General features: G+C 59.5%; 45 protein-coding genes and 4 pseudogenes (1 of these 49 running past the window's edge). 3 read left to right on the forward strand and 46 right to left on the reverse strand.

Features of this window, described 5'->3' with window-relative positions:
- On the forward strand, positions 1–211 hold a 211-nt coding region (locus KDX37_RS02140; RefSeq protein WP_177034531.1), incomplete at its 5' end, for an integrase core domain-containing protein.
- A gap of 35 nt (positions 212–246) precedes the next feature.
- Here the strand turns inward: KDX37_RS02140 and KDX37_RS02145 are convergent.
- The 18 genes and pseudogenes from KDX37_RS02145 to KDX37_RS02235 all read right to left on the reverse strand — a co-directional run.
- Positions 247–1,647, reverse strand: a pseudogene (locus KDX37_RS02145) (TIGR03752 family integrating conjugative element protein); the annotation flags it as partial.
- Positions 1,637–2,449: a TIGR03749 family integrating conjugative element protein gene (locus tag KDX37_RS02150; RefSeq protein WP_231651020.1), complete on the reverse strand. Its 813-nt coding sequence runs from the start codon at positions 2,447–2,449 to the stop codon at positions 1,637–1,639. The gene KDX37_RS02150 and the pseudogene KDX37_RS02145, both read right to left, overlap by 11 nt.
- On the reverse strand, positions 2,446–3,087 hold the full coding sequence (locus tag KDX37_RS02155; RefSeq protein ID WP_231651021.1) for a PFL_4703 family integrating conjugative element protein: 642 nt from the start codon (positions 3,085–3,087) through the stop codon (positions 2,446–2,448). Before KDX37_RS02155 ends, KDX37_RS02150 begins: the two co-directional genes overlap by 4 nt.
- Positions 3,084–3,497: a TIGR03750 family conjugal transfer protein gene (locus KDX37_RS02160; protein WP_231651023.1), complete on the reverse strand. Its 414-nt coding sequence runs from the start codon at positions 3,495–3,497 to the stop codon at positions 3,084–3,086. The genes KDX37_RS02155 and KDX37_RS02160 overlap by 4 nt, the downstream gene beginning before the upstream one ends.
- Positions 3,498–3,504: 7 nt before the next feature.
- The gene (locus KDX37_RS02165; RefSeq protein WP_058426013.1) at positions 3,505–3,876 is read right to left on the reverse strand and encodes a TIGR03745 family integrating conjugative element membrane protein; all 372 of its coding nucleotides are present in this window, start codon (positions 3,874–3,876) and stop codon (positions 3,505–3,507) included.
- A gap of 17 nt (positions 3,877–3,893) precedes the next feature.
- The gene (locus tag KDX37_RS02170; RefSeq protein ID WP_231651024.1) at positions 3,894–4,133 is read right to left on the reverse strand and encodes a TIGR03758 family integrating conjugative element protein; all 240 of its coding nucleotides are present in this window, start codon (positions 4,131–4,133) and stop codon (positions 3,894–3,896) included.
- A complete protein-coding gene (locus KDX37_RS02175; RefSeq protein WP_231651025.1) occupies positions 4,130–4,465 on the reverse strand; it encodes an integrative conjugative element protein, RAQPRD family in 336 nt (111 codons plus the stop codon). The genes KDX37_RS02170 and KDX37_RS02175 overlap by 4 nt, the downstream gene beginning before the upstream one ends.
- 355 nt (positions 4,466–4,820) lie before the next feature.
- Complete coding sequence (locus KDX37_RS02180) at positions 4,821–6,206, reverse strand: isochorismate synthase (RefSeq protein WP_231651026.1); 1,386 nt, start codon at positions 6,204–6,206, stop codon at positions 4,821–4,823.
- Positions 6,203–6,523 (reverse strand): isochorismate lyase, encoded by a 321-nt coding sequence (locus tag KDX37_RS02185; RefSeq protein ID WP_231651027.1) that lies wholly within the window; start codon positions 6,521–6,523, stop codon positions 6,203–6,205. The genes KDX37_RS02180 and KDX37_RS02185 overlap by 4 nt, the downstream gene beginning before the upstream one ends.
- 15 nt (positions 6,524–6,538) lie before the next feature.
- Positions 6,539–8,107, reverse strand: coding sequence for a yersiniabactin biosynthesis salycil-AMP ligase YbtE (gene ybtE, locus KDX37_RS02190; protein ID WP_231651028.1), 1,569 nt, complete (start codon positions 8,105–8,107; stop codon positions 6,539–6,541).
- Positions 8,108–8,119: 12 nt separating this feature from the next.
- A complete protein-coding gene (locus KDX37_RS02195) occupies positions 8,120–8,890 on the reverse strand; it encodes a thioesterase II family protein (RefSeq protein ID WP_406641238.1) in 771 nt (256 codons plus the stop codon).
- A gap of 10 nt (positions 8,891–8,900) precedes the next feature.
- Positions 8,901–9,983: a Gfo/Idh/MocA family oxidoreductase gene (locus KDX37_RS02200; RefSeq protein WP_231651030.1), complete on the reverse strand. Its 1,083-nt coding sequence runs from the start codon at positions 9,981–9,983 to the stop codon at positions 8,901–8,903.
- Positions 9,980–19,504: pseudogene (locus KDX37_RS02205) on the reverse strand (SDR family oxidoreductase). Before KDX37_RS02205 ends, KDX37_RS02200 begins: the two are co-directional and overlap by 4 nt.
- Complete coding sequence (locus KDX37_RS02215) at positions 19,491–20,717, reverse strand: MFS transporter (protein ID WP_231651034.1); 1,227 nt, start codon at positions 20,715–20,717, stop codon at positions 19,491–19,493. Before KDX37_RS02215 ends, KDX37_RS02205 begins: the two are co-directional and overlap by 14 nt.
- Positions 20,714–26,878, reverse strand: coding sequence for a non-ribosomal peptide synthetase (locus KDX37_RS02220; protein WP_231651035.1), 6,165 nt, complete (start codon positions 26,876–26,878; stop codon positions 20,714–20,716). Before KDX37_RS02220 ends, KDX37_RS02215 begins: the two co-directional genes overlap by 4 nt.
- A gap of 60 nt (positions 26,879–26,938) precedes the next feature.
- A complete protein-coding gene (locus KDX37_RS02225) occupies positions 26,939–28,684 on the reverse strand; it encodes an ABC transporter ATP-binding protein (protein WP_231651036.1) in 1,746 nt (581 codons plus the stop codon).
- Complete coding sequence (locus tag KDX37_RS02230; RefSeq protein WP_231651037.1) at positions 28,681–30,462, reverse strand: ABC transporter ATP-binding protein; 1,782 nt, start codon at positions 30,460–30,462, stop codon at positions 28,681–28,683. Before KDX37_RS02230 ends, KDX37_RS02225 begins: the two co-directional genes overlap by 4 nt.
- Before the next feature lie 157 nt (positions 30,463–30,619).
- Entirely contained in the window at positions 30,620–32,623 is a 2,004-nt protein-coding gene (locus KDX37_RS02235; protein WP_231651038.1) for a TonB-dependent receptor, read from the reverse strand.
- Between the two features lie 146 nt (positions 32,624–32,769).
- On the opposite strand from KDX37_RS02235, the gene KDX37_RS02240 reads away from it, so the two are divergent.
- Complete coding sequence (locus KDX37_RS02240; protein ID WP_231651039.1) at positions 32,770–33,708, forward strand: helix-turn-helix transcriptional regulator; 939 nt, start codon at positions 32,770–32,772, stop codon at positions 33,706–33,708.
- A 255-nt stretch (positions 33,709–33,963) separates the two neighbouring features.
- Here KDX37_RS02240 and KDX37_RS02245 read toward each other — a convergent pair whose 3' ends face one another.
- The 12 genes and pseudogenes from KDX37_RS02245 to KDX37_RS02300 form a co-directional block, all read right to left on the reverse strand.
- The gene (locus KDX37_RS02245) at positions 33,964–34,695 is read right to left on the reverse strand and encodes a TIGR03747 family integrating conjugative element membrane protein (protein ID WP_231651040.1); all 732 of its coding nucleotides are present in this window, start codon (positions 34,693–34,695) and stop codon (positions 33,964–33,966) included.
- 78 nt (positions 34,696–34,773) lie between these two features.
- Positions 34,774–36,879 (reverse strand): type IV conjugative transfer system coupling protein TraD, encoded by a 2,106-nt coding sequence (gene traD / locus KDX37_RS02250; RefSeq protein ID WP_231651041.1) that lies wholly within the window; start codon positions 36,877–36,879, stop codon positions 34,774–34,776.
- A 9-nt stretch (positions 36,880–36,888) separates the two neighbouring features.
- Positions 36,889–37,404, reverse strand: a complete 516-nt coding sequence (locus KDX37_RS02255) for an integrating conjugative element protein (RefSeq protein WP_231651043.1) — start codon at positions 37,402–37,404, stop codon at positions 36,889–36,891.
- Complete coding sequence (locus KDX37_RS02260; protein ID WP_231651045.1) at positions 37,401–37,949, reverse strand: lysozyme family protein; 549 nt, start codon at positions 37,947–37,949, stop codon at positions 37,401–37,403. Before KDX37_RS02260 ends, KDX37_RS02255 begins: the two co-directional genes overlap by 4 nt.
- A complete protein-coding gene (locus tag KDX37_RS02265) occupies positions 37,931–38,650 on the reverse strand; it encodes a TIGR03759 family integrating conjugative element protein (RefSeq protein ID WP_231651048.1) in 720 nt (239 codons plus the stop codon). Before KDX37_RS02265 ends, KDX37_RS02260 begins: the two co-directional genes overlap by 19 nt.
- A 9-nt stretch (positions 38,651–38,659) precedes the next feature.
- Positions 38,660–39,331 (reverse strand): chemotaxis protein, encoded by a 672-nt coding sequence (locus tag KDX37_RS02270; protein WP_231651051.1) that lies wholly within the window; start codon positions 39,329–39,331, stop codon positions 38,660–38,662.
- Positions 39,328–39,870, reverse strand: a complete 543-nt coding sequence (gene pilL2 / locus KDX37_RS02275; protein ID WP_231651054.1) for a PFGI-1 class ICE element type IV pilus protein PilL2 — start codon at positions 39,868–39,870, stop codon at positions 39,328–39,330. Before pilL2 ends, KDX37_RS02270 begins: the two co-directional genes overlap by 4 nt.
- 105 nt (positions 39,871–39,975) lie before the next feature.
- Positions 39,976–40,669: pseudogene (locus KDX37_RS02280) on the reverse strand (DUF5983 family protein).
- A 52-nt stretch (positions 40,670–40,721) separates the two neighbouring features.
- Positions 40,722–41,216 (reverse strand): RadC family protein, encoded by a 495-nt coding sequence (radC, locus tag KDX37_RS02285; protein WP_231651314.1) that lies wholly within the window; start codon positions 41,214–41,216, stop codon positions 40,722–40,724.
- 101 nt (positions 41,217–41,317) lie between these two features.
- Entirely contained in the window at positions 41,318–41,575 is a 258-nt protein-coding gene (locus KDX37_RS02290) for a hypothetical protein (RefSeq protein ID WP_231651055.1), read from the reverse strand.
- A gap of 71 nt (positions 41,576–41,646) precedes the next feature.
- Positions 41,647–42,228 (reverse strand): STY4534 family ICE replication protein, encoded by a 582-nt coding sequence (locus KDX37_RS02295; RefSeq protein WP_231651056.1) that lies wholly within the window; start codon positions 42,226–42,228, stop codon positions 41,647–41,649.
- 909 nt (positions 42,229–43,137) lie between these two features.
- A complete protein-coding gene (locus KDX37_RS02300; RefSeq protein WP_231651057.1) occupies positions 43,138–43,479 on the reverse strand; it encodes a helix-turn-helix domain-containing protein in 342 nt (113 codons plus the stop codon).
- A gap of 208 nt (positions 43,480–43,687) precedes the next feature.
- Here KDX37_RS02300 and KDX37_RS02305 point away from each other — a divergent pair, with 208 nt between their 5' ends.
- Positions 43,688–43,945 (forward strand): hypothetical protein, encoded by a 258-nt coding sequence (locus KDX37_RS02305; RefSeq protein WP_093122749.1) that lies wholly within the window; start codon positions 43,688–43,690, stop codon positions 43,943–43,945.
- Between the two features lie 41 nt (positions 43,946–43,986).
- Here the strand turns inward: KDX37_RS02305 and KDX37_RS02310 are convergent, their stop codons facing one another.
- From KDX37_RS02310 to KDX37_RS29650, 16 genes and pseudogenes are all read right to left on the reverse strand, one after another.
- Positions 43,987–45,954, reverse strand: a complete 1,968-nt coding sequence (locus tag KDX37_RS02310; protein WP_231651059.1) for a DNA topoisomerase III — start codon at positions 45,952–45,954, stop codon at positions 43,987–43,989.
- 228 nt (positions 45,955–46,182) lie between these two features.
- Complete coding sequence (locus KDX37_RS02315) at positions 46,183–46,638, reverse strand: single-stranded DNA-binding protein (RefSeq protein ID WP_231651060.1); 456 nt, start codon at positions 46,636–46,638, stop codon at positions 46,183–46,185.
- Positions 46,635–47,153 carry a DUF3158 family protein gene (locus tag KDX37_RS02320; protein ID WP_231651061.1) on the reverse strand — a complete coding sequence of 173 codons (519 nt, stop codon included), beginning with the start codon at positions 47,151–47,153 and terminating at the stop codon, positions 46,635–46,637. Before KDX37_RS02320 ends, KDX37_RS02315 begins: the two co-directional genes overlap by 4 nt.
- Positions 47,150–47,905, reverse strand: coding sequence for a PFL_4669 family integrating conjugative element protein (locus KDX37_RS02325; RefSeq protein WP_231651062.1), 756 nt, complete (start codon positions 47,903–47,905; stop codon positions 47,150–47,152). Before KDX37_RS02325 ends, KDX37_RS02320 begins: the two co-directional genes overlap by 4 nt.
- A 221-nt stretch (positions 47,906–48,126) precedes the next feature.
- Positions 48,127–49,314 (reverse strand): STY4528 family pathogenicity island replication protein, encoded by a 1,188-nt coding sequence (locus tag KDX37_RS02330; protein ID WP_231651063.1) that lies wholly within the window; start codon positions 49,312–49,314, stop codon positions 48,127–48,129.
- Positions 49,311–49,859 carry a DUF2857 domain-containing protein gene (locus KDX37_RS02335; protein WP_231651064.1) on the reverse strand — a complete coding sequence of 183 codons (549 nt, stop codon included), beginning with the start codon at positions 49,857–49,859 and terminating at the stop codon, positions 49,311–49,313. The genes KDX37_RS02330 and KDX37_RS02335 overlap by 4 nt, the downstream gene beginning before the upstream one ends.
- Positions 49,856–51,445, reverse strand: a complete 1,590-nt coding sequence (locus tag KDX37_RS02340) for a ParB family protein (RefSeq protein WP_231651065.1) — start codon at positions 51,443–51,445, stop codon at positions 49,856–49,858. Before KDX37_RS02340 ends, KDX37_RS02335 begins: the two co-directional genes overlap by 4 nt.
- 14 nt (positions 51,446–51,459) lie before the next feature.
- Positions 51,460–51,669 carry a hypothetical protein gene (locus KDX37_RS29510; protein ID WP_124362213.1) on the reverse strand — a complete coding sequence of 70 codons (210 nt, stop codon included), beginning with the start codon at positions 51,667–51,669 and terminating at the stop codon, positions 51,460–51,462.
- Positions 51,670–51,751: 82 nt separating this feature from the next.
- Positions 51,752–52,597 (reverse strand): ParA family protein, encoded by an 846-nt coding sequence (locus tag KDX37_RS02345; protein ID WP_231651066.1) that lies wholly within the window; start codon positions 52,595–52,597, stop codon positions 51,752–51,754.
- Between the two features lie 5 nt (positions 52,598–52,602).
- Positions 52,603–52,827, reverse strand: a complete 225-nt coding sequence (locus tag KDX37_RS02350) for an AlpA family transcriptional regulator (protein WP_231651067.1) — start codon at positions 52,825–52,827, stop codon at positions 52,603–52,605.
- A 115-nt stretch (positions 52,828–52,942) separates the two neighbouring features.
- Positions 52,943–53,692: a hypothetical protein gene (locus KDX37_RS02355; RefSeq protein WP_231651068.1), complete on the reverse strand. Its 750-nt coding sequence runs from the start codon at positions 53,690–53,692 to the stop codon at positions 52,943–52,945.
- A gap of 180 nt (positions 53,693–53,872) precedes the next feature.
- Positions 53,873–54,709 (reverse strand): SDR family NAD(P)-dependent oxidoreductase, encoded by an 837-nt coding sequence (locus KDX37_RS02360; RefSeq protein WP_231651070.1) that lies wholly within the window; start codon positions 54,707–54,709, stop codon positions 53,873–53,875.
- Complete coding sequence (locus tag KDX37_RS29385) at positions 54,594–55,154, reverse strand: alpha/beta hydrolase (RefSeq protein WP_264759109.1); 561 nt, start codon at positions 55,152–55,154, stop codon at positions 54,594–54,596. The genes KDX37_RS02360 and KDX37_RS29385 overlap by 116 nt, the downstream gene beginning before the upstream one ends.
- A 23-nt stretch (positions 55,155–55,177) precedes the next feature.
- The gene (locus KDX37_RS29515) at positions 55,178–55,762 is read right to left on the reverse strand and encodes an alpha/beta hydrolase (protein WP_319941637.1); all 585 of its coding nucleotides are present in this window, start codon (positions 55,760–55,762) and stop codon (positions 55,178–55,180) included.
- A 282-nt stretch (positions 55,763–56,044) separates the two neighbouring features.
- Entirely contained in the window at positions 56,045–57,151 is a 1,107-nt protein-coding gene (locus KDX37_RS02370) for a flavin-containing monooxygenase (RefSeq protein WP_319941638.1), read from the reverse strand.
- Positions 57,138–57,671: pseudogene (locus KDX37_RS29650) on the reverse strand (GMC family oxidoreductase); its annotated part runs 1,279 nt beyond the window's last position; the annotation flags it as partial. The pseudogene KDX37_RS29650 and the gene KDX37_RS02370, both read right to left, overlap by 14 nt.

A 57,671-nucleotide genomic window follows, 5' to 3' on the forward strand; every position in this document is an offset into this window, starting at 1 on the left:
AGTACGCAGCCCGCAAAGCAACGGCATGGCAGAGAGCTTTGTGAAGACGATCAAGCGAGATTACGTGGCGCACATGCCCAAGCCGGATCGAGAAACAGCATTGCGCAATCTGACGATTGCCTTCGAGCATTACAACGAGCAGCATCCGCACAGCGCTTTGAAATACCGGTCGCCAAGAGAATTTAGGCGCTTGGCAGCAGCATCAATTTAACGGGGAGTTGGTGTCCGGTTTTGTAGGGGCAAGTCCACGTACACGGCAGCAAAGGCTTCGCCATACAGTTTGTTGACCCACTCTCGAATGTCGCTGGCCCCACCACTGAGAATTGAGGTCAGTGCGCTATTACCACTGTTGTTAGTGACCCCGAAGGCACTGCCGCCCGAACTGATGACGCTGCTGTTGTTCTGTTCATTCCCGAGCAGGGCGGCGACGCCAGCACCGGCGGCAGTGATCAGAGTCTGACTGCCCAAGTACTGCTGAGCATTCGAGCGACGCTCGCCGGCAATGCAAGGAATGCCATACGGATCGGAGAGGTAACCGAGTCCACCGCGGATCTTGTCGGTGTTTGAGCTCTGGGTGGTGGAGGCATTGCGGCTGGAGACCGTCTTTGGCTGAGGCACCGTGCGGATGGTGCCATCCGTAAACACAAAGGTGATCGACTCGACCTGTCCGCGTACGCAAGACAAGGTCCAGTCACCGGAGGCTGTGCCGCTCATCACGGCCCCTGCGACGTCCGGCAGGTAGATGCCGTTGGCCGTTAGGTTCTCGGGGCCGACCAGCACCTTGAAGGGATAGGGATCATTCACGGTGCCGTCCACAGGGACTCGGCCGATCAGCGCGGTCATGGCGACCGAGCCCATCAATGTCGCATTTTCGGGAATGGTGTAGACAGGCTTCGCACCTTCGGTACGATCACCGGATCGCGTCAGGTCACGCTCACCCTTGGTGACCTCGCGTAACTGCTTTTGGCTGCGGTCGATGGCATTGTCCTTCAAACCCTCTAGTGAGTTGAAGGCAGTAGGCAGACTTTGGGCAGATTCGGTTTTGGTTTTGCTCTGTGCGTCGGTGGGCAGAGCATCCGAGGGCTCAATCCACTGCAGTGCATCATTGGCAGAGTGCTGCCCTTCGAACTGAGCGCTGTCGTCCGGCTCAAGCCCCAGTCCGATCGGCATATCCTTGCCTTTGCCGGTCAGCCCCGACAACTGTTCCTGCAATTGCGTCAGCAGGCCGCGAGCCTGACGACTGTCTTGTTCTGCTTTTAGTCGGGCCTCGTTGGCTTGTCGACGGCCTTCGTCGACCTGCTGGGTCACGCTGCCAAGCGCCGTCTGAATACGCGAATCAACACTGTTTTCCCGCTCACGTAGACGGCTGTTTTCCGTCTGCAGCGAATCGTTGTGCTTCTTCAAACCTAGCATGTCGCTGCGCATGGCCTTCACTTGGCCTACCAAGGTGGCGACAGTGTCGCGTGGGGTATCACCCGCAATGCCGAGCGACTTGGCTTGCTCGGCAGATAATTGAATATCGCCCTGATCAACTGGGTGCTCTGGAGAAGGCGTGCTGCCTCCCGCGACCCAGCTTTTCATGATGATCAGTACCACGGCCAGCAGCGCAGCCGGTACCAGCCATTTGAGCAAGGCGTTAGCCTTCATCGTCAGCACCTCGCGCAACGGGCGGAAGCATCACGGCGTGTTCGAGGCCGGCACCGCGAGTGATGAGGTAGGCAATCGTGGTGTCTTCCGCACTGCCGACCGGCCCGAGGAAAGCATGCTGGAAGGTCGCGGCGAACAGCTTTGCCTGAAGCTGACGCGGATCTAGTTGCACCATCGCCGTACCTCGATTGCGCAACTTCACGGCCGTCGCCCAATAGTCACCGAGCCGCCAGGCGGCGATGGGTGTGCTGGACACGTTTTCAGTCGGCAGTAGGGTTGGAAGTTCGGTATGCAGCTTGAGCGGAGTGCGGCGTACACCGGGCAGAGACTCCACAGTGCGCAGCGGCGCGTACAGGCACTGTGCGGCGTAGCGCGTCAAAGCGACCGGGATCGGTGTACGTTCTGGAACCGGGACGGTGTTGGGTTCAGCCTCGGTAGTTTGCACCTGAGCATTCTTAAGAATACGCACAGGCTCCAGCGGTTGATCACCGGGAGTGGCCGCGATATCCAGAAGGATGATCTCGCCCGTCGTGACTGATTGCAGTTGCAGTCGGGTCGGGGCAATGGCTTCCGACGCGCGCAGGTACAGTGTGCCTCCGGTGGATTGCACGCGCAGCTTGCCCGTCAGGGTTGAGGGGACGCCAACTCGCACATCCTCATCGACAAAGACCACCCGCTCCTGATTGATCACCAGTGGGACCGCGAGGGGGAGGCGTTCCCAATGCATCAGCTCGACGGCCTGCGCTGCAGCTCCCCATAGCATCAGTGCGACGGGGAGTCCCAGGTTCGACATCCGCTTCATGGCTCACCTCCAGGCAGGGAGATTTTTTGCGGCGTGCCTTGATAACAATCCAGTGCCAGCCCCCACTTGTTGCGTTCGGGATCCTGGTCGAAACGCACTACGCGTAATGGATAACGCACCACCACCCGTTTCACCGGTTCGGCGGCGTAATATTCATCGGCATTGAGGTCGAGTTTGACCAACCAGCTGTCGCGATCGAGTTGCTTCACCCTGAGTTCCGGATCTTCGCTATAGCCTCGGCCCAGAATTTCGTAGACGCCACGCACCCGCTGGCGCAGTTCACCAGCGGCCTTGCGGTACTCGTAGTCGCCGTCGAGGAAGGCCTTGCAGGCGGGTGTCAGGTAGGACTGCAAGCCATAGATGGCGCGGCGATAATCCTGCTCGCCATCCGAGGGCCAGCGGTTGAGTTGACCAAAGATGTAGAGGGCAAAGGCATACACATTCTCTGAGGGAATATCCCACCACTTACGAGTACTGCCTGAGCGCAGATCCGGTGGCACATGTACGGTCAGATCGGTCGGTGCCGAGCGCCAGCCGTACCAGAGCCCGGCACAGACTAGAGCAAGGATAATTACCGCCAGACGCAGGCTGAATATATGGGCCTGTTGGGCATCGACCTTGTTCCGAAATCGACTCATGGTTGCCACCGGGACAGGGCAGGGCGTAGTCGACGCGAACGGCGAACCGCCCAGGCGCCGGAGTGCAGGATCAAACTTCCGCGCCCCAGGCGCCAGCGGCTGGCGAGTATCCATTCGAGCTTGCGGTACAACCACGTCTCGGGACGAGCCCGTTTGGCCCGACGTAGTAGCGTGCCCCCGACCAATAACACCACTGTAATGCCTGCGATCATGCTGGTCGGCGCCACGGCAATCGAGGCGGTGACGATCGCCAGAGGAATGCCCAGAAGCAGGCCAATGACGGCGCCGGCGCCGAGGGCTACCCACATCTCATCATTGGTTAAACCGCGCAATACGGCAGGATCACGATTGAGTCGCTCTGGCAGAAAGACCAAAGTGCCGTCGGCAAGACGTTCGATAGCGTCGTTCATACCAACCTCACAGAATCGCGGCAGCCTTGGTGAGGAACCAGATGATGATCACCACCAACAGGGCGCCGATACCCACTACCGCGCCGAGGTCTTTCCAGGTCTTGCGCTGGTTTTGGACGTCGGCAAATACGGTCAGGGAATGCCAAGCCACGCCGAGAAACGCGAGCAGGGCAATCAGTAGGCCGAGCAGAATGCCGCCGTCGTAGGCGTAGTTTTTGATCGTCTCGATCAATCCGGAACCTTCACCACGTGAAGGAGCTTCCATGGTCGGTAGCTCGGCAAAAGCTAGGCCTGGACCAAGCACAAGCAGCAGACCGATCAAGCGTTGGCTTGCGCGATCACGCAGGTTGTTTTTAAGGGGGACAAGGCACTTGAGCATAATGGCGATCTCCGGTGTTAGGACAGGGTGAAGAACATCAAAATCAGCAAGGTGAGCAGTGCACGCGCGGCGCTGCCGCCCAAGGCACCAAAGCGCACGCTTCCTGTCGCCCAGCCCCGGTAAGCCGCCCACATCACCCAGGCACACCACAGCAAAGCCAGGACGAGAACCAAGGACAGCCACAGTGTCGAGCTGCCCTGTGCCGAGAAGCCGGAAGCGTTTTGAAAGGCGGCGGTCTGGGCGTCAGTCATGCTCATGGCGAAGGCTCCGCATGCGGAGTGTCGAGGCGGTAATTGCCCACCAGTTCAGCGGGATCACGGGGTTGGGCGCGGGAGGGGGACAAATAGCCCTGTACACCTTGACGAATGCGCTGGATGTCATGAATTAGACGGGGATAGTCGAAGCGATAGCGTTCGTTTGGTTCAGAGGTCCTGGCTACCTTAGCCCGGGCTGCAAGGCGCTCGATAGTGTCGAGCTGCTGCTGAACTAGGCTGAGCTGTTCGTGCTCATGAGCTGATGCGGCATAGCAGCTGCCGTGAAAGATAGCCAGTGAAAGGAGTAAAAAACAGTGAACGGCAGTAGTCGACATAATGTTGCCCCATATTTAGATGGGGCCAGAGTAAAGTTGAAGTTCGGATTATTAAGTACTAAATGCGAGAAGGGGTGTATCGCTTTTATGGGGCATATCGATAGAGGCCCTGCAGGAATTTGGAGTGCTCGAAGAGCGTTCCTTCGGGCTCGGCCTTAGATTTGCACGCAGTATTATCGTAAATACGCCCCAGTTCTGCTCCTGTCACAGGTGATTCGCTTATCATCTATAACCGGCCGTTGAAAATATACTTCAGCTCTTCGGCATAACTGAGGTGTCAACATCCCTGCTGCTGGAGTACAAAATGTGGTCTTTCAGGACGGTGATTTTTGAGCCCCCCAACAACCACCTTTGGTCATTCCCTGGTTGCTTCGTTCTGCAAAGCCTCGCGCATAGTTTGCATCTTCAGATCGCTTTCCCGATATTCGCTTTCCGGCTCTGACTCGCTGACCAGCCCGCACCCTGCGAACAGTGTGGCTCTGCTGTTTGTCAGCAGTGCCGAGCGCAGGGCGACGGCAAATTCACCGTTGCCCTGATCGTCCAGCCAGCCAACCGGAGCGGCATACCAGCCCCTGTCCAGTTGCTCGTGGGTGCGTATGTAATCGAGTGCCGCAGCACGAGGCAGACCGCCAACCGCCGGCGTCGGATGCAGACTGTGCACTACGCTGAGCAGGCTTGCTCCAGGGGCAAGGGTGCCATGAATCGGAGTCAGCAAATGCTGGATGCGCGGCAGCTTGAGCAGCAGGGGCTTGGCCGGGATTTGCAGAACCATGCAATACCGGTCTAGGGATTCCCTGATGCTGGCGACCACCATCGCATGCTCGCTGTTGTCTTTTTGGCTGCTAAGCAGTTGCTTGCCTAGACGTGCATCGTCAACGCTACTTTTTCCGCGCGGTGCGGTGCCTGCCAGGGCCATGGTCTGTAAACGATTACCTTGCACGGTCAGCAGGCATTCGGGCGAAGCGCCGACGAAGCAACTGCGGCCACGAGCGAATGCGAACAGGTACGCACCGGGCTGCTTGCGATTCAGGTGTTGTATCACTGCCTGCAGGGGCTTCGAAGCAGGCACATTCTGCGATCGGGCCAACACCACTTTTTCCAGACCTCCGCGTTTGATTCGGGTTACTGCATGCGCCACATCTTGTTTCCAGAGATGTGCCATGGAAAGGCGCACAAACTGATCGTTTTCCGTAGGTGCATTGGGTAGAGGGCGGGCGAGGATGGCCCCCCATTCGCTTGCAAGCATCTCGGCCAGTTTTTTGCACTGGCTGCGCTGCTCGACCAGTACATTGACTATCAACAGCGTCTGGCCTTCGCGTCCGTGGAGTTCGAAGCGCGGCAGGGTCAGGGCTGCATCGGGAAAGTCGCACCACAACCTTGATCGGGGTTGCTCACGATCAAAGGCGAAGCCGCCTAACAGTGTCGGACGATGTTCGCCGTGAATTACGGCAGTCGCCGTCATGTTCTGCCAGCGGTCTTCAAGCATCCGCCAGCTGTCCGCAGGCTCAGCGTTGAATTCATGGGCCAGGCCGAAGCCGATACGGTATTGCCCTTTTGCCTGAACATGCCACAGACAAGCGGGTTGAACCTGCTCTCGATTGGCCGAGAATAACGTGTGCGGCTCGACCTCCGGTGAGGGGGTGGAGAACGAAGCCAGTATCTGTGGCTGGCATGCGCTGACCCGAGCCTGAGCGTTTTGCAGGCATTCTGTCAGGTCGCTGAACGATGGCAGTCGGCTCATGACTCATTCTCCGGGTGCAGCGCTCGCCAATGCGTGATTTGCTGGTTGATGAACCAGTGGATCAAGTCTTTGAAGAAGTCCTCCGTTTCATCGACCGGCAAGCCCGCATCGCCAGCCCATTGACGCCGCTCTTCGAGCATTGCGCGTACCCGCTCGGGTGCCGGAATGGCTTGCTGGCTGGCCTTGAAGCGGGTAGCCGCCTTTACATAGGTCAGGCGCCGGGCAAGGACTTGCACAATCTGCCGGTCGAGCTCATCAATGCCCTGGCGTATGTCGCCGAGGTTTTCGCACTCAGGTGCAGACTTCACAACACTCATGGGTTACTCCCGGGTTCACTGGGCCAGAACGGCCAGTTGGCGTTTGTCGATCTTGCCCACGGCGGTCAGCGGCCATGCCGCAAGCCACTCGAACTGATCGGGCAGCTTGTCTTCCCCCAACCCCTGCAGGCGCAGCTGGTCGCGAATGTAGTGGGCGGCACCTGCCGGCTGGTTGCCGAGAATGAACGCGCAGATGCGCTCGCCCAACAGCGGGTCCGGTACGGCCACTACCACGGCAGAGTCAATGTCGGGCAAAGCAGTGAGATGATTTTCGATGTGTGCCGCGGAGATCTTTTCACCGCTGCGCTGGATCTGTTCCTTGATGCGTCCTTCGACGATCAGGTTGCCTTCCGGCGTCCAGCGCGCAAGGTCACCGCTGCGGTAATAGCCGTCGTGGGTGAAACTGCGCGCGTTGTGCTCTGCCGCCTGGTAATAGCCGGTAATGGTGTAGGGGCCGCGGGTCAGCAGCTCACCGGTCTGGCCGGAGGCAACCTCGTTCATGTCGGTGTCGACCAGACGAACCTCGTCGAACGGCGACAGTGGCCGTCCTTGCGTGTTGAGCACGATCTCCAGCGGGTCGTCCGGACGGGTGTAGCACAGCAGGCCCTCGGCCATGCCGAATACCTGCTGCACGCGGCAATCCAGCGCTTCGAGCACGTGTGTGGCGAGCGCCGGGTCCAGTCGCGAGCCACCGACCTGCAGCAGCTTCAGGCTGGACAGGTCACTGTCTTCCCAGTCGCGCCCCTGAGCCCAGAGTTGCGCCAGTGGCGGAACCAGCGCCACATGGGTGACGCCTTCACGTTCAATCAACGGCATGGCCGCATCACAACTGGCGCTGTCGCCCAGCACCACGGTCGCACCTGCGGCCAGGCTGCCGAGCAGGCCGGGGCAGGCGAGGGTGAAATTGTGTGCGGCAGGCAATACCGCCAGGTAGACGCTGTCGTTGTCCAGTTCGCAGAGTCTGGCTGAATGGGAAAAATTGTAGGTGTAGTCGGCATGGCTGCGCGGTATCAGTTTCGGGGTGCCGGTGGTGCCCCCTGAAAGCAGCAGCAAGGCCATACCGCGCGGGTCTGCCAGCGGGTCGGCCGGGCAGGGGCCGTCCAGCGCCGACAGCGCTTTGAAAGGCCCTGGCTCGCCGTCGACGATGACATGCGTCAGTGACGGCTGGTGCTCGATAATCCTGGCGGCCATGTCGCGGAAATCGAAGTCCCGAAGACGCTCAGGGATCAGGTAGGCTACCGGTTCGGCCAGCCGGCAAAGTGCTGCAATGTCTTCTGCACGCTGGGTAGGCATGGCCAGCACCGGCACCGCGCCGATGCGCATCACGGCAAACAATGCGCAGACAAAACCGACGCCGTTCGGCAGTTGCAGCATGACCCGGTCGCCGGCCGTGATGCCCAGCTGCGCAAGGCCCCCCGCCAGGCGATCAACCCGCAGGTCCAGTTGCGTGTAACTCATGCGTACTGTGCCGCAGACCAGCGCGGTATGTGCGCCGTGCTGGCTCGCCCATCGGCGCAGGCGTTGAGGCAGGGTCTGGTCGGCGAAGGGCTGTAGCGGGTCGTGAAAGGTATGTTCGGTATGCATGGTCGTTTCCCGTTACGGATGGAAAGGGCTGATGCTCTGTTCGATAAAGTTCAGGACCTGTGCAGCGAAGGCTCTGGGGCGTTGCGTCAGATAGAAGTGGTCACCGGCCATGACCTGCTGCCGACAGTCGCCGCACAGCCATTGCCGCCAGGCGCTGACTTCCTCCTGATCGGCTTCGGGGTCGTGGCTGCCGTGCAGCAACAGGGTTGGCATCCGCAAGCGCTGCCTATTCGCGTGCAGCGGGCGGTGATAGCTTTCTGTGGCTTGAAAATCGGCACGCAGCAAAGGCATGAACAACGCCAGCAGGTCCGGATTTGCCAGCAACGCGTCGCTGACACCGCCGATGGCAACCAGTTGTTCGATAAAGCGTTGATCGTCCAGATGGCTGAGCAGTCGTCTGCCCGTCAGGTGCGGTGCATGGCAGGCTGACAACACCAGACCTGCGGGTGGCGTGCCTGCCTGTTCCAGCACCAGGCAGGTCTCGAAGGCAACCTGCGCCCCCATGCTGTGACCGGCCAGTATCAGAGTGCGGCGCTGTGTGGCCGGCATTGCCTGAATGTCTGCGGCAAGGCTTTCGGCAAGCGGCTGGACATGACGCAGGCAGGGCTCGTGCATGCGCTGGTCGCGTCCCGGATAGATCGCCAGCGTCAGGTCCAGGCCCAGTTCGTCGAGCCCTCGCCAGTTGTGAAATGCACCGCCGCTGGCCCCGGCAAACGGGCACAGCAGCACATGGTTCTGGCACTGATCGGCGTGCAGAAAGGGTCGCAGCATATTCATACCCATGTCCATGCGCTCAAACCTCCGCCCGCAGGTGCCCGGCATCGATGACAGGCGGCGCACTTGCGATGCGTTGCTCGGCAGGGCCGGCGCAACGCAGTATTTCTTGCCAGAGTCTGGCCACCGCCAACTGGTAATCAGCCTGCAGACCGTCGGCACGGGGCTGGCCTTGCAGAACTGCCAGCAGTTGTTGCAGCAGCCAGCCGACACCGGCAGGCCCTTCTATTTCATGCGCGCTGCGCCAGTGACTGGCTGCCGGGTGCAACGGCATGGCGGTTGCTTGCTGCAAATAGTCGGCGTTGCTGGTGTACAGGGTATGACGATCATCGTCATGGGCCTCGGCGTGCAATGCGGGTGTCCAGTTCACCGGCCCGTAGCTGGCGTCCAGCGAAAGGTAGCCACTGGGCCAGGCCAGACTCAACTGATGCATGACCAGGCTGTGCAGGTCCGGATCGTCGACCGCCATCCAGCTTTGCAGGCGCAGCAGCACGCGGCTGTCCGGCAGGTTCAGCGACAGGGTATGAAAGTCATCGTCGCAGTCGAGCAGGCTGACGCTGACCTGTCCGGCCAGATCACAGCCCAGCGCCTGAAACAGCAGGTCGAGGCCCGAGTAGAGCAACTGCCGACTGGTGTTCAGCTGTGCCAGACTGGGCGTACGGCCGCCGAGCAGTCGCGAGATGCGCTGCGCGGTGCCTGTCCAGCAGCGACCTGCCTCGGTATGCGGGTAGAAGCTGTTGACGATGTACTGGCGGCCCATCTGTGTGGCCAGTCGCTGATGCCGGACCATTTCGTCCGGGTGCACGGGGTGCTCCTGAATGACATGCAAGCCTCGCCGCAGCAGGCGTTCGGTCAGTTGCCCACCGGCTCCGCCGACTACGGTCGAGCGCACCACCACACAGGCGATGTCCAGATCGTCCGGCAGTTGCTCGACGTCGGTGTACAGCGCTACGCCAAACGCGTTGGCCAGCGCTCTGGCGCGCGGGCTGCCGTTGGCCAGCAGCCCTGCCAGCTGCAAACCGGGCTGTTCGAGCAGAAAACTGTTGACGTACAGCTCCCCGAACTTGGCCCCGACAACAAGAACCTTCAGTGGCATGTTCATGGACGACTCTCCTTGTGGGTAGCGGCCAGCCAGGCGCTGATCGACGCTGCAGTACGCCGTGCCTGATCGGTGTCGAGCAACAGTTGCCAGTGATCGCAGGGCATCGATTCGCGCTGCGCCACAGCGGCCCATTCGTGCCAGTCCCGCTCGGCGGGCAGCCAATGCTGCGGACGCCGCTCGGCGCTCAGCCACAAGCAGGGCAGGTCCAGCTGTCGTGGTTGCGAATGTTGCGCCAGCAGCTTCATCAGGTGCTCGATGCGTTGCAGCCACTGTTCGGCCTGTTGCGGGGGCTGAGGGTTTTTCAGCACACCTGCCTGCGTGGCGTTGTCCATGAACAGGTTCAATTGCTCGGCAGCTGGCAATTGTTCCAGGTCGTCAGGCAGTGCGATGCTTTTCGCGCCCTCGGCCATCAGGCGCAACAGGCCTGGGCGATCATCGAACCGGAAGTCCTGGCGGCAGACCGGGTCGAGGAGAATCAGCCGGACCTGTTCGCCCTGACGCATCAGCAGCCGCGCCGTTTCTTCGGCTACAAAGGTGCCGTAGGACCAGCCCAGCAGCACATAGGGCCCACTGCGCTGCTGCCGACGAATAGCCCGCAGATACCCGTCGGCCAGCGCTTTCAGCGAATCAACGTCCGGCGCATTCGCCGCCTGCAGCCCGAACACCTGCATGTCCAGCGCCTTTGCCAGCGGCAGATAGGCGCTAACCTCGCCATCCGAGGCATGGAACACGAACAGCGACAGCTGATTGCGACCTCTGGCCAGCGCCAGCGGGTTGTCATCGGTCTGTGCGCTGTGCTCAGGCAAGGTGGCGCAGAAATCACTCAGCCGTGGGTTATCGAACAGGTTGCGCAGGCTGCTGCCTGAATGCCCCATACGGTTCAGCCGGGCGATCATGCGCGTGGCGATCAGGCTGTCGCCGCCGCTGAGGAAAAAGTCGCTGTCGGCGTCGATGCCTTGCCCGAGCAGTTCCTGCCAGAGTTGCGCGACGGCGCTCAGTAATGCCGGATCAACTTCCTGACGCGGCCTGGTTTGCTTGGCCTGTTGCGGGTTTTGTCGGGCTGCAGGCGCTGTACACAGTTGTTCCACCTGATGCAGTGCCAGAGGCCATTGCGCCGGGTGTGGCTGCAGTTGCTCAGCCACCGCCGCAAGGTCCAGATGGCTGATGCCTTCGGCACGCGCAAGCATGAAGTGCTGACGCATACTGTCGTCGGCCTGTTGCGGCCAGTTCATCACCCAACTGAAGCCCGATGCCTGTACGGCGGTGCGCCAGCGCGGCAGATCGCGCATCGCCTTGTCGTCTTCGCTGCGCTCATCTTCAAAGTTGCTCAGCCCTTCGATAAAGCCGATGCTCGCCAGTTGCAGCGCGCTATCGCGTTCGGTGGCCTCCAGCAACAATAGATGCCCGCCACTGCGCAACAGACGGTGCAGACGCTTCAGTGAGCGGGTGACATGCGCGGCGTCGTGCATCACGTTGACCGCCACAATCAGGTCGTAGCCTTGCGCCGGGTGCTGGCTGAAATCCACCGGTTGGTTGACGTCGAGAATCGAGCTGGTCAGTTGCGGCCAGGCCGCGAAGTTGTCCCGAGCCTGAGTGAGGAACAGGCTGGACACATCTGTGAAACGGTACTCGCTCAGGTGGCCTTCGAGCATCGGCAGTAGATGCCGGGTTGTCGCACCGGTGCCTGCACCGACTTCCAGCACTCGCAGGTCGCGACGCGTGCCTGCCAGGGCTTTGGCAGTCTGTGCCAGTGCACTGTTCAGGCAGTGCAGCACCGGATTATTGCTGTAAAGGGCCTGCACGACGGCATCGCTGTTACCGAACAGCAGGCTCAGCGGCGAACAATCGCCACGCAACAGTTGCGCATGCTGCTCGATACAGGCATTCAGGTAGGTGCCGAGCGTCTGGCTCCACGCCGCAGCAGGGAGCGTTTCGCCGTGGATGTGCACTGCTTGAGCTGGCAGTGCCTGAAAGTGCTGACCGTTCTGTTGCAGGTAGCCTTGCTGGCAAAGCATCGCCAGCCACTGGCGCAGCAGGCCGGCAAATTGCGGCAGCGCTCCCAGTCGTGTCATCACCTGCGCCAGGTTATGACGCTGTCCGGCTTCGCAGAACAATCCGTGCGTTTGCAGGGTGCTCAGAATGCCTTCGCGAGCACGGCGTTCCAGCGCCTTCCAGGTCAGGTCGACTTCCTCGCGTTGCGCGTCGCTCAGTTGCGGCAACTCGCTCAGGGGCAGCGGCAGAACCGCGCAGAGGCTGTCATTGACGGCACCCGGCGGCTTGCCGACCAGTTCGCCAACCAGGCCTCTGGCGTCGCGATCGATCCTGAGGCGTGCGGTCTGCACGCCCGGTGCACGACGCAATTGCGCTTCGATCAGTTGCGGGTCGAAACGCTCGCCGTCCAGGTTCACCGACCAGTCGTGGCGTGGCAACTCGGGCAGGCGGTCGAAGCCTTGCGGTTGCTCGGCCAGGGTCTGTAACAGCACGCAATAGGTCTGGAACAGGCTGTCGATCAGACCGTCGGCGAGCACCTCTTCCATGCAATACCAACTGAATACCAGCTCACCGTCGATTTCCATCACCTGATGGTCCAGCCAGACATGCGGGGTCTGAGTGAAGACATGCACCGGGTCGCCGAGGGTCGAGGTCATGGCCTGATCAATGGCTTTGCCGTCCAGCGACATGCCGAGCATGCTGGTGAAAACTACCGGCATGGCCGGTTGACGCGTCTGCCCCTGACGGCGGCCGAGTTCGCGCATCAATTCCACGCCGTTCACAGCAGTGTGTGCCAGGCGCTGCCAGAGTCGTGCCTGCGTGTTTGTCATGACCTGGCCCGGACTTTCACCGCGCCCCAGCTGGAAGTCGATCAACAGCACTGACGTGAAGTCGCCGATCAGTTGCTGAACCTGCGGGTGCAGCGGCCGACGGTTGAAGTAGGTCAGGTTCAGGGTGAATTCCGGGGTACGGCTGACGCTTTCCAGGGTCTGCGCGAACAACGCCAGCAACGCAGCAGAAGGCGTTACGCCCAAGCGCTGACAATGGGCCTTGAAGTGCTTCCATTGGCTCGCGTCGAGGTTGCCCTGAACGGTCCGAAAACGTGGCTGGCCCTTGGGCAGGCTGTCCGCCACCGGCAACTGCGGCGCGCCAGGCAACTGTTCCAGCGTGTCCTGCCAGTAGCGCCAGGACTGTCGCCATTGCAGGCTGTCGCGCTGCGCAAGGTCAGCCATCACGTAGTCGCGGAAGGTCAGCTCCAGCGGCTTGAGTGCCTGACCTGCGTAGGCGGTGGCCAGATCGTCCATCATCACCTTGAAGCTCTGCACGTCGAACAGCAGCAGGTCGAGGTTCATGTGCAGGCGGCAATGCCCGGCGTCGAGTTCACTGACGGTGACTTCAAACAGCGGCCAACGATCGCTGGGCAGCACGCGATAGGACATGTCTTCACGGATGCCCAGCAGGCGTTGTTGCTGTTGTTCCCTGGGCAACTCGCGCAGGTCGTTACGGGGCAGGCGATACCAGGGCGTGTCTTGCAGAATGCGTTGACGGCCGTCACTGTCGATGACCATACGCAGCATGTCATGGCGGGCGATCAGTGCGTTCCAGGCGTGCTCGAAACGGGTCAGGTCAAAATCGGCGTAGGCTTTGTCCCATTCAAACAGCACATGGCAGGCCACGCCGCCGTAATCGATCAGGTCAGTGCGGCCCAACCAGTAGGCGTGCTGGATCGGCGTCAGCGGGAATGGCTCGAAGCGGTTATCGGGCTGCGGCACGATCAGGGTGTCGCTGCCGGCGACCGGCGTTTTCACCGCGCTGGACAGCAATAATGCGCTGAGGCCGCGAATGCTCAGGTCGCGATAAGCCTGTTCGGCATCCAGACGAATGCCCAGTTGCCGCTGGATATCGCTGCTCAGCTCAAGAAACAGCAACGAGTCGAGGCCCAGTTGCATCAGGTCCTGATTCAACGCAGGTGCAGCGTCGCGACTGAGGCGCAACTGACGGCAGATAGAAGTGCTCAACCACTGGCTGAGCGCTTGCTCATCGACCTGCTGATCCCCCGTCATACCGGGTGCCGGAAGGGCAGTGCTTTGAGAAGGGCCTTTTACGGGCGGGCGACCGACCGGTTGCTCGATGTGCTGCGCCAGCAGACGCCGGCGCGGGTCAATGCGCTCGGGGTCCACACGCATCGCAAGGCGCCACGGCGCGCTACGCATGACTGCCTGTTCCAGGTGCCACAGGCCCTCGCCGGTTGCCAGCGTGCCCATGCCGCCCTGCGCCAGTCGGGCGTGCAGTTGCTGATCGGCTGCGCGTCCGGTTTCACCCCAGGCGCCCCACGCAATACTGACGGTGTGCAGGCGGGCGTCGACTTGCGATTCGGCCAGCCCGTCCAGATAGGCACTGGCCAGCGCATGTGCCCCTTGACCCGATGCACCGAGGCTGGCGGCCGCCGAGGAATACAGCAGCAGGTAGCGACCCTGGTCTGTAAGCGCCACCTGCAACTGGCGGGCTGCCGAACATTTGACCTGCAACAGCGCTTGCATGCGCGCAGCGTCGAGGTTGCTCAGCGGCGTGTCGTCGAGCAGGCCGGCGCTGTGAATCGCACCGCTCAGGCCGCCATCGGCCCGCAGCTCGTCGAGGCAGGCTGCCAGCGCAGTCTGATCGCTCACATCGCAGGCCACCCAGCGTATTTCACAGCCGTATTGCTGTTGCAAGGTGTCGATCCATTGCTCGCCGTCCTGCGGACAGTGCGGTGCCAGCAGGGCCAGGCGCGAGGCACCCTGAGCGGCCAGCCAATGGCTGCTCAATCGACCCAGACCGCCGAATGCGCCGGTCACGATATGCCAGCCAGAGTCCTTGAAGCTTTGCGCGGGCAGGCTGACGCTCTGGTGAGGCTGAACGCTCAGCGTCTGCACTTGCGCGACCCCCTCGCGCACGGCAATCCAGCGTTCACCTTGCTGGGCAGCGCTCAAGCCCGGCAGCAGCGCCTGCCAGCCAGCGCTGTCGTCCAGGTCGCCGCCTTCCAGGTCAATGATCGCCAGGGCGCGGGTCGGTTGTTCAGCACAGGCGACCCGCAGCAAGCCCCACAATGCTCGTTGCTCGGGATTCACAACGTTATCGCCAACCGGTGACCAGGCGTTGCGGGTTACCACCAGCAGAGGGTGTTCGCTGTCGGCCTTCAATGCATCGAGCACCTGGCTGGCGACCTCTGCCAGTCTGCCGTCCTGCACAATCAGCAGGCATGCCGAGGCTTGCGGGTCATGAGCCACGCCAACGGCGGCGAGTGCCGCCCGGACGCGGGCCGGTTCGACGCGAAGCTTCGCCAACGGGGCATCCTGCGCGTTCACTGGCGCCCATTCCCAGACGTAATGGGTGCCAGAAGCAGTGTTCAATGCCGGCAGAGTGGTGCGGTAGCCAGGACGGTTATCGGCACGGCCCAGTAGCTGCCATTGCCCTTGATCATTGCACTGTTTGAGCTCGACGCAGGCGACCCCGAATGCTTCGGCGCTCCAGTGCAGGGTCAGGCCGGTCAGAGCTTTGGGCAACGGCACATCGCGGATAAATACGGGAGGTCTCCGAACATCGCCGTGGCGCGTGGCCAGTTGTCCGCACGCTTCCTGCAAGCGTGTCTGCCAGCGTTGCGGCTGGCCTGCGCAATCTGTCCAGTCAGGTTGATAGAGGTGTTCGCCGAGCTGCCTGCCCAGTACCGCGCTGCCACTGTCGTGACCGACATTGAGCGGGCCGAGCGCACTGTTCGCTGCCTGGGTGCGTGCCAGCAAGATGTGCTCGCTGATACCCGCGGTAGCGCTGCCATCTTCAGGCAGCCAGTCGAGACGTTCGAAGCCGCTCTCCCGGCATTGTTGCTGCCAGTGTTCGGTGGACAGAAACAGTTCTCCACCGCGTGCCTGCTGGTCATGCAGCGGCAATACCAGCGGGCCGAAAACAAAGTCGAACAGGCGCATCGGACGGGTGATTTCACGCATCAACAGTGCGCCGCCGGGCTTGAGCAGCGGGCGCAGGTTTTGCAGGGTATGGCCTACATGCTGGGTGGCGTGGATCACGTTGGCAGCGACGATCAGGTCGTAGTGCGCGGCCTTGAAGCCCTGTTCGCTGGCGGGTTTTTGCAGGTCGAACTGGGCGTACTCGACAAAATCATAGTTGCTGAACTTTTCTTCGGCGCGACGGCTGAACAGCGCTGAAATATCAGTGAAGCAGTAACGTACATCGGCGACATCGCTCAGTTCCGGCAGCAGCCAGGCGGTGGTGCTACCGGTCCCGCCACCGACTTCAAGAATTCGCAGCGGCCCGCGTCCGGCGTGCTGATGTTCGCGGATCAGTCCGCTGATCACACCTGCTGCGATCTGATTGAAATAGCGCCCGAAGCTGAATTGCTGATACAGCACTTCAACACCGCTGGAAGCGCTTTCCGGGAAAATCACCGACACCGGCTCCACAGCGCCATTCATCATGGCGAAGAGTTGCTCGCCCGCCCGTTCGACGGTGTCGGCGATCACGTTCAGCCCTTCGCAGCAACTGCGCAGTTGCGCGAGCAATGCCGGGCGTTGCTCGTAGGGGATTGGCCGGGCGCTGCGGTAGCGGTTCTGATCAAGCGTGTAATAGCCATCTTCGACGCAGGCATCGAGCAGGCGCACCAGCAGTTGCCGATGGCGCGGCAACAACCGGCCTCCACGTAGGATACTCAGCGGCTCGGCGCCCTGGTCAATACCGTCGTGCACACACTGACGAACCATCTGGTCGACATAGATCGCGTGCAGTTGGGTCACACATTGATACAAGCGCTCCAGGCGCGGCAGGTCCAGACTGGCACCTTCCTGTAACACCACCTGGCGACCGCCTTCCAGTAACAGATCCTGCACGGTCGCGACTGGCTGCTGCGCGGCATCGCACCAGTAGCGCTGCTCGTCGAAAACATACAGAGGGGCATGGATGCGTTTGCCGTTCGAGGGCAACAGGTTGCGCCAAGGCAAGGCCACGCCGGCGGCAAACAGGCGCAGCAGGCTGTCCTACAAGACGGTGGCAGCCGGTTTGTGGCGGCGGGCACTGGCGATCCAGTGCGCACCGGTCTGCTCCAGACGCGTGCCGATACCGGTCAACGGTGCATCGGCACCCAGTTCCAGGGCGATCTTCACGTCCGTTTGCAAGGCGTGAGTCAGTGCATGGTGATAACGCACCGGGTCGCGCATGTGCCTGCGCCAGTAATCGCCGCGTTCAAGTTCGGCATGGGTCAGCGGTTGGCCAGTCAGGGTCGAGATCAGCGGTATTTTTGCCGCCGCCGCGCGCAGACCTGCGCTGGCTTGCTGGAATTCATCGAGAATCGGCTCCAGCAACCGAGAATGCGCCGCGCCTGCCACGCTCAGGTGATTGTGCCGCAGGTGCCGCTCTTGCAGCGTTTGCGCAAGTGCGTTGATGGCGTCACGGTCACCGGAGGCCACCAGATGCTGTTCGGCGTTGTGCACGGCGATCTCCACGCCATGTTCGAGCGCCAGCGGTTGCAGCGTTGCCGCGTCGCAGAACACCGCCAGCATCGATCCTTGCGCCGCGCACTGATTCATCAGTCGGCCGCGGATGATCACCAGCGGCAGGATGTCTTCCAGTCGATAGATCCCGGCGATGACCACTGCGGCGAATTCACCCACCGAATGGCCGATCAACAGGTCCGGGGTCAGACCTGCCTCACGCCAGTGGGCGGCCATGGCCACTTCAAAGGCGACGATGGCTGGCTGTGCATAATCCATGCGGTCGATCAGCCCCTCATGCTCGCCGAACATGACCGACTGCAACGAGGGTTGCAGGTGGGCAGCACAGGCTGCAAAGCTTCGGTCCAGACTTTCGCTGAAGGCTTTCGACTGGCCGTAAAGGCTTTTGCCCATTCCGGCCCACTGACTGCCTTGACCACTGCATAGCCATAGCTGCGCGCCCTGGCTTGCCTGTCCTTCATACAGCAAGGCGTCGCTGCCGCCCTGGGCAAACGCCTGCAGCGCGGGGGCGGTTTCTTCGTGCAACGGCACCGCCAGACGAAACGGCAGGTCCAGTTGCCGGGCATTGAGCGCCGTGTGCGCGAGGTCGGCACCAGCGTCTGCAACGTCTGCGGTTTGCAGACGGTCGGCGTAAAGGCCTGCCAGCTGGCGTAGCGAGTGTTGACTGGCGGCACTGAGCAACAAGGCGCTGGCCTGCGCGGCCGGGCCTGTCGGGCGCAACGTGTCGGGCAAGGCTTCGACAATCATGTGGCAGTTGGTGCCACCGATGCCGAATGACGACACACCGGCGCGGCGTGGTCCAGCGGGCCACGGTTGGTCTTGGCTCGGGACGTAAAACGGGCTGTGTTCCAGTTGCAGCGCCGGGTTGACCTGCTCGACATTGATGCTCGGCGGAATGCGCCCGTGGCTGACCGCCAGGACGGTCTTGATCAGGCTGGCGATGCCAGCGGCGGTATCCAGATGGCCAAGGTTGCCTTTCACCGAGCCCAGCGCACAACCACTGATATCGGTGCGTTGCGCGAAGGCATCGCGTAGCGCCTGAACCTCGATGGGGTCGCCCAGTGGCGTACCGGTGCCGTGCGCTTCGAGCATGCCGATGCTGGCGCAATCGATGTCGGCCAGCAGCATGGCATCCTGGATGACCTCACGCTGACCGACCACCGAGGGCGCGGTATAACCTACCTTGTGATGACCGTCGTTATTGATCGCGCTGCCGCGCAGCACAGCCAGCACCGGGTCGCCATCGCGCAAAGCGTCTTCCAGGCGCCGCAAGGTCACAGCACCGACGCCGTTGCCGGCAAAGGTACCCTGGGCGCGCGCGTCAAACGGGCGGCAGCGACCGTCCGGCGAGAAAATCATCCCCGGCTGGTACAGGTATCCGGCCTGTTGCGGAAACGACACGGCTACGCCGCCCGCCACGGCCATCTCGCACTCGCCGCTGCGCAGGCTTTCGCAAGCCATGTGCACCGCGACCAGCGAACTGGAGCAGGCGGTCTGCACGCTCATGGCCGGGCCGCGCAGGTTGAGTTTGTAAGCTGCGCGGCTGGCCAGGTAATCCTTGTCGTTGCCCATCAGCGCCTGCAGGCCCTTGACCTGCGCCACTTCGGTGACACGAATATTGTCTCGGCCCGGATAAGTGCTCATGCGTCCCGAGGCAAACACCCCGGTTTTGTGCACTACCTGGCGAGGCGCGAAACCGGCGTGTTCCAGCGCGTGCCAGACGGTTTGCAGGAACAGTCGCTGCTGCGGGTCGATGGATTCGGCTTCCTGACGCGAGTAACCGAACAGTGCAGCGTCGAAGCGGTCCGGGTCGTCAATGATTGCTGCAACATTGACGAAGTTCGGGTTGTCGATCAGTTCCGCACTGAGTCCTGCGGCGAGCAGCTCTTCACGGCTGAAATGACGGCTGCACTCGCGACCGGCCAGCAGGTTTTGCCAGTACTGGGCGCTGTTGCGGGCACCGGGAAAGCGGCAGGCCAGGCCGATGACCGCGATGGGCTCGCTGGTGCCGTAGATTTCTTCAAAGGTGGGCATGGATGAACTCGTGTGCAGGCGTGGAAGACGGGCTGGCAGGCGCGCCGCGCTCAAGGCGGCGGCAGAGGCGCCAGGCGGGCCACAGGCAGATAAAGGCAATGCTCGCCAGTACCGCGAGCAGCGGCGGATAACCCAGGTAATGAGCCGACTGCAGGGCAGCAATCGACGCCAGCATGGCGATTGCGGCATCGACCGATTGCAGCAAGGCGTAATCAGAAGCCGGTTGATGCGGGCGAACCACGCCCATCAGCAGGTTGTAGAGGGTGACGAAGCCAATTGCGGCTGCAATGTTGACCAGGCTGAACAGCACCAGCCACGCGCCAAGGTCGTAGACACGTGCGCCAAGCGCGGCGGCCAGCGCAATGAGTGCGTGCAGCAGCATGGCCGGCAGCAGGCAGCGCCAGGCACCGAAGCGTCTGGCCATCCAGCCGCCGAGCAGCACGCCGAGGGCGCTGGCGACCGTGCTGTACAGCGTCGAAGCAAGGCCCAGTTCGGCAAGACTCAGGCCGTTGTCCATCAGCAATACGGTCTGGATCGCCATCAGGCCGCGTATCCCCAGGTAGTAAATGGCGGTCAGGCACAGCGCTGGCCATAGCGTGGTAAAGCTGCTGCGATCCAGTTTCGGCTTGACCGACGGCTCGGCAATGCTGTTGCTGGTCGGCAGTAACCCGGCCGGCAGCAACAGCAGCAGCGAGACCAGCGCCATACCGGTGAAACCGGCGCGCCAGCCCCAGCGCTCGGCCAGAAACAGGAACACCAGCGAGCCGAAGACGATACCCAGGTAGCTGCCACCCACTTGCGCGGTATTGGCGAACGGACGGCTGGCGGCGTCGCAGGTGGTGATGGTGATGCCATCGGCGTAGATATCATGGCTGGCCGATAGCAGCGCCAGCAGCATCAGCCCGGCCATGATCGGGTAAAGCGAGTGTTCCGGGGCCAGAAAGCCGATCGCCAGCAGTGTCAGCGCCATGCACAGTTGCAGCAGTACCAGGCTGCCCAGGTAATGATTGCCGCGCAATGTGAGGCTGTGACGCTCGCACCAGGGGGCCCAGAGAAACTTGCCTATCCAGGGCAGAAATGTCAGCGACAGCAAGCTAAGGCTGGCCAGATCCAGCCCCTGATGACGGAAATAACCGACCACACCCTGCAAAATCAGCGCGGTGAGCATGCCCTGATGCAGGTAGTAACACCAATAGGGCAGGTAGCGGCTCATGACCCACCTCCGCTGCGCCGTAACCTTCTGGCATTTCTTTGCGTCAGTTGGGCCTGCCGGGGTTGGTCACGGGGCTCGTTTGCCGGCTGCGTCTGGCTCAAGTGGCGCGCCAGTGCACGGGCATTCGGGTAGCCGAACAGGTCAGTGGCCTGCAAATGCCGATGGCCCTGCTGGGTCAGCTTTATATGCAACTGCACCAGTTTCAGAGAACTGGCGCCTGCGTCGAAGAAGTTCTGCCGGCAGTCCTGCAGCTTCAGGCCGACGACCTCATGAAAGGCATCCCGGATCTGCTCGACAAGCTGTTCGTCGGCTGGTTGCCCAGGCTCGTGCTGTTGTGGCAGCGTTGATGTACGAGGCAACGTTGCCACACTGGCGCCAGGCTGTGCAGGGCTAACCAGTTGGGCTAAAGGCAAGGCCCAGGCCTGGGGTTGCTCGGCCAGGCGATTGAGCAGCGCGAGGTACTGATCGAACATGCCGCGCAGGACTTTAGGCTCGAACAGTGCTTCTACCGCATCCCAGTTCAGGCACAGGTCGCCTTCGGACTCGTACACCTGATGATCCAGCCAGACCTGCGGGGTTTGCGAGATGCCCCAGACCGGCTTGAGCCACGATGACTGGGCCATGAAGCGGCCCTTGTCGAACCCCAGCGCACTGGTGAAGACCACCGGCATTTGCGCCGCAGCCATGCCGTGGCGGCTGGCCAGTTCACGCATGACGCGGATTGCCGAGTGATCGCGCTGGGCCAGATCGCGCCACAGCCGCTGCTGCAGACGCTGCGCACTGCCGAGCCAGTCAGTGCCGGGTTGCCAGGCCAGAAGCAACAGCGAGGTGAAGTCGCCCAGCACCCGGTCGATATGCGGGTGCAGCGGTTGACGATTAAACAGGGTCAGGTTGAGGCTCAGTTCTGGCTCGCTGCTCCATGCCGACAGCACTGCAGAAAATGCACTGAGCAGCAGCCCTGAAGGTGTCAACTGGTGCTGGTGAGCCTGAGCTTTCAAGCGCTCCCAACTGGCTGCGGGTAGACGTTCGGCGAGGCGCACAAAGCGCGGTGGGCCTACGTCGGCAGGCGCGCAGCGCAACGGCAGGCGCGGTGCTGGCGGCAGGTTGTCGATACGCCGCTGCCAGTATGCCTGGGCGCCGGGCGAGGGCGGCTGGCTGGTGCGCAGGCACTGATAGTCGCGAAAGCCGATGTCGATCGTTTCCAGCGCGTGTTCGGGTTGCAGATAAAGCGTCTCAAGCTCGGCCAAGAGGATCTGCATGCTCATGCCGTCGAGCAGCAGGTTGTCGAGACTGACGAAAATCCGGCTGTGCGGGCTGCCATCTTCGACTATCTGCGCATCGAACAGCGGCCATTGTCCGGCATCCAGCACTTGATGTGAGAGCCGCTCGCGCAGTGCAAGCGCTTCGCTGCCCTCCAGCGCCGTCACCCGGTGGCGCTTGGGAATGAAGGTTGGGACGTGTTGCAGGACCTGCAGCATGCCGTCACGGACTACGGCGCGAAGAATGTCGTGACGTTCGATTAGCCGCTGCCAGGCGGCTTGAAACAACTGGTTATCAAGTCGTTCAACGCTGAACTCGACAAAGAAATGCGCGCCCACGCCGCCCAGCACAAACCCTGGCTGACGCCCGACCAGATAAGCCTGTTGCACTTCACTCAGTGCGAACGGCTGATAACGGCCCGCCGGATCATGCTCAAGCCGTGCCGGTGCTGGCGCATCTTCTACCAATGTTGCCGCAAAGGTGTGCAGGCTCGGGAAGTTGAACAGGTCATCGAGCCTGGCGCCATAGCCACGCCCGGCCAGTTCGCCGATCAGCCGGGTCGCCAGCAGGCTGTCGCCGCCAAGCTGGAAAAACTGGCTGTGGCGGTGCACTGCGCCGGTCTGCAGGAGTTCCTGCCAGAGTTGCACGAGGACCTGTTCGCGAGCATTTTCAGGGGGCTGCGATTGATCGGGTTGTGCTGCGGAGGGTTTGCACAATTGCACCAACGCCTGGTGGTCGACCTTGCCGTTGGCGGTCAGCGGCAGTGTGTCGAGAAAATACAGGCGCTGCGGAATCATGTAGCCGGGCAGTTCGCTTTCCAGCGCCTTCGCCAGCCGGGCGGGGTCGGGGCGCTGCAGGACATCGGGTGCGCGCAGGATCAGGCGCTGCAGGGTACCCAGTCGATCCGTGCCGTGGACTGCCAGCCCGGCCTGCGCAAGCAACGCCAGCCAATGCTCGCTGTCACGCAACTGTTCTGCTGCGCTACGGCCTTCGTTGAGCAGGTCGGCGCTGATCAATGCCAGCACCGAGGCGTGCGCCAGCTCCATTACATGGATCGCAGCGCCTGGTGCACAGAGTTGCGCCCACTGCCGTACAGTCGCTTGCGGCGTTTCAAGACGGTGCAGTTGGTTGTTGATCAGCAGCACGTCGGCGCTGTGAACAAGCACCTGGCGCTCGCTGTCGGTATCGCGCCGGGCGCTGCCATGCGCGAACCCCGCGAGGCGTTCGCGTGCCTTGAGGACCATTGCCTGTGAAGTATCGAGGGCCGTGTAGTGCAGTTGCGATGCGTCGAGTCGCCCCAGCAGAAATACACCGCCGACAGCGCTGCGGGCACTGACTTCGATCAGGCGTACCGGGCGTTGCAGGCGCTGGCTCAGATCCGCCAGCGAGGTCACGAGTGCACTGAGCGCTTCGCGACTGCCGGCAGCGTGCATCAGCAGCTGTTCGGGAGCCCAGTAAGGATGTTCGAGCAGGGTCTGAGGGCTGCGCTTGCCATGCAGCATGTCGCGCAGGGCGTCGTGATGCGCATGCAGGGCTTCCGTCAATGCAGCTGAAGCAACGTCGTGCGGCGTTGCCTGTGCGTCCGATTGGTTGAGTCGCCACGCACCTTCGGCGTCGCAATGCAGACGATTCCGGGTTGCCAGCCATTCCAGCCAGCGAGTCAGAAGGGGCTGCCAGTGTGCCTGGCAGTCGTAAGTCTGCAGCACCTTTGCGGTGCTCATGGCGGTGCTGAAATGCAAGCCGTTAAACGCCAGATGCTCAAGCAGGAAATCGGCCAGCAGAGCGTCCTCCGGCTCAGTCGCTACCGTTACAGGCGTCAGCCAGTCGGCGTAACTGGCCGGTGTACGCGGGTCGGCTTCGATGCTGCTGCACAGGCTGGAGCCGTACGGCACGACAAAGGCCACAAGGCTTTTTTCCCGCTCGCCCGGTGCCATGCTGATAGCGGCCTTGACACCTTCCAGGCGATTCAACGCTGCGTCTATTTCGCCCAGTTCAATACGGTAACCACCGACCTTGACCTGCTTGTCGCGCCGGCCGAGAAACTCCAGCGTCCCGTCCGGCCAGTAACAACCCATGTCGCCGGTGCGATACCAGCGCTCACCGGCCACGTCGACGAACTGCCGGGCACTGCGTTCGAGGTCATTGAAATAGCCTTGGGCAACACCCACACCGCCGATCCACAACTCGCCCGCAACCCAGTCCGGGCAGTCTCGTCCCAGCTCGTCGACCACACGGTAACGCTGGTTGGCCAGCGGCTTGCCATAGGGGATCGAGCGCCAGTGCGGCCCTATCTGGTTCACCGTGCAGGTGTTGGACCAGATGGCGGCTTCTGTCGCGCCGCCCATGGCGACAAACCGACCATCGCTGCGGTGCTGGTGATAGCGCTCCGGCAGGTCAAGGCCGATCCAGTCGCCGGACAGCATCACCAGTCTCAGGTTCGCCGGGCTGCGCAGATCGAAGCCTTCGCTATAGGTCAGCAGCATGTCCAGCAGGGCGGGCACGCTGTTCCACAAGGTAATGCGGTGTTCATCGATCAGCCTGCACCACAGCGCCGGGTCGCGCCGTTGCTGTTCGTTGACCAGCACCAGCGAAGCACCTGCACCCAGTACGCCAAAGATGTCATACACCGACAGGTCAAAGTGCAGCGCCGACAGCGCCAGCACGCAGTCGTCGGGCCCCACGCCATGCCGCTGGCTGATGTCCACACAGGTATTCAAGGCGCTTTGATGGCTGATCACCACGCCCTTGGGTTCACCGGTCGAGCCTGAGGTGTAGATTATGTAGGCCGGTTGCTGTGCGCTGACCGGTACCTGATGCTGAAGCGGTTCGCTGCAAATTGCCTGCTGCCAGGTCAGGGCATTGCCGATATCGTGCTCCTTAGGCTCATCGGCGCTGGTCAGCACGCACTTCACCCCGGCGCCTTGATAGATGCCGATACGCCGCGCCAATGGCTGGTCTGGCGGTACTGGCACATAGGTCGCGCCAGCCTTGAGAATGCCCAACACGCAGACAATCTGGCCGATGTCCCTGGCCATGCTGACAGCGACCGTATCGCCTGCTTCGACACCCCTGGCTTGCAGGCAGCCGGCCAGGCGACTGGCCTGATCGGTCAGTTGGGCGAAGCTCAGACGCCGCTGGTCCTGAATCAGTGCGATAGCCTGCGGGGTACGTTCAGCCTGGATGAAAACGGCGTCGTGCAGCAAGCCATCAGGAACGGCCTGCCCGGTGGCGTTGACCTGTTCGCGCACGGCAAGCTGGGCCGGGGGCATCAGTTCCGGCAAGGGTTGTGACCAGCGCGCAGGGTCTGTGACCAACGCCAGTACCTGCTCGAAATAGACGTCGAACAGGGTGTCGGTCAGCCCCTCGGGAAACAGCTGGTCATTGCTGTCCCACTGCAGATAGACCTGACCCTGATGCTCGAACGCCAGGTGGTCGATCCACACTTGTGGGGTCTGGGAAATCCCCCAGCCCGGTGCGCCCAGCGTGTTTTCTGCGGCTTCGCCAAACAGCGGGCGGCCCAGGTTGCTGGTGAACACCAGCGGCGCACCGTGCGGGTGACGCTGGCGCTTCTTCAGCTCGCGTAGCACCTCGACTCCCGACCACGCACTGTGTTCGTGAACCTCGGCAAACGATTGTTGATTGGCCCGTGCCAGTTCAGCGAAGGACTGCCCGCTGCAACTCACCGGCAGCGCGAGAATATTGGTGAAGTCGGCGATCATACTGGCGACCGCCGGGTTCAGGGGCTGGCGGTCAAACAGCGTGAGGTTGAGCAGTAGCGACTGTTGCCCGCTCCAGCGTCCCAGTACCGCACTGAACAGCGTGGCCAGCGCCATGGTCGTGGTTATGCCGACGGTTCCGGCGTGGTCCCTGAACGCCTGCCATTGCGCTGCGTCCAGTTGCCCGCGACGGCGGCTGATACGAACCTGCTCAATGCGCTCAGGGTCCTGCGCCAGCGGCAGAATCGGGGCCAGAGGCAGGTCGTCCAGACGTGCCAGCCACCATGTTCTGGCTTGCTCGATGCGAGCCTTGTCATCGCGTTTGACCTGAGTCAGGTAACTGCAAAAATCGTAATCGACGGGCGAGGGTGGTAACGGGCGGTCTTCGATCAGCGCGATCAGTTCTTCGAACAATTGATTGAAGCTGGCGGCATCCGCAACCAGCAGGTCGATGTTGACCAGCAGCCGGTTTTGCCCGCCGGGTAACAGGCACAGTTGGAAGTCAAAGGTTTCGCCGTTTTCGACGTCAAGGCGACGATGCCCCAACTGTTCGCGCAGGCCCGACAGGCGTTGCTGACGAAGCGTGTCATCACGGTCGCGCAGGTCATGAACCTTGAGGCCCGGCCACGCCGAATGTGCTTGCCACTGTTGACGACCGTCGGCGAGAAAACGCGTCTTGAGCATCGGGTGACGGTCGATCAGTCGATAAATAGCGACTTCCAGTACCTGCGGCTCCAGCCCGTGGCCGTCGAACTCCTGATACAGATGGCAACCCACACCGCCCAGCGGCTGTTCACTGGAACGTCCCACCAGATACGCATGCTGGACGCTGGTCAGGGCGAACGGCTGGCCGTCGCTCATGAGCGCAAGCGGCTCGTCTTTCTGCACTGCGTCGGCTTTATTGACCTGAACGCTCGCGCTGCGCAACAGGTACTGCCAGCCGTGCAGCGTAGGCTGGTCATAGAGGTCGCTGAGGGTCACTTTGAAACCCAGGCGTCGAAACCGGTTGAGCCAGGCCATCAGATGCATCGAATCCATGCCGAGTTTCAACAGGCTGGCGTCACCCGCCATTTGTTCCGGCGACAGGCGCAGTTGCCTGGCGATTTCCTCGCCCAGCAGGGCAGGGTCGAATGCTTCAGGTGGCGTACCGCGAGCAGTCGAGGCTTTTCTGGTCGATGTGTACATGGTGAGACTCCATCCAGACAAGTACTCGTGCCGCGCTCTAGGTGGCGCGGCGCAGGGGGGTCAAGTGTGCAGGTGCCAGTTCCGTGCCTGGCCCTGACGGTTCCACAGGCGGGCGTACAGCCCTTGCTGCGCCAACAGTTCATCGTGGCGGCCCTGTTCCACGATGCGTCCGCGGTCCATGACCAGAATCTGATCGGCGTGCTGGATGTTGTGCAGACGATGGGCGATGACCAGTACCGTGCGATCACGTACCAGCGCATCCAGTCCCCGTTGAATGGCGGCTTCCGACGACGGATCGACGCTTGAGGTGGCTTCGTCGAGCAGCAGGATCGGGCTGTTCTTCAGCAGTGCCCGAGCAATCGAAAGGCGTTGCCGTTCACCGCCCGACAGCCAGCCGCCACCTTCGCCGATGCGTGTGGCGTAGCCGTCGGGCAGCGCCTCGATGAACGTGTGCGCGTGGGCCAGACGTGCAGCGTGAATGACCTCCTGCTCGCTTGCGTCGGGCTTGCCGACCAGCAAATTGTCGAGCACCGTGCCGGAGAACAGCGTGACGTCCTGGAAGACCATCGATATCTGTTTTTGCAGCTGCTCGCTGCCGATGTCCCGTGCCACGATACCGCCAATCCTTAATTGGCCGCTGTCGATGTCCCACAGTCGGGCAACCAGATGCGCCAGGGTACTTTTTCCCGCGCCACTGGGGCCGACCAGCGCAGTCAGGCTGCCAGCGGCAAGGTGGCAGGAGAGGCCATCGATAACCGGCGCTTCGCGTTCGGCGTAGCTGAAACGCACATCTCTGAGTTCGATATCGAAACGTTCGAGGCTGCGTGGCCGGGCAGGCTCTGGCATCGGTTGCTGGTCGAGTAACTGCTCGGTGCGCGACAGCGCGCGATGGCCGAAACGCAGCAACAGAACGGAGAAACCCAGGTCGATGCTTTTGCGATACAGCGGCCAGGCCAGCACAGTGAAGATCATCAGGTGCTGGATGCTCATTTGCCCGTCGAGCAGCAGGTTGCAACCCAGCAGCACCATAAGGATGAACCCGGCCTCGATGACCAGACCGAACAGAGCCACCCACGCTGCCGGTCTCAGTTCGATATTGATCATGGCCTGGTGTTGCTCGTCCAGGGTTTGATTCAAACGCTGCAGGGCACTGCCGAAGCGGCCGAAGCTGCGTATTACCGCAATGCCCTGAATGTATTCCTGCAACGCCGCCTGAGTACGGTTGCTGGTGGCGAGCATGTGGTCGGCGTGCAGCAGCGTTTTGCGGATCGCCACGTAAATTGCCAGCGCAGCAAGCGGCAGCGTGAGCAATACCGTGCAGGCAAGAATGGGCTGTAGCCAGAACAGCAGCAGCAAAATAAATACAAGCTCCGCCAGCGACAGGGCAAACACCCCGAGAAAATGCGACCACAGGTGCTCGACCATGGCCAGGTCACTGGTGACCTGAGCGCGGATTTCGCCGCTGTTGGTGGTCGCGAACCAGCCGAGCGGCAGCTTCTGTAGATGGTCGACCAGACGCAGGCGGGCGTTGGCCATCATTGCGTAGGCGCCGGTAAATATCAGCGGTGTACCGAGGGCTCCGACGACGATTCGCGCCACCAGGCAGACAAGCATGCCCAGTGCCAGCCAGATCACGTTCCAGCCCTGAAGGGTATTGTCGAACAGGCTTGCCAGCAGCCAGTACAGCAGCAGGTATGGCGCTGCGCTCAGCAAGCCTTCAAGGACCGCCAGGCGCAGCCCTTGATTCAGGCGTGGGTCGCGTTGCCCTGCGAGGCGTTCGCCCGCGCGCATCAGACTGGAAATCATGCGGGTTCTCCACTGCTCAGTTGCCATTGACGAATATGGGTGTGGTCCTGCCAGAGTTGTTGATACAGCTCGCAGCTTTCGAGCAGTTGCTCATGGCGACCAATGCCGAGCACACGGCCCTGATCGAGGACGACGATGCGTTGCGCGTCGATGATGGTGTGCAGGCGATGGGCAATCATCAGGACGGTCCGGCCTCGGCACAGGTTGGCCAGCGCCTGCTGGATCAGCACCTCGTTTTCGCTGTCGGCGTAGGCAGTCGCTTCATCGAGAATCAGTACCGGCGCGTTCTTCAGCAAGGCGCGGGCAATTGACAGGCGCTGGCGCTCGCCACCGGACAGTTGCGCGCCGGCTTCGCCAATAGGCGTGTGGTAACCTTGCGGCAGGCGTTCGATAAAATCATGGGCGCATGCCGCACGGACTGCGGCCTCTACACTCGCCTGATCGGCGTCGGGGCTCGCCAGACGCAGGTTGTCGAGCACCGTTCCGTCGAACAGATGCACGTGCTGAAACACCGTCGCGACCCGATCGAGCAGCGCCTGCAGAGGCCAGTCGCGGAGCTCGGTGCCACCCAGCGTGATGCTGCCGCTGTCGGCGTCGAACAAGCGACTTACCAATTGCGCCAGGGTACTTTTGCCCGCGCCGCTGGGGCCGACCAAGGCAGTCAACTGACCCGCCTGAGCGCTGAAACCGACGTGATCCAGAACCTGTCTCTGGCCATAGGCGTGGCAGACGTTTTCCAGGCACAGGTCCAGCGGCGCGTCGGGAATCTGTGCATCGGCGTTTTCGCTCAGCGACGGGCTGAGCAGCACGCTGTTGATCCTCGCCAGCGCCGCATTGCGCTTGACCTGATCGCCGAGCATGTAGGTCAGGCGCAACAAGGGTAGCAGGGCGGCGGGTGCCAACAGCAGAAACAGCAGCAGGGTTTCCTGCGTGATACTGCCATCCAGCAGCAACCAGGCGCCCAGCGGCGCAACGATCATCAGGCTGGCGCTCAGCAGCCCGGAGAACACCACCCAGAACAGCGAACTTTTGCGCGCAAACCCGGCCACCCACGCTGCTGCACCGCGTATATCGGTGCTCAGCGAGCCGAAGCGCAGGCTGGTCAGGCCGAAGCTTTTGACCACCTGGATGCCTTGCAGGTACTCGCTGAAGCTTTGTGAAATACGTTGTTGCATGCCTTGCCACTGCGCCATGCGCTCGGCCGAGCCTTTTACCATCAGCATCTGCGCAAGAAACGCCAGCGGCAACGGGGCGATACAGGCCAGCGCCAGCCGCCAGTCGACGATGAACAGCACAACCAGCGTCAGCGGCGGCATGACTGCGGCGCAAATCGAATCGGGCAGTGAGTGAGCAAAGAACCCTTCAAGTGCACCGACATCGTCACTCATAGTGCGACGCAGGTCGGCACCGCTGTGCTGGCTGAAAAAACTCAGCGGCACTTCACCCAGATGTCGCGCAATCCGGCTGCGCAACTGACGCAGCAACTCGAAGGCCGCCAGATGTGCGGTCACATGGCTGAGGGTCATGATCAGCCAGCGCAGCAGCACTGCCGCCAGTGCCCAGAGGCCCCAGACCAATGCCGCATGTGTATCAGGTACGGGGCTCAGCAAGACCTGCGCGATCTTGTAGATGCACCACAGCGGCACAAGGCTCAGCAGCGTTGAAACCACGGCGCAACTGATTGCCAGGGCAAACATGCCCGGCGCCAGTCCGAGCAGTCCGGTATGGCTGAGGGGCCGGGTTGTGGCCGTGTCGGCAGCAGCCTGATCGCGCGTCATACAGCACTCCTTGGGTGTGCGTATCTGTTATTTCGCCATGCAGCGGCTGACGGGCGCCCGAAAGCTCGCCCGGCGTTGTTAGTGCTGAATGGGTGTGGTGGCTTTCTCGATGCGGTTGGTGCACCGCTGTGCACAAGCCGCGTCGAGCATGTTCAGATCAAAAGGTGATTTTGGTACTCAGCCCCAATTCCCTGCCTTGTCCCGGCTGGCTGAACTGCGCGCCGCCGGACAGATAGGAATAGGTGCGGTAGTCCTTGTCGCCAAGGTTATTACCGTAAAGCGCAAGCTCCAGATCAGGGGTGGGCAGCCATGCCAGTCGAGCGTCCACCAGGCTGTAACCACCTTGGGATACTTCGTTGTCGACGTCGAAATAGTGCTTGCCGGTGTAACTGATCCCGACGCTGGGCCGCACCTCACCCAGCAGGCCGTCAAAATAGAAGCTGTGCTCGGCCGAGGCGCGCAAGGTGCGTCCGGGGGTATACGTGAGCCTGTTGCCCTGGCGATCCGAGTCGAGCATGCGGTTGCGGTTGACGGTGCCCGCCAGGCGAATCAGGGTGGCGTCATCTGCATGCCAGTCCATGGACAGCTCTGCGCCTTCACTGCGGGCCTTACCGATGTTGCTCAGCGACTGAGTACCAGTGCCCGCCGCGCCAATGAATTGCTGCACGTCGTCGATGTCGATGCGGTACAGCGCGGCGTTGAGCCACAGGTGTTGGTCGAGCAGGCTGGATTTGACGCCGATTTCCGTGTTCAGGGACTTCTCGGGCGAATACGCCACGGCGTCAGGGGTGATGGCACCGATGCGGTTGTAACCACCGGCCTTGTAGCCCTTGCTGACCGAGGCGTACAGGCGCGTGTCCGGAGTGGCCTGGAAGCCCAGGGCAATCTTGGGCGTGGTGCTGGTGAAGGAGTCGTTGCCGCTGTAAACGAAGCCTGGCGTGAAGGCTGCATCGACCTGGGTGTAATCGGTTTCGGCTTTTTCCACACTGTGCCGTGCGCCCAGTGTCAGGTCCCAGCGCGGTGCAAGGTGCCAGGTGAATTCGCCGAATACCGCTTTTTCGGTGCTTTCGATGCGGCTGTCGGCCACGCCGTAAACGCCGAACAACGGGGCGCTGCGGTCAGGTTCGCGCTCTGAGTGGCTGCGGCTCTTCTGCCAGTACAGACCACCCACCGCATCCCAGGCACGATCATCGCCCTGAGTGGAAAGACGCAGTTCCTGGCTGACGGTGCGCTGGGTTTCGGGCCAGTGAAAACCCAGATCGCCGTACAGTCGCTCATGGCGGTAGTTCTGCAGGGAGGTAATGGAGGTGAATTTGAGCGCATCGCTGAGGTTCCAGTCCAGGGTCGCGCTGCTGGTTTCCACGCGCCGCACATAGACTGATTCCATCAGCGGCACGCTCGCCCGGCGCTTTTCATAGGTGGCGTCCGCCAGGTACTGCTCGTTATAAGAGGTCAGGCGATCCCGGGCATAGGCCAGCTTGAGGATGAAGTCTTCGTTGGGCTTGAAGGTCAGGCCGACATTGCCGCCACCGTTGTCGCTGTCGCCGTGGTGCTCGCTGCGGGTCAGTTCGCCGTCGGTGTCGTCGTGGTACACGGTGCCTTGAATGAACAGTTTGTCGTCCACCAGCGGCGTCGAGCCTGTCGCCGACACTTGTTGATGCAGGTTACTGAATCGGCTTTGCAGTGTGGCGGTCGGCGTGTTGTCTGGCTGACGGGTGAGGATATTCAGTGCTCCGGCGTGGGCATTACGGCCGTAAAGCGTGCCTTGCGGGCCTTTCAGCAGTTCGATGTGTTCGATGTCGAGCAACTGCTGATTGAAGGTGCCCAGATATTGCGGCACACCATCGACATAAATGCCCACGTGTGCGTTGTAGGGGTCCGACGATGACACGCCGCGCAGGCTCAGGCTGGGAAACACACTTGCCCCGGTATTGCGTATCAACAGCTCCGGAAATACTCTCTCGAGGTCGCCGCTTTGATAGACATTGGCGCGCTCCAGATCCGCCTGACTGGCCACCGACAGCGCCAGATCGGTCTGGTCCTGGGACTGCACACGCTTGCCAGCGGTAACCTGCATGTCCGGCAAGGTCATTACATCGTCGGCAAGCGCCTGATGGGAAACCGCGAGCATGATTGCCAGACTGAGTAGAGAACGTTGCATGGAAAGACTCGGGTGAGAAGGAATGGCCGTATTCTCTGGACTTAACCGTTTCGTCGCGCGTGCGATCAGGGTCGAAATGCGCGCAATCGGTACTTTAGTTGATAAGTGTTATCATTTGAGTCTGATTCCCAAACGATTGCATGCCAATGAGCCTCAATCATTATTGCGCTGACTATGAGCTGCCCAAGGTCCTTACGGATGAAGTGGGTGATGAGCTCGATATCCGGCTTATTGACTGGCAGGTCGACGAAGACCGTCATCTGAACGCCTTCTGCGAAGCGTCTTTGACAGTGTCGTACCACGCCAACTGCTCCGGTTGGCGCTATTTTGCCGACACCTCACCCCTGAGCTGGCGTGAAGATCACTGTTGCCTGTTCCATTCGACGGTTCCGGTCAGGGGCGAAGGTTTCGTTCCCGCGGGTACGTGCTGGCGCGGCGTGAATATCAGTTTTGCCGCACACCGGTTGGGCATGCTCGACCTGGCCGGGCAACTGTTCGACTATCAGGGGCCTTGGGAGAACACCCGTTCCCAGGATCGCACGGCACGGCTGGTGCAGTTCCCGGCGCCCCAGGTGATAAGGCGGATCGGCCAGGAGATGCTCGGTTGCAAGCTTGAAGGCGTGGCCAGGGATTTGCTGCTGCGTGGCAAGGCTTATGAAATGCTCGGCCAGTTGACGGCGCATATCCAGGACCTGGCGCATTTCACCGGGCTCAACGCCGGAGGCCGTGACCTGATGCGCGTCGAGCGGGCGCGCAAGCTGCTTGAAGCGCACCCCGAGCAGGACTGGACCATCGAATCGCTGGCCCAGTCCGTGGAGCTCAACACGAAAAAGCTCAAGCAGGGTTTTCGTCAGAGCTACGACAGTGGCGTTTACGGCTACCTCCAGAAAGTCCGCATCGAAAGAGCGGCGCAATTATTAAGGCAGCAGGGGGCGGTCAGCGATGTGGCGGCGGCGGTGGGTTATTCCAGTGCCAGCCACTTCGCCAAGGTGTTTCGCCGTTACTACGGCATAAACCCGCTGCATTTCAGCGCGAGGGCCGATGAAAATGTCCAAGGTCTTGCGGTCGGCAGCCCCCCTAGTTAACCTTTACAAGGTTCACTGGATAGTGTTTGTGCCGTGCTTCAAAGTGGCTTTCTACAAACTGCTCAGAGGCAATTCATTTCCGCGCTCTACAGATCGGGAAAATTGGTTTTTATCAGCGTAATTGCTGCTGTCACTTAGCGGTGATTGATAATCGCGGCCGCGGGATATTGTTGGTTTGTCTAGCATGGGGGTTACGTCGCCGTCGTGTGTTGGTTAAATTAGCTGGCATGGTTTACATACCATCAATGCATACTATTAGATGTATTTTTTAAACGTTCCGGCGGTGATAGCTGTCGTAACTCCGAGCATCACCGCACTCGGTAAAAAGACGGCCATGGGATCAAGCGAAACGGGTAGAGAAAGATAAATGATCCACGGCGCGATCAGCATCGGGATCAATGCCCGCTTGGCGCGGTGATAGACAAAACTACTTTCTCGCCCGGCTCCAAACTTACGAAGGTCGCGGCGCATCAAACCATCGACAAAACCGGTCAGCGCGGCCATAAGGAACAATGGTGTTGCCAGGACTAGAATGGTCAGGCGCATCACGAAGGTAAAGGTCACATACACCGCCGCCAGCACGAAGTCCTCAATACTCACGTAGAGCTGATTGATCCAGCTCCAGAAACCGTTGCCCTGGCCCGACACCCGCGCCTGCCGGGCAAAATCCGCAAAGCCAGTCTTGACCAGCAGCCACTGATTTAGAAAGTCCAGCCACTGGACAATCGTCTGTCCGGGTTGTTGAAGGATGAGTGACGCTTTGAAGTGCTCACTCAGCCAACCCAGTTCGTTCGTCAACATGGCTTGGCTGTGCCGCCAACCCTGATCGCTCCAGAACAGCAGCAAACCGGTGAACTCGATGAGGATCGAGAACAGCAGCGAGGCCATCAGCACGCCGATGATGCGCAGAACCAGGCTGGTTGCCGAGATAATCAATCCCGGGCGCTGGATCGGTTGTGACGGCGTATTCTGAGCGGTAGTCGCCATCGTTCACTCCATATTGCGCCTTGCCACGACGCCTGCCGAATACGTCTTTGCTGAATCGAAACCCATGGCGGAGCCGGGCTACCTCACCTGATCCAAATCGAAGTTTATTGTTGGACCGCCACCACTGGAGCTCCACCATTGTCCTGCCTGCTCGTTATAGGTGGCCCGCATTCGCTGGGTAAGTTCCTGCAGGTCTTTGGGCATGGCATCGTCGTTGGAGGGTTTTGGCAACGGCATGCGGACTTTCCAGAGCTGGCCGCCGGCCTGGAAGGAGAACATTTGCCCCTTGGGTAAACTGACGATGTGCGCAGGCTCGATCAGCGGCACGTTGGTGCTGCTGATACGGTCCTGTGAGGACGAGGTGAAGTCCGTGTTTGCCTCCGGATCGGAGGTGTCGGTCGCACCCGAGACCAAGGTTTTGGTCAGCACATTAACCTTGGGCAACTGCTGGGTGAGCAGTTCCGCGGTTGCGGTTTCGCGCACTCGCAGCATCTGTAGGGTGTTGAAGTTGCCGATCACCTGGCCGGCCTTGGCCCGGTTGCCGATTCGTGCTTCGATATCGCTGAGGGTTTGGGTGTAGGCGGTTACCTGGATACCGGCACCGCCCCCCTTGTTGATCAGCGGAATGAACTCATCGCCCATCAACTCGTTGAACTCATCGGCATGCAGGTTGATTGGCAGTTTGTCACCAGCGTTGCCAGATTGAGGCAGTCCATGGTCAATGCCATGTTTGTAGATATGTCCCGCGACCGAGACCAAGTCGGCGAACATTGAATTGCCCACGGCGGCGGCCACTTCGGCATCAGTCAGCGCATCCAGGCCAACGTAGACGATGCCGCGTTTTCGGATGATCTGCATCCAGTCGAAGATCGGCCGCGGGTCATCCAGGTCGGTATAGTTTGGCGCTAGTAACTGCGCTGTCTTGCCAGTGGTGAGTTTCTCCAGCAATGGCAGCAGCGAGGCGACGATTTTGTCGAAGTAAGTACGGTCATAGCGTACGGCCGAACGCAGCCCGTCCATGACCGGATCAAACACCCGTTTCGCCGCTAGGTATTGTTCGATGGCCACCACCCGCTTTTCACGCCCGACCATATGCCGGGGAATATTCTTCTCGGTGAGTTTACCTTCGAGTTGGACAATCACCTCCCAAGCTTTCGAATCGGTCTTGGCGAAAAAATGCTGGGCGTATTCGATGAACAGAGCATCGATGTTGACCACATGCCGCTGGATCTGCAGGTAGTCCGGACGGCGGCCCAATTCGATCAAAGCCCGCGCAATGATGTTGACGAAACGCCATGCGAACTCACGGAAGGCCGCGGAGTTACCTTCACCATTGAGCTGCCCAGCAATGCGAGATGCCACCTCAGAAATACGTCCGAAACGTCCCACCGCGTTGTAGCGGGCGGAGATTTCTGGCCAGCCCAGATGGAAGACATAAAACTCTTTCTCCCGACCGGCACGTTTGGCTTCGACGTACATGCGCTTGAGCAAGTCGGCATCGCCCTTCGGGTCGAAGACAATCACTACCTCATGTTCAATGCGGTGAATGTCCTGGGTGATGTACACCTCGGCGAGTCGCGTCTTGCCGACGCGGGTCGTGCCCAGCACCAGCGTGTGACCGACCCGTTCGCCCAGTGGCAGACTGAATTCCGTTTCATCTGGCTCGACTCCATGCAGCAGTGGCGAGCCTCCTACCGGTGGTAAAGGGCGCAACGGATTGACGGCACTGTCCCAGGCAGTGACACGGGCCAATGTCGAGAGCGTAAACGGTGCATGCTCAAGGGACCGTTCGAGTCCACGGGCTAGGCGATAACGGGCCGGTTGGTCGACATAATGGGCGACCGCTGGATCCTGAGCCTCGACCAAGCGCTGGGTATGCAGGCGGGTCCAGCGAAACCCGCGCCCCATAAACAGCCGCTTACAACTGACCGGAATCTGCCGACTGGTCAGCTCGTAGCGGGATAGCCGACGGATATTGCTCCGATAGCGCAACACCTCCCAGGCTTGTCGCAGGCGTATCAGGCCGAATAGGGTATAGGCCAGCGCCGCAACCAGCCCGATCTCGGGTGACAGGGCCACAGCCCAGGGCGAGTACACGCACAACACCGCGGCGGCGATGCAGATCGCTACGGTGTACAACTCCACCGCCGGCCGGAGCTTTGACTCCATCGCATGCTCTGCCATGATCTGGACTCACTGTTCCAGTGAGGTGTCAGTGATCAAGACGGGGTAATGCTCGATCTGCAAGCGGGTGGCGATGTCGTTACCGTTGACCGGCAGGATGGTGATGCCCGGCGCGGCGGCTCGAATCCGGGACAAAGCTTCGGTATCGGTTACTTCAACCGCTAGACCGGCTGCGCCCATTTCCTGAAGTTCAGGCGCGCGTTGACGCAACCAAGCCAGTGAGTGGGTATCCTCACCCACCAGGAAAAATGGCCGTAAGCCTGGAATGTTTAGGGCGCGAGACGTGATTTGGCCGGGGCTCAAGTGAGAGCTGCGAACGGGTAATGTCCAGGTTTCATCGGCAAACGTGGACAAGTCCGCATGCATGGCCCGACCAGGTTGGAGATTGTTGTTCATGGGCGGCCTGGCAACTTTAAAATGGGCGCGGGTTAAGTCGCTAGGCTGATCCCCGGCTAAAGTTAGTTCCGGCTGGGCTAAAGATGCCAAGAGCAGGATTAAACAGCAGGTAAGGGATATTCGTTTCATGGTGATATGCCTTGTTCGGAGGAAGTCAGCAGCCGTTCAAGCTGCCGGGAAAATCCGGCGCGGTAACGCGCCGCCGGCGTTCCTCCTGCCGATCGGTGATAGCGTCCGGCAGCCAACACCCAATTACCGGTGACAGCGTGATGCTCTTGCAGCAGTGCTGCAGTCACAGCCAGATTGCGGTAGGGTTCGAGAGCTTCGCAGGGACTGGAAAAACGTTGTCCGTGATAACCCAGGTTGGTTTGCCCTAGTCCGGCGTCGACCCGCTTAGCGTCATATAGTGTGAGCGCCTGGAGCAAGGCGTGGCATGCGGCCTGGCGAGTGGCGAAACGGTAGGGTGTTCCGGCGATATTCAGGGTCCAAGGCCACGGCAGCAGTCGACCACGGACGCGAATACCGCTCTCCTGTAAGGCAATTGCGAACAACACCGTAGAAGGGATGTTGGCGTCATGCGCCGCCAGTTGATAAGCCGGAGGCGGAAGTTCGTTAGCCTGAACCGCGTGCACCGTCAGCAGGAGCGCAATAGCAATCAATCGACACGTTGCCATTGTCCATTCACCTGTTGAAATGTGACGGGTAATGGTCTTGGGGCGCCCAGGCTGAACCAGCGACCACGGTCATGGTTCAGGGTGATCTGCCGGCGTTGAACCTTGGCTGGGTCAATGTCCGCTTGCCGAGCCCAGCTGCGGACGCGTTCATCCTCGCCTTGGCTGCCCACCAGGTAGATATCGAATGCCGTATCACTGCTTTGCAGACGCTGTGCTTCGGCGGTGCACGCAGAGCAGTGGTCTTCGACAAACAGAGCTCGGCGCGGCTCTACCGGTGAGCTAGCAGAGGGCGGGGATGCCATACCCTGAACCGGCAACAGCCCCGGAAACAGCTTGGCCCAGGCCGCTGTGTAAGCGTTTTGGTAGGCCAATTCACGCTCGGCGCGCTTGGCTTCCAGTGCTACCTGTAATTCGGGATATCGCTGGCGCTCTTGGTCGGTCTTGGACTCAACCCCGAGGGCGGTTAACGGATCGAGGTTCGGGCTCCAGAAACCGCGTGGGCCGGCTTGGATCTGTTCGAAGCGTGTCCATTCCTGCTCGGTCAGGCCCCAACTCGCCGCCTGTTTAGAGTCAGAGCGCCCCAAGGGCGCTACCTGCGTGTCCTGGTTCCTTGACGGTGTTGTGATGGGGTTGCCCATCGCAGCGCCTATGGCCAGTAGCGAAGCGAGACAGACTATGGGGAGTAGTGGGGCTCTGCTCATGATCGCTTCTCAAGGGAGTTGCACTGTCTGGTCTGGCTGAGCAGCCACTGCGAAGATGGCCGCCTTCGGCTCCAGCACTTTCAGTCGCCATGTGCCAAGCTGCTCGCCGGTGTGCAGCAACCGGGTATCGTTGAGCGAGCGACTATCAGGAGGCGCGACCGCCAGAAAGCGCTCGCCACCACGGGACTCGACACTCAGCACTGAGAATGGCGGCGGGAGCAGGGCAGACTTGGGGCGAGAGGTTTTCTTCGGTTTGGCCGGGGAAGATGTCGGTGGGGGAAGTGTTGGCTGTGGCTTGAGGTCCAGGAGTTGCTGCTCGACGTGCTCAAGTCGTGCGCGTAGCGCGTTCATGTCGGCTGTGGCGGCGCGGTCTGCCAGACCGTCGCGTAGCTCCTGTATCTCTTGTGCCCATTGATCCAAAATCGGGTCGAGTGTGTTGGCCTGTTGTTCACCGGAATCCACAATCTGCTTCAGGTCCTTCAGTGCATGCTGCAGCTTCTCCTGCGCGTCTTTGAGATCGCTCGAATCACGTTGCAAGGTTTGCAGGATCTGTAGGTGTCGGGCGTTCGCATTTCCCAGCTCGGTCACGCGTTGATACTGGTTATACAAACCACCACTCAGTCCGGAGACCGCCAGGCAAAGTAAGCCAACAATGATGGTTTGAAACGTCGAGGCTTTCATGGCCGAGCCTCCGTCTGATGGGACGAGTCTGGTTTAGCCGGCACGATGCCGACATCAGCTTTCTGCTGTTCGAAGCAGACCGAACGGCTGACCTCATCGGTCGTGAGTTGCCAGGCGGAGCCAGTCAATACCTGTAGTGCGCTGCGTAACGGAACCGGACCGAGCCGGTAATGGGCTGCAGGCAGAGGTCGAGTGAAAAGTGTCTTTACTGGTTCGGTGGCAGGGCAGAGCGAATAACCCGAGCGCTGCAGCACGTAGTGCATCGTCTCCTGTACCGAGGGATTAAAGTTGGACGGTATGTTCACATCAATGATTTGAGCGAGAAGATCACGTTGCTCCGTGGTGGGCTCGGTGCTCACCAGCGTATAGCGACCGTAACGGATTTCCGCCGGATGGCTTGCTTCGGCTGGGCTCCTTGATAACTGGGTCCGATTGGAACCACTGTCGATCTTTGGATTAGTCGGCAATGGGGTGGGGATTTGCGCGCTGCAGGCACTCAAAAAACCCAGCAGGCAGACAGGCGTGAAAAAGCGCTCCATGGAAAAGCCTCATGTCAGATTCAGTGCAGAACCTGACATGAGGTGAAGGAGCGATTCAGTGAGAAAGTCGATTCAAGGCGTGTCGTGTTAACGCTTAACGCGTTGCTATTCATCAAAAATGGCGAGCGTGTCCAAGACGGCAGCGTCGGGGTCGAATCAACAAGCGCACATCCGCCAATGCCGCCAGATACAATACGTTGACCAAGGCTGCCGGCATACCGGCGATTTGACCAGGTTATCGTCGGTCCAGGGCGTGCCGATCAGCTTACACCCGACGCCATTGCAGTCCTTCTGGGCAAAGGGTTGGAACAGCAGACCGGATGGTCTGGAGTCGAAATTGCCAGCCCGGCGCTCCAAGTAACGCAATGCTTCTTCAGTGAGGTGTGTGGTACTGATCTCCCAGGTTCGACTGTAGTGTCCCGTCTCGAAGCTCAAGCGACGGATCACGGCTTGGGCATCTTCCAGGGAGTATAGATCGCCGACATGATGCCGCTCGTTGAGCATTTCGCCCATCACGGCGTAGATCACTTGGCGCACCAGTCCGGTGGACTGACAGCATTCATTCAACTCATCCGGAACGGGTTGACCTTCGTTGATCAAGGCGAAATCTTCATTGAAGATGCAGGGGAACAACTGCAGTTCATCGTCGGGCAAATGGACCTGTGAGTAGTGCAGGGGGCGAAAGCAGGGAGGGTAGTTGTTTTCGTAGGTGATCAGTAGCAGCCGTTCGATATGTAAGTTTGTCGTAACCGCGAGCAAACGGGTTTGAAGCTGGGAGCAGGGCTAGGGTTTGGTTCATGAGGGTTCTCCAGAATTGAAATGAACAAAGCGCCCGGAGGCGCCTGTGAGGGTTAAAGCCAGCCGTATTCGGCAAGGGAGAGCGGGCGACCTTCACCCACTATGAAGTGATCCAGTACGCACACGTCGATCAAGGCCAAGGCCTCTTTCAACCGTGCGGTCAAAACACGGTCCGCCTGGCTGGGCTCCGTGCACCCTGAGGGATGGTTGTGAACAAAAATGACGGCTGCAGCGTTATGCGCGAGGGAGCGCTTAACGACTTGGCGGGGGTAAACGTTGGCGCCATCAATGCTGCCGTGAAAGAGGATTTCGAACGCCAGCACCCGGTGCTGGGCATCAAAAAAAACCACACCAAAGACTTCATGTTCTTGGTGCGCAAGACGCAGTTTTAGGTAAGCCGCTACGGTGTCAGGCGACGTCAGGATAGGCCCGCGGGCGAAAAGCCGACGATCCAGAATATGCAGCGCTTCGTCGATCAGCTGGTTTTCTTGGACAATGCGATCAGCCTCGAAATCCGAGATCTCAATCAGTGTGAGTTGGGGGCTCATGGCGCTACCTCCGAAGGGAATAATCAGGGGGTACACGCCCAAGGGGAGTGGTATCCCCGAGGTGGATGGAGAATTGCGGGCATTAGCCGATGAAAAGCTGTTTACAACCGAGTAAACCGGCGGCGTTGACCCTGTAGATGTGAATCACAGCCGTCGCAGGGCAACGAGGAAAAGGCTTCTATTCCCCAGCCGGCGTCGGGATCGAAGTCGGCACTGAAGGGTATTAACCGCACCAGCCCACTATGGATGTTGGCGATGCGTTTCTCGATTTCATCCGTGGTGTAGTAGAGCGATAGCGTACTGAAGTCCTCATAAGCCGCAGCGAACAGGCAGTCGTCGCAAAGCCAGAAGTATTCCATGAGGGTTCTCCTGTGCGGGTTGAAGAAAAGGCGCTCCAGGGAGCGCCTTGATGAGCAACATCGTGGACTGTTCAGGCGGACTGAACGGTGCGGGTGGCAACACGGCGGGCCGCGCGGGGAGTCGATGGAGATTCAGGTTCGTCCCGAGCCTCTGTTGGGTTATCGGTCCTCTCAGCGTCGGTATCAGCCGACGGAGAGGACGGTTCACTGTTTGGCGCTTGCTCAGCAGGTGCTGTTGCTTCCTGCCTGGCGGGCGCTTTGTACTCAAGCATGCCATTGACCTTGATCCAGTCGATGAACAGCAAACGACCTTTCAGGCTGGCACCTGGTTGACCTTGTTTAGCGCCTTTCTCGTAGAGAAACGGATCGATCCACAGGTCGCCGATACGGAACGACAGCAAGACCTTTTTCTCGGCGTTGACAGCGTCCATATAGAGACGAACCAAACGTTCAGCTTCGCCGCCCGCGACTTTGCAGTCGAAACGGGTGTATTCCACTGCATCGCTGGCACCGTGCAGGGCTGCAATATCGCAAGCCATGAACGGCTGGCCGCGGCGGACTTGTACTTCACGAACACGGTTGAGATAACCGATACCGACGGTGTGCAGATTGAAGTAAGTGATCGCTTCTTGGGAGTGGTTGGCGTAGGCCATGGTGGTTCTCCTGTTTCAAGGGAAACGGCGACGCACAGCCCCTGACGGGAAAGTGAGCCCCCGTCAGGGTGGGTAAGATGAAGTCGAGCGATGAACGACTCGCCACCGGCAAGCCGATGACTATCAGAATGAAGCTTCTGGGTTAGTAGCTGTGCAGCAGAGGAGAGTCTGCAGTGGTAACCCGCAGGCATGGAGTAGTCGGCATTCATCACCGCTTAAGCGGCAACCGCGCGAGCTTCCGAACGCTGATCGCACTTGGGTAAACCACCACGAACGTGGCGTAGCCTTGAAGGTTTTGGCTACCTGGGTTGGGCTGTCAACGACAGCGAACCACGCCCTTTGTATAAGCCTGTCACCCGGGCGCGTCAAGACGCTACAACCCGATTTTTTAAGGCCGGAATACGGTGGTAGTCACTGAATTAAGAAAATGAAAAAAAGAAGAGTGGGCCTGGCGGTGTGCCAGGCGAGGAAGAGAAAAACCACCTTTGACGGTCTTACGCAGTCGACAAGCTCCTCGCAAAATTTGGTTGAACTGCGCAATGATTCGCCAACCGACCCTTGTCGTGGCCTGGGTCGGAATATGCTGGCACGCATCCGCGCATAAAGGGTGCCCTGTGTTTCCCCGGTGGGCTCCGGGACTGAATACGATCGCCGAAGCGGATGACCGCTATTGCCGGGTAGAGGCAACAGTGGTCATCCGCCACCACAATCATGTCGAGCAAAAAACGGGAATTAAATTCCGCAGAATAGGAGGCTCCGAACTCGAAGAGTTTGACCGAACTGCGCGGAGCTAATCGGTCTTGGGTCGCCGTTGGCGGTTATCCGAAGCTACTACAGCAGAGAGGTCAACACGACGTCAAGCCTACAGGCCCCCTTCATAAGACGCCACGTTGAGCACGATGAAAGAAGTTACTTACTGCCGAGATGTGCGGCTAATTGTTCGACGGTTGCCAAGATAAAGGCACGGTCGCTTTCTTTCAGTCCACTCAGCAGCCCCGCGATCATCTGGGCTTGGTCATTGGGGCGATTGCTCGACTCCGTCAGCAGTTCATCCATCCGGCAATCGAAAATGTCCGCCAGTTGCATCAGTTTGACCACAGAAAGCTCCACTACACCCCGTTCCAGGCGCGAGATGGCTTCACTACCGATCCCTAAACGTTCAGCCACCTCTTCCTGAGTCAAATTACGCTCGCTGCGGTGCTTCGCGATCATGCGCCCGATTTGGGCTTGGGTTGGATGTTTATGTGCCAAGTGATGAGTTCTCCAGTTCAACCCGAATGGTTGAGCAAAGACCCGTTGACATGAACATCCTTAAGGGTTGAGTATCGACTCATTGGGTTGTTATAGTGACTGAAACAGCTGAGTATCGCGACGTGGTTTCTGTCCCTCCAGGGATCAGAGTCCAGAGTGATTAGTAAGAGCGACGGTCTGAAGGGACCATGTTGAGGGATGGTTGAACATGGAAGATGAGAGAAAGGACGTTATGGATCTGATTTGGGATCGAACACTGGAGCTGTTCATCAAGATTCATGATTGCCCGGATAATCCCGAATACTTCGAACGCCTTGTTCATTGGCTCAACGAAGATCCTGCCCACCTAAAAGCCTTCAACGAACTGGGGCAGATATGGATTTCGACAGGCATCGCTTTGGCCCGTGAGGTCGGACAACCTTTGATCGACTTGGAGCAGGATCAGGCGCCGCTGATGATGCACTGAGCTGTGCACCACCCTAACTTCATGTTGATCTCATCGAACTGTCATGGGCGGCGCGTCTCTTTTCTGAACTGCGTAGTGCCCTTGCAGTTCGGATACTGCGAGCATGACCAGAACGGCCCAGATTTGCCCTTCCGCTTGATCATTGAGGCATTGCAAATGGGGCAGGCCGGGCCAGCTTCGACCGGTATCGACAAGGTGAGCGCTCCATAGTGTTCGACCAACTTAGCAATCCAGTTCGCCTGCTTTGCGACGAACGCCTCCAAGGTCAGGCGTCCCGCTTCGATTTCGTCAAGCGCCTGCTCCCAGATCGCGGTCATGCCAGGATCCGCAACTGCAGCGGGTACCGCCTCGATCAGGGTATGGGCCGCCGTCGTAGCTATTAACGCGCGTTTTTTCTCCAGCAAATAACCGCGATCAATTAACCCTTTGATAATACCGGCTCGTGTGGCTTCGGTTCCGATACCGGTGGTGTCCCGAAGTTTCTGTTTCAGGCGTGGGTCGTTGACAAGCTTGGCGACGTTTTTCATCGCCTTGATCAGATCACCCCCGGTGAGAGGTTTAGGAGCGGCAGTTCGCATGGATTTGAGTTCAACATTGTCCACTGCGCACTGCGTGCCCTGTTGCAAGATGGGTAAGACTTGGGATTTGTGACTGGGCTCATCCTCCTCGGTGTTTTCGGAGAGCGAGCTTTTCCAGCCCTCGACCAAGATCCGTTTGCCCACAGCGGTCAATCGTTCTTCGCCACACGCCAGTTCGACCTGGGTCCGATCAAACTCATGATGCGGAAGAAACTGCGCTAGGTAATGGCTACGGATCAGTTCGTAGACATGGCGTTCTTGTTCGGACATCCGCACCAGGTTTGCCGGTTCGGTGGTGGGGATGATGCCGTGGTGCGCAGTGACCTTGGCAGTGTTCCATGCGCGGGAGCGCAATGATTGATCGAGGTCCTCGAATGCAGGTCTGAGTGCAGGATCCGTTTTGAGCAGGGCGTCGAGTACCGCGGGAGCCTCGTTGAACATATTCTCTGGCAAATAGCGGCAATCGCTGCGCGGGTAGGTGGTGGCTTTGTGGGTTTCATACAGAGCTTGGGCGATGTTCAGGGTTTCCTGGACGCCGAGCCCTAGCTTACGCGAGCAGACTTCCTGCAACGTGCTCAGGTCGAAGGGCAGGGGCGGCGGTTCTCGGAAATGCTCAGTCTGCAACGAGAGTACCGTGGCGGACTTCTCGTCGGTGATTGTTTGGACCGCGTGATGGGCAAGCGCCTGTTGCAGGCAACGCCCCGACTCGTCCCGTCCTGAGCATGGCGGTAACCACGACGCGATGAATCGCTGGCCCATCGACGATAGGTGTAACTCAATGTTCCAGTAAGGTACCGGGACGAAGCCGGCAATCGCACGATCCCGATCGACCACCAGACGTAAGGTGGGTGTCTGGACGCGCCCCACTGACAAAACGCCGTCGTAGCCTGCCCGCCGACCAAGAAGGGTAAACAAACGACTGAGGTTCATGCCGATCAGCCAGTCGGCACGGCTGCGGGCGAGGGCCGAGTGATAGAGCGGGAAGGTCTCCTGACCAGACTTCAGCGAGGTCAGCGCCTTGCGAATCGATGCTTCGTTGAGTGCGGACAGCCAGAGGCGCTGAACAGAGCCTTGGTACTGGCAGAGCTCCAATAACTCGCGGGCAATCATCTCACCTTCGCGGTCGGCGTCGGTTGCGATGACAACGGTGGTGGCTTCGCTGAGCAGGTGTTTGATGATTTTGAACTGCGCGGCAGTCTTGGGTTTGACCTCCACTTGCCACTGCGCCGGAATGATCGGTAGATGATCCAACGACCAGTTCTTGTACTGAGTGCCGTAGGCTTCAGGCGGGGCCGTCTCCAGTAGGTGCCCGATACACCAGGTGACAGTTGTCTCGGGGCCGATCAGGCAACCATCGCCACGCCGAGTGGCTCCGAGAACGTTGGCGATGTCACGACCCTGGGAAGGTTTTTCGCAGAGGAAGAGGCGCATATAACTACTCCGGATTGAGTTCGGAGCAGCGTTGTTCGAATTAGCAGGGGCGAGATATGAGAAACCTGAATGGCAGGTTCCTCATATTAGTCGGTGAGGGCGGCCTTGAATGAGCTGAAGCTGCTACCTTAATGGAGCGTTCGTAGCTGGGTGGGGGGCTTCATGAGCAGCGAGCAATGGCAGGCCTGGAACTTCGCGCAAAGGCGCAATTTTTATGCCTGAAGTCGTTCAGGCCTTAGGTGATTGCCCTCTGTTTTTCTTGGGTTTCGACGTCGGCGAGCTGGCCTGCTCAGTATTTTGAGAGGCCGTTGGTTCACTGGAGCGTTCCCGCATGACCACGCTGTGCAAACGGTGAGGCAGGATGCCAACTCGACGGGCTTCGATCTTGAAGGTTACCCGCGCATTGTCTTCGCTGTCCTCCCACTCATCGCGCACCGTACGACCTTCGACCAACACGCGCATGCCTTTCTGGTACAGCGTGCTCCAGTGTTCAGCCTCACGGTGCCAGAGCTCAACCGGTGCCCAATAGCCGCCCCGATCTTCATAGCTGCCCTCGCGTGGTATGGGGTTGTCGAAGTACACATTCAGCCGTAGCAAACGCCGTGGTTCATCATTGCCAGAGGCGAACTCCTGGAACTCTGGTGCACTACCGATATTGCCTTCGCCGACGAAAAAAGTGCTCATCGTGTTTTCTCCACTGCGGGTGTGAACTGGCGCAGCAACTGTTCGCCACTGGCCATTTTGATCGCGCAGGTCGTAGCCTGGCGGTAGAGCGAATGCACCACACTCATCTGAAGGTTTAGTGCGATACGCGCGCATTCGAAACGGTGCAATCCCTCACGTACGGCCTGTGGCAGGGCGTTGTTGCAGACCTGGCGTTCCCAGACCGCTGCGCCCATACGGGCAAAGTCACGGGTGCGCCAACGCAAAAAGGTGCTGCCAGCGCTGGTGTTTTGCAGCACCAATCGAATATCCACCAGTGAGTAGGGGGGCTGTCCGGCCTGCTGCACCACAGCCTCCATCAGGCGACATAACTGCGCCTCGATTTCCCTCGCCACCTGCGCCAGATGCTCCAACTCCCCCTTACCCTTAAAAGGTTTTAAAAGGCCTTTTAGGGAGGCAGCGTGTTCGAGCTGCCGATAGGCATCCGGTGTCAACGCTTCGAAGGGCATTGGTTGAATAGGGATCATGGGATTCATGCGTCAGCCTCCGGCTCATCCACGGTCGCAGACGGACCATCCACGTCCTCTGCCAACGCGTCGGAGTCATCCACTGCTACAGCACCACGGCGAATGATCGGCGGCGCAAACTGAGAACGGCGATGACCCTCGAGGATGTCCATCGGGGGCAATCCATACTTCTCCACGGCCGCCAGGGCGCGGGCATTATTTGCGGCCATATCATCGCGTGTAACGCCAGCATGTCGATAACGTTGCGCCTGACCGAACAGGCTGCGTAACAAGTGGGCACCGTCGTCGATCCAGGCTTCCATGTCTCTTCGGCCAATCAAGGCGGTGTGATGGGCCAAGAGGGTATGGCGGACCAGCGTGTCGTAATCGGTCAGCAGGTAGACGGCCAGAAAACCCAGTTGGCTGCCGATATACAACGGCAAAGTGACGGGGTGGATGTTGAGGTTGTCCCCCATGTCGATCTGTGTTGGCAGGTCCTGTCTGATTCGGTCCAGCTGTTGGGTCAGTTCCAGCATCCCAGCCTTGGCCTGCATCAGTTTTTCTTCGAGCTGCACGATGGCCCAATCGGCATAGGGATCGTCCTGGGCCGCCGTTTGTTTGATCAGGTTGGTGACACTGATGTAGCCGGCCATGCCCATGATCGAGTGGACGCCTTCATGTGCGGCCCGACCCTGCCATATGCGGGCTGCATGGTGGGTATGCAGGGTTAAGGTGATGCTGCTGCGCAATGAACCCAGATTGAGTTGATAGTGATCGGCCATGGTGTTGTCCTCGCATAGGCTTGGACGGGACGTTGCGCCAGATGAGGAGCAAGGGCAGCCAAAAAGCTGAACGCGGTCTGTTCCGTTTGGTGAGAGAGGGCAAACGCCTCACGTTTACGTTCATTGGAAGGACAATCCAGCGTTCCCATAAAAGCACCATGGTTCCGTCTGGTATTTTTGTAGATTGGAACTCTATGGATTTGATGCCACTGGCATCAAATCTACTGACGTCCACTGCCTCCACGCAGTTGGCGCAGCTCATTTAGGCACGCTTGGGCGAGGGCTGATGCAGGTTCGCCCTTTTTTCGAGATGGCCGCGAGGGGGCGGTTGGGGGCGGTTCTGCGATGGGTGATGGTTCGGGCTGACTTGCCCAAGGACGAAAGTCGCCTTTCAGCGCACGCTGGATCAGGCCCATCAGATAGGCCGCCGGCTTGCGTATACCACCGGCCGCACAGCGTGCCCCCGCTTCGTTAAGCACCGCCTGCTGATCTGCAGGGTTGAGCTTGTTCAGCGCCACGGCGATGGCCTGACGTTCGCTTGGGCTCAGGTGCAGCGAAGTGGGCCAGTGCAGGTTATCCACAGTAGAGGTCGCGCGCGGTACTGTACATTTACTTTCTTTTAATACAGTACAGGCGGCGTTCGGATTCCGAACGGTGCTAGAAACGTTAGGGTTCAAGCCTGATTCGGAATCCGAACGAGGGCCTGCACGATTCCGAACGCGGTGATCTTCCCCATGTCCGGAATCGTGAAATGCATCACCGGGTGGCTGATCCAAGCCTTGCTGCGCCCACTGTTCGCCCCAGCTGTCGAGCCGCGTCGGTAACCGACCCCGATCGATATTCGTGTCCTGTCGGACCTCCTCCACAATGTGCTGAGCGACAATACTCACGGCCTTTGTCGCATGACCGAGGGCATGTGCGACCAGCTTTAGGTAATCCTGATCGAGCTCCATGGCTTCGGCGGGGGTTAACGGCTCATCGTGCAGAACGTACACAGAACCTTGTAGCTGCCCGCTGATTTGATCGCGACCACGGCTAACCAAACTGATCCAACGAGTGAGCCTGAGCATCGTCAACACGCGTGCAATGGTTTCACGCGAGGCTGACGCACCATAGGGCACGCTCGAGAGGTAAGGCTGCAAATCCTCATAGCGCGGCGTGACCACGCGCTGGCCTTGCAGCATGATCCGAAATACTTGCCAGGCATTTCGCTCCAATGGCGTCAGCCGATTATCCAACAGCAGCCTACGTGGCACGACTTCGTGTGATTGGCCACTAAATAGAAAGCCAGCCTGTAGAGCCTGGTTGGAGGGCTGTTCAGTGGTAGGGCGTGCGGGCCATCGTTCATGCAGCTGCTGTGTGCATTGTTGCAGGACACGTTGCCAGCGACTGGCGGGAATAGCATTCATGCTTTGCTGCTGTACTGGTCGATTTGCTGCCAAACGATCGTCAAGCTGATCTGCTGTTCTTCGGCAAGCATCATCATAGCGTCGAGTTTATCCTCGGTGCCGTCCTCTGTTTGTATTTGGCACCAACGTTGCCACAACGCATGCTCCTGCGCTTCGCTCAAATGTTGGGGGCGGCCTTTACGGGTTTCTATCTTGAGTAGACGCCGGCGCATGGCTGTTTCCGAATGCGCCAAGCCAAAGCATTGGTACATTATGGTGCTGCTGGCGCCAAGCTTGAGTGCTCGGTTGATCAACCGTTCGTTCTGTTCATCGCGTTCAGCTTGCTCGATCAAACGATGCAGCACGGGCGAGTCAATCTTGACTTCAAGCCAAGGGACAGTGGCATGGGCCAGGCGCGATAGCGTCGTCGGCGGTAAGGATTGCAGCACGAAGATGTCATCCTCACTCAGTCCAAGTGCCTTGCAGCGTTGCAGGTTGCCCAGGCGTAGTTCGTGCAGTACCTGCGTTAGCATGGCTTGATTGAGCATATTGAAGGACAAGTTCATCTCAGCTCCTCCGGTGAGTTTTTGTCTTCAGAGATGAGTGTTAAGTCGATTAAACGCCGGGCCAGGCGTATCAGGCGAAACAGCTTAATTAACAGACTGTCAGGCAGTCGCTCCAGACCCACGTCCGTGACGGGTCGATCTGGCAGATAGAGTTGATAGACCCCTAACAACAGTTGCCCGAACAGTGCGGAAGGTATTTGCTTGCGATCTTCCCAGTTCACCTCGTCTTGAGCACGTAGCAGGGCCAGGAGCATTAGGTGAACGCCGGTCGAGCGAGGCGCTGAAAGATCGAGTTGCTCAATGTCCAACGCGAAGCCCAAGCCAAGCTCTTGATCAATGATGCACTCGGCATCTCCGGCATAGGCCGCCATTTCCCGAGCCAGTCCTGCAATGGCTAAACGCAATTGTTCGGGCGTATCCAGCGTTGGTGCGATGGTCCAGAGGTCGTCGATTGTGCAGGTTTCGAATGAAGACTCCGCTTCGGTAACGATCTCGCGATCGATTTGCTCACGAATCTGTTGAACGCGTGATAGAGGACCGACCGCAGGTAAAGTATTTGTTTCGGGTGCTGTGAGCCGTTCCTCTGAAATAGGCTCTATCTTGCTCTTGGCATCAGTTGATTCGGGTTTAGTGTCGGAGGAGGGCGACTCTGCCGCAGTTTCATGCACGCTTGGCCGATGGCTGCTTTCTGAAGGCGTGGTGGTGATAGCCCCAGGCGTGGGGGCGACCCGTTGGGTATCGCTCAGCTCCAGGGCCAGCATGCGGTAGGACTGTCCGAGCAAGTGGCTCATGCGTTCGAGCAATTCGTCCTGGATCTGCTCAAGATCAAAGGATTCAGGATCGCCATCGAAGTAGCCCATGGTCTCCAGCCAGAACTCTGCAAACGCGACTGTGGCGGTTGGATAACGGTTCCAGGTTCGCTCAACCTGACTACGTAGACCGATCAGGCGCTCTACCTGAGGCTTACCCAAACCGGCATACAGAGTTTGTGGAATGGCGGGTAGTAAGTGTTCGAGGGTGTCCAGCATCCGGCTGATATGCGACTGCGAAACCGGATAGCCTCCAGCGGCAAGACGTCGAGCCAGCTCCCGTTGTGAGAGCTCTGGGCCATCCGACTCAAGCATGGTTTTGAGTTTGGCTACTGCCAATGCCCTTTCGATGAACGTGAGTTGGCCGTGCAGGTCGCTTTCCGCCAGATGGCCGAGTAGGGCGTTGGTTTCGTTGCTCCAAGGTCGGAACAGGCAGTGAATCCGAAAGAAACGCTCATCGCGCGTTTCCTGCCACAGCTCGCCGAGAATTGCTAAGCGCGTATTACCGCCGTTGCGGATGATGAAAGAGGTTTCACCCGGACGGCGGGTAATCGGTGGCGGTTGATCCAGCCCGCGTTCACGGATCGATGCCTTGATATCGTCATAAAGCGGATTACGGATGAAGCGTGGGTTGTGTTCGTAGGGACGTAACTGTTCCAGAGTGACCAGCATGGGAGTGTCGATGACTGGATCGGACAGTCGCTCCAGTCCAGGACCTTGAGTGAAGTGGTCCTGGTGCAGCTTGTCTGTGATTTCCTCCTGACTGAGCTTATTCATCGCAACCGCCTCGGTTAACGTCGGCTACGTAAATGGTCACCGACCTCGAATTTTACGATTTCGGCAGTCCCTGAACCTTCGAAATGTTGGGAGAGTTCTGCGAGGAACCACACCATCGCCGAGCGCCCCCCTTGCAAACGAAAAACCACCGTGCAGTACTCCTCGCAAGCCGCGTCGCTTGGTCGAATGGAAGGCTGAACAACGATAGGAAACTGATCCAACATTAGAAAACTCCTTACCAAGCTGTGTTGGCTTCAAGGTCGATCAAACAAAAAAATCGGTGAAATGCTGATTAGGCGATTTGTTTTATCGAGGCTCCGCACACCTCATTACCGAAGAGATCGCTTCACGCCATTCAGGGAATAATTCGATGGCCAGCGCTTGCATGATTTCTAGCGCAGACTGCGAGCGTCGGCGTTTACTCGACGGGCGTGTATCTATTCGGTGGACCGGTAAGCCGAGGGATGCGGCATTGAGATAGGCCACCCGGTCCGGGATCACGGTGTCTAGCACCGAGATATTGCTAGCCTCTGCGAAAGTCTCGCGCAGGCTTCGGATGATCATCCGGGTGTCCACTCGATTGACGTTCACCTGGTTCAGTAAGAGCCGTAAGGGCGGCGGGTAGATGCCTAGGTGGCGATACGGTTCGAGCTCACTCAGTAGCTTCAAGGTGCCACGGCGCATTTCGCGGGCAGCGAGCATTTCCGGCGTGATGGGAGAGAGGGCGAGATCTGAGGCCAGGATGGCCATCTCCAGCAATACACTGCGTGCTCCCTGAGTATCGATCAGAAGCAGGTCATAATTGAGACTCAACTCATTGAGCAAATTGTGCAGGCGTAGCCGCCCATCAGGTGCATGCAGCAGCAAGCTGCTCAGTCGACCTTGATCGTCGTTGGAGAAAATCAGGTCGAGACCGACGACTGCAGTCCTGGAAATTATTCGCTCAGGTATTGTTAGATTGAGTGCAATGAGCTCGTACGTCCCCGCATGAGCTTTCTGGCTCAATGAGTAATAACTGGAGAGGGTGGGTTGGCTGTCTAGATCCAACAGCAGAACACGCAGGCCAGCATCCGCCAACAGGCCGCCGAGGTTCGCCGCTACTGTAGTTTTGCCTACCCCACACTTGGTGGAAACCACCGAGACCACGTGCATCACCCTCACTCCTGTCGCGAAAGGCGTTCTGCAATCCAGTGTTCGATTTCCAGAGAGTCCCAGCCGACTGCGCGCAGCCCGATACGCTTCGCCCGCGGAAACTTTCCTTCCTTCATCAGGTTGTAAATGTGCGCACGTTTGAAGCCGGTTTTTTGCTCTACCGCATCACGTCGCATGATATGGCGTTGGGGTTGAGGTGCTTCGACTGCGGGTACCGATGGGTTGGACATGCTAGTCACTCCTGGCGCCAGTTGGCGCGTGGTGGGAAGTGACTTGGATTGAATCGCACTAGGGCGGCTGAGTCATTGCGTTGCAATCAAGCGTATTGCAACGCAATTGACTCGATCATTTATTTTTTTTGAGGCTACGATTAGCCACGGCAAACTTTTCATCCAGCGTGCGCTTGCTGAGGCCGGGCACATCTTTGTGGCGTGCGACAATGGCGTCAACAATGGCTGCTTGATTCGTGAATACCGAAAGAGGTTTTCCGGCGGGCGAATGGTCCAAGAGAAGGCTGACCAATGCCCCAATGATGTTGTGATAGGTCAGTTCGCTGCGCTCGCTGAGTTGGCCATTCGTTTTGGCCAAGGCTTTGAGATCATCTCTTTCAAGCCCAATCGACTGGAGTTCTCCCAGGATTTCTTGAAGGTGCTGCTGTTGAGCTTTCAACGCCCTCGATAACTCGTCTCGATCTGCTTTCACTGAAAGAAAGGTTTTGAGGCTGACCTTTGCAGGTGCATCCTCACCGGACTCGAATAAAAAGCTGGGCTTATGGTCCGGATAATGGATCTCCATCCAGCGGCGTAAGTCTGAATGGCGGATGGTCAGCTGATAGGGCTCTACATAGCTTCCCAAAGGAACAGAAATGCCTAGGCAGCCGTACGGCAGCTCACCATTGCGTATGGCGTCTAAAATCCTTTCGAAGGCAATGTGAAGACTGGGCCATTGGGGATATAGGGTTGCAAGATTCTCGGGACGAGACCAATCCGCCTGAACTATTTCGGCTTCGTAGCGAGTGAGATTGCACCAGCGTAATGCTGCGTCTATAGGACGATAGAAGCTTTTGCTATGCGGGTTGAAAACATAAAAAGTCATAACGTGATGGACCTCCATTCCCGCGGGGAAGGGGCCGCAGATGTGGATTTCGCTCAGATACGCAATTTCCAGTCCTATTTTGAGTGCCTGTCGCGCTCAAAAACGTTTTTTACACACCCTCGGAGATTAGCAGTCATTGGCATCAAACTGTCGGTAAAGGCTAAGAGGAAACTTCGACTGCTATTTTCCGCCGCGTGTTGGCTGTGCAAGTCGGATGGTCTCGACAATATCCGCTTTCTTGAAGCCCACTCCTTCGACCACACGGCGGAACATGCTTGGCAACCAGGCAACTGAAGTATCGCGCTTCGGAATAATCACTGTGTTCCAACGACGCTCGATACCCTTGACGATGTTGACGACTTCATCGAGCCCAATCGTTTTCCAAAGTCCCTTCTCTTTTCCGTTCCAGACGTTGTTCCCGATTGGATCAGCTTTTACAGCATCCATCATTGGGGTCTTGAAGAATTTCGGGTACACGGTTCCGACACCGACCCCAAGATGACGCACTTCAAGTCGGACGCGATCACACAGTGCCCAGACTCCCGCTTTATTCGCCGCATAGTGACCGTTGAGCGGACCGTGGATGAATGCAGCCATCGATGAGATCGCCATCATATAGCCCTTACGTCTTTCACGGCAGCGCCGCACGTAACGTACGGAAGACGCCGTTGAGGTTGATGTCGGTGTGACGCTCAACTGACAAGGATCCATAGTGGCCATGTAGTCGAGGACGTAGACGCCTGCGCTGGCAATCGCCACATCGATCCCCCGAAATGCTGAACGACCCGAAGCCATGGCTGTTTCGACGCTTTCCAGAGTGCATACATCTGCTTGCCAGCAAGCAGTGATGTCGGTTCCGCCCAGCTCACGAGCCTGCTCTCCTACAACTGCACCATTTAGGTCAAGCAACGCGATCCGGACATCTTTGGCTCGAATCGCCTTGGCCATGGCCAACCCACGACCGCCGGTACCGCCTGTGATAGCCACAACGCATTCTTTGAACACGTAGGTTTTCATTGCTACTCTCCTGAGCGAGGCAGCCGCCCCCGCGCAAACTGCTTATGGCCTGTAGCGCATTTGCCGCTGAACGCAGGTAGAACGCTTGCAATTGAAAGACGTGCCACCGCGTCATGTAGATTTCCACACGGCAATCGACTCCGCTACAGATTGCGTGCTCGCCTAAGCGAGTGGAGTCGGAGAGCAGCAACTCATCGTCGCCGACCTGAACCACCATCGGCGGTAGCCCTTTCAGGCTGACCTGCAGCGGCTGTTCCATCAGTTCACCGGCATACCACCTCAACCCCTGCTCCAGCCAGCCTCGACTGATCATCGGATCTTGCTTTTTGCGCGAGGACATAGAGGTGCCGCTAAGACGTGGGTCGACCATCGGCGACATCAATAACAGCGCGCCGGCAAAGCGAACGTATATGTCACGCAGTTTTAGCGCCAGGCACAGCGCCAACGAAGCTCCGGCTGAATCACCAGCTAGGAAAATCCGAGAGGGTGTATAGCCCTGAGCCCTGAGCCCTGAGCCCTCAGCGCCTCGTAGCAGAGCAATGCATCATCGAGCCCCGCAGGACACGGATTCTCCGGTGCCAATCGATAATCAACCACCCACACCGACATATCCGAGTTCCTGGCCAGACGGCTTGTAATGCTCCGGTGAGTATGCGGCGACCCCACACAAAACGCCCCGCCGTGCAAATACAGGATCACCCCACCGTTTTCGCCTTTCTTAGGAGCAACTACTTGCACCGGTACGTTATTGACCAATTGACGATACTGAAACACACCTTGCGTCCCCGGCATTGATGCCGACAACACGCGCACCACTTTACGCTGCGCCGCAGCGCTCAAGCCCGGACCGATCAGCGAACGGAATGTGGTGCGCAAAAAAAGCCTTAAAAACCCCGCACTCAGCTTTTCCTTTAGCCCCGTGGGGGCTGCTATGGTCGAACCACCCTCGAACGGACGGCTGAAGCGATAAGCGTGCAAGCCTGAAAAGCGAGTTAACCCTCGATAGCTGAGTGTGAAACCTGGCCAGTTGGTGCTGTTGTTTACCGGCGGCATCGACGTACCAGCTTTTGCAGCCGCTCCAAACCGTCGCGGCTAGGCGTTGCTGAGTACGCCTGTGGAAGCGTTGATACACGCTCGAATCAACTTCCACAGTATTGGTATCCGTGGCCTGGAGCATACGCCAGCAACGCATAACATGAGCAATCTGACTCTCCAGCATATAAACGATCGAGTTGTGCCCCAAATTGGTGTTCGGTCCGTACAACATGAAGAAGTTCGGAAACTCGGGCACAGTCAACCCAAGATAGGCACGTGCACCATTGCGCCAGGCGTAGTTCAGGTCCACCCCCCACGTCCGACGATACGCATCGGCGCCAGGAACTCGGTTGCCGCAAAACCGGTGCCGTAGATGATCGCGTCCACCTCATGTTGCTCACCGTCAACGGTCTCCATACCGCTCTCATTGACCCGAGCAATGCCCTGCGTCACCAGCTCCACATTGGACCGGCTCATGGTTTTGAAGTACTCGCTGGACAGTAGAATACGTTTGCAGCCGTACGGATAATCCGGCGTCAGCTTCTGTCGCAATGACGGATCGAGCACTTGCTCGGCCAGAAATCGACGAAACGGCACACCCACCGCCCACTTCATCAGGCCTTTGAAACGGGTGAATGCCAGCGCGCGTGACTCGTAGCGCAGATAGATTAGCGTACGGTAGGCGCGCATAAACCCCGGCGTTCTGAGAAAAAGCGACTTTTCCCGTTCAGAGTAGGCGCGGTCCGGCCGCGGCATCAGGTGCGCCGGTGAACGCTGGAAGACCTTCAGGTGCCCGACAGTGGCGGCAATCGCCGGTACGAACTGAATCGCCGAGGCACCGGTACCGACCACCGCTACCCGTTTGCCCGCCAACGGATAATCGTGGTCCCAGGTCGCCGAGTGGAACACATGACCCTTGAAGCGCTCCATCCCCGCCAGCGCGGGGAATGCCGGACGGCTGAGCTGGCCGGTACCACTGATCAACAACGACGCACTCAGCACCTGGCCGTCTTTCAGGGTTACACGCCAGAGAGAGTTGGCTTCATCGAATTCAGCAGACACCACTTCAGCGCCAAAACGAATGGATGGATGCATCCCGTACTTCTCTGCGCAACCACGTAGATAAGCGTGAATTTCAGCCCGGGGCGCGAACACCCGGCTCCAGTCCGGGTTCGGTTCGAACGAGAACGAATACAAATGTGAAGGAACATCACACGCGGCACCGGGGTAATTGTTGTCCCTCCAGACGCCGCCAAGATCGTGTTTTTTCTCCAGGATCAGAAAGTCCTTCACCCCGGCCTTTTGCAGGGCCACGGCTATGCCTATACCGGCAAATCCCGTACCGATGATAATGGCGCTCAGCGGCTTGTCCGCCGCGCGATCGGCTTGCGCTTCAGGCTGTGACATGAGGCACCTCTTTATTGTTTTTAGCAGCGACGGCGTTTTCGAAACGGGCGCACGAATGCGTCTGTGGGAGACCACAAATCAAGTCCACGGCCTTCTCGGCGATCAGGATCGTGGGCGCATTGGTATTACCGCCAATCAAGGTCGGCATGATTGATGCGTCAACGATGCGCAGAGCTTGCAGGCCGTGTACACGCAGTTGAGCGTCGACCACGGCCAATGGATCATTGCCCATACGGCACGTGCCCACGGGGTGATAAACGCTGTCGGTGCGCTCACGCAGCAGGGTGCGAATCTGCTCATCGGTTTCGGCCCCTTCGGTGTACAGGCTCCATGTGATCCGCTTGGCCAGTGCCGGAGCTTGCATCAGACGGCGGGTGGTTTGAATGCCGCGACCATGTCTTCGAGATCCTGCGGGTCTTTCAGAAATGCCGGATCGATCAGCGGTGCCGCTTGTGGATCGTTGCTCGCCAACGTGACGCTGCCGCGACTACGCGGGCGTAACTGACAGACGTGGCACGAC

Source organism: Pseudomonas californiensis, assembly GCF_021147775.1.
Classification (GTDB): Bacteria; Pseudomonadota; Gammaproteobacteria; order Pseudomonadales; family Pseudomonadaceae; genus Aquipseudomonas; species Aquipseudomonas californiensis.

What these genes read in the sequence shown, in the direction of transcription:
- KDX37_RS02150 (WP_231651020.1), bottom strand. Translation starts at nt 2,449, where the DNA reads ATGAAGCGGATGTCGAACCTGGGACTCCCCGTCGCACTGATGCTATGG.
- KDX37_RS02155 (WP_231651021.1), bottom strand. Translation starts at nt 3,087, where the DNA reads ATGAGTCGATTTCGGAACAAGGTCGATGCCCAACAGGCCCATATATTC.
- KDX37_RS02160 (WP_231651023.1), bottom strand. Translation starts at nt 3,497, where the DNA reads ATGAACGACGCTATCGAACGTCTTGCCGACGGCACTTTGGTCTTTCTG.
- KDX37_RS02165 (WP_058426013.1), bottom strand. Translation starts at nt 3,876, where the DNA reads ATGCTCAAGTGCCTTGTCCCCCTTAAAAACAACCTGCGTGATCGCGCA.
- KDX37_RS02170 (WP_231651024.1), bottom strand. Translation starts at nt 4,133, where the DNA reads ATGAGCATGACTGACGCCCAGACCGCCGCCTTTCAAAACGCTTCCGGC.
- KDX37_RS02175 (WP_231651025.1), bottom strand. Translation starts at nt 4,465, where the DNA reads ATGTCGACTACTGCCGTTCACTGTTTTTTACTCCTTTCACTGGCTATC.
- KDX37_RS02180 (WP_231651026.1), bottom strand. Translation starts at nt 6,206, where the DNA reads ATGAGCCGACTGCCATCGTTCAGCGACCTGACAGAATGCCTGCAAAAC.
- KDX37_RS02185 (WP_231651027.1), bottom strand. Translation starts at nt 6,523, where the DNA reads ATGAGTGTTGTGAAGTCTGCACCTGAGTGCGAAAACCTCGGCGACATA.
- ybtE (WP_231651028.1), bottom strand. Translation starts at nt 8,107, where the DNA reads ATGCATACCGAACATACCTTTCACGACCCGCTACAGCCCTTCGCCGAC.
- KDX37_RS02195 (WP_406641238.1), bottom strand. Translation starts at nt 8,890, where the DNA reads ATGGGTATGAATATGCTGCGACCCTTTCTGCACGCCGATCAGTGCCAG.
- KDX37_RS02200 (WP_231651030.1), bottom strand. Translation starts at nt 9,983, where the DNA reads ATGAACATGCCACTGAAGGTTCTTGTTGTCGGGGCCAAGTTCGGGGAG.
- KDX37_RS02215 (WP_231651034.1), bottom strand. Translation starts at nt 20,717, where the DNA reads ATGAGCCGCTACCTGCCCTATTGGTGTTACTACCTGCATCAGGGCATG.
- KDX37_RS02220 (WP_231651035.1), bottom strand. Translation starts at nt 26,878, where the DNA reads ATGTACACATCGACCAGAAAAGCCTCGACTGCTCGCGGTACGCCACCT.
- KDX37_RS02225 (WP_231651036.1), bottom strand. Translation starts at nt 28,684, where the DNA reads ATGATTTCCAGTCTGATGCGCGCGGGCGAACGCCTCGCAGGGCAACGC.
- KDX37_RS02230 (WP_231651037.1), bottom strand. Translation starts at nt 30,462, where the DNA reads ATGACGCGCGATCAGGCTGCTGCCGACACGGCCACAACCCGGCCCCTC.
- KDX37_RS02235 (WP_231651038.1), bottom strand. Translation starts at nt 32,623, where the DNA reads ATGCAACGTTCTCTACTCAGTCTGGCAATCATGCTCGCGGTTTCCCAT.
- KDX37_RS02240 (WP_231651039.1), top strand. Translation starts at nt 32,770, where the DNA reads ATGAGCCTCAATCATTATTGCGCTGACTATGAGCTGCCCAAGGTCCTT.
- KDX37_RS02245 (WP_231651040.1), bottom strand. Translation starts at nt 34,695, where the DNA reads ATGGCGACTACCGCTCAGAATACGCCGTCACAACCGATCCAGCGCCCG.
- traD (WP_231651041.1), bottom strand. Translation starts at nt 36,879, where the DNA reads ATGGCAGAGCATGCGATGGAGTCAAAGCTCCGGCCGGCGGTGGAGTTG.
- KDX37_RS02255 (WP_231651043.1), bottom strand. Translation starts at nt 37,404, where the DNA reads ATGAAACGAATATCCCTTACCTGCTGTTTAATCCTGCTCTTGGCATCT.
- KDX37_RS02260 (WP_231651045.1), bottom strand. Translation starts at nt 37,949, where the DNA reads ATGGCAACGTGTCGATTGATTGCTATTGCGCTCCTGCTGACGGTGCAC.
- KDX37_RS02265 (WP_231651048.1), bottom strand. Translation starts at nt 38,650, where the DNA reads ATGAGCAGAGCCCCACTACTCCCCATAGTCTGTCTCGCTTCGCTACTG.
- KDX37_RS02270 (WP_231651051.1), bottom strand. Translation starts at nt 39,331, where the DNA reads ATGAAAGCCTCGACGTTTCAAACCATCATTGTTGGCTTACTTTGCCTG.
- pilL2 (WP_231651054.1), bottom strand. Translation starts at nt 39,870, where the DNA reads ATGGAGCGCTTTTTCACGCCTGTCTGCCTGCTGGGTTTTTTGAGTGCC.
- radC (WP_231651314.1), bottom strand. Translation starts at nt 41,216, where the DNA reads ATGAGCCCCCAACTCACACTGATTGAGATCTCGGATTTCGAGGCTGAT.
- KDX37_RS02290 (WP_231651055.1), bottom strand. Translation starts at nt 41,575, where the DNA reads ATGGAATACTTCTGGCTTTGCGACGACTGCCTGTTCGCTGCGGCTTAT.
- KDX37_RS02295 (WP_231651056.1), bottom strand. Translation starts at nt 42,228, where the DNA reads ATGGCCTACGCCAACCACTCCCAAGAAGCGATCACTTACTTCAATCTG.
- KDX37_RS02305 (WP_093122749.1), top strand. Translation starts at nt 43,688, where the DNA reads ATGGAAGATGAGAGAAAGGACGTTATGGATCTGATTTGGGATCGAACA.
- KDX37_RS02310 (WP_231651059.1), bottom strand. Translation starts at nt 45,954, where the DNA reads ATGCGCCTCTTCCTCTGCGAAAAACCTTCCCAGGGTCGTGACATCGCC.
- KDX37_RS02315 (WP_231651060.1), bottom strand. Translation starts at nt 46,638, where the DNA reads ATGAGCACTTTTTTCGTCGGCGAAGGCAATATCGGTAGTGCACCAGAG.
- KDX37_RS02320 (WP_231651061.1), bottom strand. Translation starts at nt 47,153, where the DNA reads ATGAATCCCATGATCCCTATTCAACCAATGCCCTTCGAAGCGTTGACA.
- KDX37_RS02325 (WP_231651062.1), bottom strand. Translation starts at nt 47,905, where the DNA reads ATGGCCGATCACTATCAACTCAATCTGGGTTCATTGCGCAGCAGCATC.
- KDX37_RS02330 (WP_231651063.1), bottom strand. Translation starts at nt 49,314, where the DNA reads ATGAATGCTATTCCCGCCAGTCGCTGGCAACGTGTCCTGCAACAATGC.
- KDX37_RS02335 (WP_231651064.1), bottom strand. Translation starts at nt 49,859, where the DNA reads ATGAACTTGTCCTTCAATATGCTCAATCAAGCCATGCTAACGCAGGTA.
- KDX37_RS02340 (WP_231651065.1), bottom strand. Translation starts at nt 51,445, where the DNA reads ATGAATAAGCTCAGTCAGGAGGAAATCACAGACAAGCTGCACCAGGAC.
- KDX37_RS29510 (WP_124362213.1), bottom strand. Translation starts at nt 51,669, where the DNA reads ATGTTGGATCAGTTTCCTATCGTTGTTCAGCCTTCCATTCGACCAAGC.
- KDX37_RS02345 (WP_231651066.1), bottom strand. Translation starts at nt 52,597, where the DNA reads ATGCACGTGGTCTCGGTGGTTTCCACCAAGTGTGGGGTAGGCAAAACT.
- KDX37_RS02350 (WP_231651067.1), bottom strand. Translation starts at nt 52,827, where the DNA reads ATGTCCAACCCATCGGTACCCGCAGTCGAAGCACCTCAACCCCAACGC.
- KDX37_RS02355 (WP_231651068.1), bottom strand. Translation starts at nt 53,692, where the DNA reads ATGACTTTTTATGTTTTCAACCCGCATAGCAAAAGCTTCTATCGTCCT.
- KDX37_RS02360 (WP_231651070.1), bottom strand. Translation starts at nt 54,709, where the DNA reads ATGAAAACCTACGTGTTCAAAGAATGCGTTGTGGCTATCACAGGCGGT.
- KDX37_RS29515 (WP_319941637.1), bottom strand. Translation starts at nt 55,762, where the DNA reads ATGCCGCCGGTAAACAACAGCACCAACTGGCCAGGTTTCACACTCAGC.
- KDX37_RS02370 (WP_319941638.1), bottom strand. Translation starts at nt 57,151, where the DNA reads ATGTCACAGCCTGAAGCGCAAGCCGATCGCGCGGCGGACAAGCCGCTG.